The following is a 57,671-nucleotide window of genomic DNA, read 5'->3' on the forward strand; positions in this document are numbered from 1 at the left end:
GCTCTGTTTTTCCATTGCGCAGCGAAATTCGTTGCCTTGCTCTCTGATTTCGGCGCGAAGCTCGTTGCCTTGCTCCTTGAATTCAGCGCGAAGCTCGTTTCCCTGATTAGCCATGGCTAGGGCAAGGGCGCCTATCTGCTCACCTTGAGCTTTGACCGAGTCGCAGAGGTCTTTGATCGAGCCTCGCAGCTCTCGACCCAAATCGACGGTTTTTTGAATCAGTTGTTTCTCTGTGCGTATCAGAGCGGATTTCGATGCCAGGTTTTGCACTCCGACCTCCCAAGCCTCTACGTGGCCCTGTTTTTTTCGGTGGTACGCCGATGGCTGAAAACGCGTCAGACACCACCGTTGATCGACTGATGATGTCTCTTTCTCAATGGGCTGAGATAGCCAGTCTCTTCCGGGCTAAATGTAGGAAATAACGTCGCTTGCTGCGCGTAGATACACGTGGGTGGTCCATAGCCGAGGAGTGAAGTTTCAGGTGTGGCTCGCTCAGCCAGCCATGACTGGATCCGCCTCGTTCTGCGCATAACGCGTCGGCGACAGTCCGACATGGCGGGTGAAGGCGACGCTGAACGCGCTCGCGGAGCTATACCCAACGCGCTGTGCAATTTCCGCCAGGCCGCCTTCCTTGCGGCGCAGCAGATTCTTGGCCAAGGCCATGCGCCAAGTCAGCAAATAGGCCATCGGTGCTGTGCCCAGCGCGCGATTGAATCGCTCGAAGAAGGCCGAACGGGAGAGGGCGGCCTCTTTCGCCAATTGCGCAACCGTCCACGATCGGGTCGGGCTTTCGTGCATGCGTCTGATCGCCACGGCGAGGCGCTCATCGGCAAGCCCACGCAGTAGGCCCGGCGAGGTGGCGGGCCCCAGCGTGGATCGGAGGGCTTCGATCAGCAGCACCTCCAACAGGTGGGCCAGGATCACCTCCCGCGCCGGTCGCTGCGCGCGCGCCTCTTCGCCCACCAGTTGAACAAGGGTGGCGAGTCTTCTCTCGCCACGAACATGGACGAACTGCGGAAGGAGCGATACCAGCAAGGCAGCGTCCGGCGAGCCGAAGACACAGTGGCCCACCAGTAACAGCACTTCATGGGCACCGCCTTGCACACCCAGCCGAAACTCGCCGTGGAGCAGCGCGACGGGTGCTGTCTCAACCTCCTCGGGCGGCGGTTCAATACTCGACATCGCAAAGCCGGGCGAGGAGGGAATCAAGACGAAGTCACCTTCCTGGAGGTCGATCGGCTCGCGCCCCTCAACCGTGAGGCGGGACGAACCTTCGAGGAGCACGCAGTAGAAAGGCTGCCCGGCTTCCGATCGGCGAACACGCCAGCGACCCGCACCGCTGACGACTTTCGAGAACGGCGCGCACGGCTGGAGCAGGCTGACGACTTCCGCCAAGGGATCAATCATGGGCAGGACTCTTGCGAATGGAATATGGACTTTCGAGTGTAGCAAGTCCGGTAACGGGGCCGTATCGTTTCTGTACCAGCCATTACCTGCAGGAAGTCATTGATGAAAACCGTTCTGATAACAGGGTGCTCGTCCGGTTTCGGCCTTGAAACCGCCCGATACTTTCTCGAGCGCGATTGGAAGGTCATCGCCACCATGCGCACGCCTCGCGAGGATGTATTGCCGCGTTCCGAGCATCTGCGTGTACTGGCGCTCGACGTGACCGACCCCCATAGCATCCGTCAGGCAATCGAGGCCGCAGGCCCCATCGATGTGCTGGTCAATAATGCCGGGATTGGCATGTTGGGGGCCCTTGAAGGCACGCCGATGGAGACCGCACGGAGTGTTTTCGAGACCAACACCCTTGGCACGATAGCGATGACCCAGGCGGTGCTGCCTCAGTTCCGGCAGCGCAAGGCCGGCACGGTGGTGAACGTCACGTCGAGCGTGACCTTGAAGTCCCTCGCGCTGCTTTCCGTGTACACCGCGAGCAAGGCGGCGATCAATGCGTTCACCGAGTCGCTGGCCCTGGAGCTTCAGCCGTTCAATATCCGTGTGAGTCTGGTACTCCCGGGCCGGGCGCCTGAAACGCGCTTCGGTGAAAACGCACAGGCGCGAATACTCATCCCCGAGGCCTATGCCGATCTGGCGCAGAGCGTCTTCGCACAATGGGCCCAGTCGTCTGAGGTCACTTTGTCGCGTGATGTGGCCGAAGCCGTCTGGCGTGCAGCCACCGACCCGGCAGCGCCGCTTCGCATGGTTGCCGGAGCGGACGCTTTGGCGTTGGTCGAATGAGCCAGGACTCCTAGGAGGACTGCTGATTTGCGAGCACGCGCAGGCGCGTGCTCTTTCCCAGAAGATCATGGCCGCTGACCACTCCAATGCCGATCAGGACCAGTATCGAGCCGATAACGAATGATGCCTCCAACGTTTCGCCCAGTAACCAGACGCCGAACGCCACACCAAACAAAGGGGTGAGGAGTGAGAGCACGCCGAGGCGCGACCCGAGATAGCGGCCCAGCAGCCAAAACCAAGCCATAAGGCTCAAGAACGAAAAGATGACGGTTTGGAAGGCCAGGCTTGCAAGTGCAGTCATCGACACGTGCATATGGTTTTGCCCCGTCGCCCAAGCCATCAGGCCCAAGATCACAAAAGCTACGACCAGTTGGTAGAAAAGCGTCAATGGCGCGGGTGCATTCGTGAGTCGCGAGCAGCGTATGGTCAGCGTGGTCGCCCCCCAGGCGATCGCCGCCAACAAACCCAGCGCATCGCCAAAACGTTGGGCGCTCGCCGACGCACCTGTTGCCCCGGGTCCATAAAAAGCCAGCGTGATGCCGGCAAACGCGATCAGAATACCCACCCATTGCACAAGGGCGAGTCGCTCACTGGCGAATCGAAAGTGCAGGCCGATGGCTGCAAAAATCGGAGCGGTGTAGAGGAAGATCACCATATGAGCGGCGGACGTGTAGCCCAGCCCTTCAGAGACAGCGATGTACTCGATTGCAAAAAGCACCCCGACGATTGTTCCGCCTCGCCAGGTGTCGATGCTGCACTGCACCCGATATCGACGCAGCAACAAGAGCAGGCCCACCATGACCGCGGCGATACCGGAGCGCAGGGCAATTTGAAACAGCGGCACCACATCCTGCGCCGCGACCTTGATCGCTACCTGCTGAAGGCCCCAAATGGCACAGATCACGATCATCATCACCACGGCTTGATGATCAATAGGCTGACGATTATCCATCGCATGCTACCCCGAACGAATGTATGGGGGCAGTCTGCGGTCGGCGGAACTGTCGGATATAGCGTCAAAACGACAAGCGATAGCGCATAATAGTCATTCGATTTCAACCACGCGGCCACCTCCATGAACAAGCCTGCCGTGCACCTGATCATCGCGCCGTTCACGAGTGAGATCCCGGCGCCCATCTATTTTCGAACCGCCCAGATACCAGCCTCCGCCACCTATCCAACGCACCGACATCCCTGGGGCGAGTTTGTGTATTCATTCAGTGGTGTCATGGAGATCAAGCTGTCGGACAAGCATTTTATTGCGCCTCCGCACTACGGCGTATGGCTGCCACCCAACGCCGAACACTGGGCTCTCAATCGCCAGGAAGCCTGTCATTGTTCGCTCTATATCGCTGAACCCCTGTGCGAACAGTTGCCTGAGAGTGCCTGTGCGCTGACGATTACGCCCTTGATACGCGCGCTGCTGGATGAGCTGCGGGCATCTCCCCCAGCGCTGGCTCAAACGGAAGAGGACAGTCGTCTGCTGTACGTCTTGTTGGACCGGCTGAACAAAACGTCTCGAGAGGGCAGCTACCTACCTGGCTCCAATGACCCCATTCTGTCTCCCATCCTTGAGCGCCTGGAGCAGAACCCCGCCGACGACCGCTCTCTGGGGGATTGGGCCCGGCTGGTCAACGCGACAGAGCGCACGCTGCTGCGGCGCTGTCAGCGTGATCTGGGAATGTCGCTGGCGCAGTGGAAACAACGCTTGAAAGTGATGCGCTCACTCGAACTGCTGCGCCATGGCGCTACCGTCGAAGCGATAGCCTTCGATCTCGGCTACAACAGTTCCTCTTCGTTTATAAGCATGTTTCGCAAGTTGACGGGGGAAACGCCCCATGAGTATCGCCGGGAAAAGCTGAATTGAGTGGGTCTGGCCAATGTTTAAAATGATATCGTTTGAGCAGGGCACCAGGCCGAAACCCGTCACGGAAGATTGACCATATGATGCAGGATGTCGAGAACATAACCCGACAGTCAAATAACTCGGTGAGCTGTCCGGCTTCGGTGTTGGGCATGGCGAAAGAGACGTCGAGATCTCTGCTCACGCTGATCTTTTTTTGGGGCGCAATATCTGTATCAACCGCCTCCCAGGCGCAAACAGCGCTTCAAGGTGTTTGGCAAGGTCAGTTGGGTAGTAGCGCCATCACCGCCTGTTTCAACCCCCAAGCTAATGGTGATGGCGGTAGTTATTACTACAACCGCCATCGGGTTCCGATCCCGCTGTCCGCTACCTCAGTGCCTGGCGCATGGAATGAGCACACCGAAGATGGCCAGTCGACGGGCACCTGGAACATTGATACGTCAAGTGACGCCGCAATTAAGGGCACCTGGCATTCTCCGAAGGACGCTACAGCACTGCCTATTGTGCTTCAGCGGGTAGAGCCTTCAGAAGCCAGCAAGGACTGTGGTAGTGACGCGTATGTCAATTCGCTGGAAGCGACCAATGGCATGACTACCATTGAGAAAGGTTCAACGAATGGACATGCCTATACCGTCGCTACCAAGGCTGGTCAGAAGACTCTCAGCGTGGTGGGAAATAACGACTCGGCGACTCGCAAGATAAACAAGGCAATCGCCAAAATTGCCTATGACCCTAAGGGTGTTGAAACCTTCAACCGCGAACGACGTGAGTCGTTGACTGATTTTGCTAAGCCTTTCACCAGCGAGATATCGGTAAAACCGACGTATTGGACTACTCACTGGGTGACAGTACAGTTTTATCATTGGGAAAAGGGCTATGGTCGAAGTGGAATCAGTTGGACCTACCATACCTGGAATCTGGATACCGGTGATGAGGTAGACCCCTGGAGCTGGATCGGTTCCCAGGAAAAATTGAATGCATGGTTAAAGGCGCACACGGAGCTTGGTCCTGAATGTGCCGATAGCGAGCATGGTCCGCTTGAGCTGACATTTGATGCCAAGGGAATCAATCTGGCGGAAGCCGCTACAGGTCGTGACTGTGATCTGGATTACTCGTTGTCCTGGCTGGACGTGAAGCCGATGTTGTCGGCAAAAGGTAAGGCCGCGTACGACAGTCTTCAGGATAAATAGTATGTCTGACTGATGATTGTCGGTTGGCCCTCATCAGTCAGCACTTGCGGAGCACAACCGGTGTCGTTAAACGGTTGCCCATTTATGCGACAGCCTGCATGGCTTCCTGAACACGGGCGTTGAGGCTGATGGTGGTGGGAGAGGGCTTCATCATGCGAGTTGTGTCTCGATAGGAACGCTTCTGGAAGTGATCTCATCGCCGGTATGTAGCGTCGTGAGGGTTTCAATCAACACGATGCCACACTCGTCGTCAGCCACCGGGTTATGCCTGACCCCCTTGGGTATGACATAAAATTCGCCGGCCTTGAGGATCACCTCTCGGTGCTCCAACTGAATCTTCAAGGTGCCATAGACCACCATGAACATTTCATCTTCGTCGGCATGGGCATGCCAGAGCAGTTCACCTTTGAGCTTGGCCACCTTGATGTACTGATCGTTGACGCGGCCGATGACTTGCGGCGACCAGTGTTGGGTCACGTTGTCCAGGGCGGCTTCGATGTTGATGGGGCTGTTGGCGATGATCATTGTTCGGGCTCCGTCAGTGTGGGCAGGGCAAAGTACATTGGCCAGTCGACGGGGGATATCGAATGTCTATAATGCGGGCATTAGGGTTCGTAATGGTTCGGCAATGCCCAGAATTCGCACTATTGATCTCACTCTCCTGCGGACATTTGTCGGCGTGGCGGAAGCGGGCAGCATCAGCGCGGCTGCCCGGCGTTTGCATATCACTCAAGGCGGCATAAGCCAGCAGATCAAACGCCTGGAAGCTTTTTTCGATTGCGTGCTGGTGGAGCGTGATGTCCGTGGCAGTCGCTTGACTGAGCGGGGCGCGGGATTACTGCCCCATGCTCGGCGTCTGCTCGGTCTCAACGATCAGTTGTGTGAGGAAATGCTCGGCGCGACGACTCCGAAAAAAGTGCGGCTGGGCGTGCCTTATGACATGGCCGGGGCGCATTTCGCGCCGGTTCTCAAGACCTACGCGCAACGCTATCCAGAGGTAGAAGTGAGTCTTGTCACGGGCTCGTCGGTGGACCTGATGCAGGATTACGCTAAGGGCCTTGTTGATCTGACGATCAACCAATGCCCGGCCCGTGACGCCGTGGGTGAGTATCTGGCTGTGGAGGCCTTGGTCTGGGTGGGCGGTTCAGGCGAACTGTTTCGCCAGCGACCCTTGCCTCTCTGTTTTGTCACGCCGACCTGCACATTCCGCAGCACGGCATTTTCATTGTTGAGCGAGGCGGGTATCAGTTGGAGGGTCGTTTTCGAAAACGCCTCGGCGGAGGCGACGCTTTCAACCGTGCGCAGCGAGCTGGCCCTGACGCCGTGGTTGCGCTCGCTGGTGCCTGATGATTTGCATGAGCTTGGAAGCGAATCCGGGTTGCCCCTGTTGCCGGACTTTGCAATCCAACTGAGGGTGGCCGAAGGCGCGGATCCAGCCGTTGTGGATATGGCCGAGGTGATTCGTGAACATTACCTCAGGCTCAACAGGAACGGCCTGCCTCACTGAAAGAGCTGCTGGGTTAAGGGGATTTTGTAGGAGCGAGCTTGCTCGCGATGGACCTGAGAGCACCGCATTCGCCCAGCAAACGCTGCGTTAACGTTCATCGCGAGCAAGCTCGCTCCTACAATGGCCCGTTTCGCTTAGCTGACTGGCATTAGGCCGTCGGCTAACTTTGACATTATGTGTTACAGCTTTGTTCTACTTCAGCCCCATATCCTGTGATATTAAATGGCCGCATTCATCTCATGGAAGAGCGCCAGAATGCACGCAAGGATTGCCATCGGAGCATTGCTGATCACCTTACTGGCGGGGTGCTCCTCTGCACCACCACTGAATTTCTCAGTCCAGGACGTTTCCCCCTCGACCCACAAGCTTGATGCGGACCTTCGCGCGGTTTCCGTCTCCTATGCGGCCCCGAACGAGCAGACCGGAGAGGTTCCCTCGAATGGGGAAGCCATTCCCGAGCTTTGGGAGAGAGCGGTCGTCGAGGCCATCAACAAAAGCTCAATGTTCGACGACGAGTCGACAAAGAAAGTGAATCTCTTCGTCAAAATCCAGGAACTGGATCCCCCGATGGGTGGGGCGACCATGGTCACTGATACTTCTGCAAAATATCTGCTGGTGAATCGGAAAACGGGTGAAACCTTGCTCGAAGAAACGATTACCAATAAGGGCGTTGTTTCTCCGGGATATGCATTTTCAGGCGCTGTCCGTGCTAAAGAGTCCATTAATCGTGCCGTGCAAAACAATATTCAAGAATTTTTGAAAAGACTAGATGCTCGGAGGTAGCCTGGCATGAAGAGGCAGGTGATGAGGTGCGGTTTGTGATGGCCGAAGATGTTCAGTTAACACTCGCCAAAAGGTGGGCGCTCATTGACAGTCTGGAACGGTCCAATGCTGCTGTTGTTAACAGGCTGCAATCGGCCAGAAGTAGCTCCTCGCTCGCTTTTCCGCTCCCCCAGACTATCCCAGTTCAAATCAGGATTAACATAACGTTCACAAGCTTTTCTATCGCAGTGGCTGATGCGCGCTGCGGAGCAGGAATAAAGAGCCGGCTCATCGGCACTGCGGTTGGCGAAGCCATAGAGATTGCGTTTAGAGGTTCACAATGGATCAGCAGATTGCGCTGCGAATGATCGCGGAAAAGGCGTACGACGTCGGGTACTCCGCCAAACTTCATTTCTCCACCTATGACATCGTAGAGAAAGCACCTGGGTGGATCGGCATGATCTCACTCATTATCGGTGTCCTTTCTCTTTACATCGACGTTTTGGCCGCCAAGCACGTCTCGGCACTTATCACGGTGGTCGGGATTTGCAGCTTGTACATCACGTATTACTCAGAAACGAAGGGACAATATTTTCAAGCGGGTACCACGCTGACTGAGCTATTCGATCGGTTGAAGCTGCTGCATGCTCAATGCGAGTCTGCTACTGGGTTTACTCCTGCGCATCAGCATGAGCTAGATCTCATTACCGATACGTTCAGAAAAAAGTGTCTGACCAAGCACATCCTGTTTTCTGGATGGCTCGCGCACAAAAAATTTTTTTGGGATCAGCAGGTTGGCTGGATCGATGAGTACAGGAAATTCTCTCTACTGAGGGACAAGATCCCTTTCTCGTTCTACGCAGTGATCGCCGCAATCTCGATAGCCATAATCGCGACGCTGTGTCTCAGTTCATGCCACGAATTTGTCGTAGCACTGCAAAGGATTTGCACCCATGAGTAAAGAGCTTTTCGAACAGTTCCGAAAGAACCTGGCGGTCAAGAATGCGGATGAGATTTCCAAGAGTTACCGCCAGATCACAGAAAAGCTCAACGGCAAATATTACGACAGTGAATCTACCACCCAGCACTGCCGTCAAGTAGGCTCGTACGGGCGCCACACGGCTGTGCATGGTGTGAGCGACCTAGACATGGCTTTTGTACTGCCTTGGGCAGTATATGACCGGTTTCAGAAGTACGAGAACAACAAGCAATCGTCGCTACTTGGTGAGATTCGCTTGGCACTCAAGGAGCGCTTTCCTAACCATACTGTGCGAGCTCAGCAGCAGGTGGTGTCGATCGATTTCTCGGGGTATGTCGTCGAGGTCTTGCCCGTATTCGAACACGTTGACGGAAGCTACACCTACCCGGATGCCAACGACGGAGGCAACTGGAAGCCCTGCAATCCGGTCGCAGAAATCGATGAGATCAATCGGTTGAATCAGGACAAGAACCACAACCTCAAGCGGCTTTGCAAAATGGTACGTGCGTGGAAAAATGACCACGGCGTGCCCATGAAAGGGATGCTCATTGACACCCTGTGTTACCAGTTTCTCAAAAGCACAACGGACTACAACGAGGAGTCGTATTCCGCATATGGAGATATGTCCCGAGATTTCTTTGCGTATCTGGTGGACATTGATGAGGATAAAGAGCAATGGAGAGCGCCGGGTAGCGGTTCGATCGTAGGCAAATCTGGTCGATTCCACCCTAAAGCCAAAAAAGCTCTGCGGCGATTGCAAGAGGCCCTGGACGATTCCGACGTTGCCCATGAAAGGTGGAGCACTGTTTTCGGTGAGCATTTCCCTGAGTACGTCGAGCAAGAGAAACAACAAGCGATCACCGAGGGTCGGGTCAAGAACACTGAGCAGTTCATCGGCCAAAAATTTAGCCTCGACATCCAATACAACCTGCGCATCGAATGTAGTATCAAGGATGAGGGCGACCGGCTTCGCAATCTCATGTCTAGGGTGATGACCTACAGAGTTCCGAAGGAGCGCGAGCTGACCTTTTGGGTAGCTGAAACGGATGTTCCTGCTCCGTACAAGATCTACTGGAAGGTGAAAAACGTAGGCCCTGAAGCGATCACACGGGATATGATCAGGGGAGATATAAAGATGGACACTGGGCCGCATCAGATCATCGAGCGATCAAGCTTTCAGGGCGATCATTATGTGGAATGTTTCGCGGTTAAAGAAAACGTCTGCGTCGCCCGCGGTCGAATCGTTGTCCCGATTTGAGTTTCAAGGAAAGACTCAACGTTCGGCGTCGCGCCGTGGCTTAAAGATATAAGCGCAAAATGTAGACTGGAGATCAAGACGCTGGAATGTTGGTTATTGGCAGACTTTGTTGAAAGGGTTGGTCCTTCCAAACAGCTTGCATACTGACCGTTGAAAACGCTTTTTTTGCGCGAGGCTATGCGAAATATGAGCTTGGAATCCTCAGCTTAAAGTAAAAAATTCAATCTCAATCGCGTATTTTTGACGTAGAAGCCATGACCGATTTTTTCAACAGAATCGGCCGATGCAGCTATTGGTATGAAATTAATGGCTCCTAGGGAACGTTCTGAGCGGGAAACAAAGCGTTCATTACTCGCAGAGTTAGCACTGAATTTCAACGTTTCCGAACAACCGAAGATCCGAATCGCAATCAACAAAACGGGAAGCCAGGCTTCCCGTTTATCCTCAGAACACTGTCAGCCGCTGACGCCGACTGTCTGCCCATCCAACACCGAGTCCATTCTCAGTTGTGCCAGCTCTATCAGATGCACCACACCCATCGCCACCTTACGGTTCGAACCGGTTTGGTTGTCGGCGTGCTCATAGGCTGTGGCCGCAGCGGATTGCAGAATCGAGTAGACGTTGACCAAGACGTCCTCCTGATTCCTAGGGTCAGGCAGATGACCATGCAGCACAGTGTTTTGGATGGGTTTCGAGCCAGCCTCCGGGCCAAGGTTGTAGTGAGACAACGCTCGGTCGACGATACGAGGATCGATGGTTTCTACGTTGGGTGTTGCAGGTGGATTGGGGGTTACTTTGAACATTGATGCGCTCCTGGGTAGTGGAGCCATCACTCATCGCTACCAAACGATTGGGTGGTGGCTGTACGCAGGTTGGTAGACCGGGACTCCAGGAACCCAGCGCGCTCGAGAGCGCCCTACGCACAGCCGCCATAACACATACAGGGCGGGCATGAAAAAAGCGCTCGCGTGTATGGAGATGAGCGCTCTATGCGCCTGGAAGTCAGTCGGGCTACCAAACCCGATCACTGATGAGCAGTGACAGATCCAAGCCTAGCCGCCAGATCAGGCGCAAACAAGCGGTCAGGATTTTCTAGGAAATTTCAGTCAAGGGAAAGAGAGATCTCTTTCAATTTCGCTGGGGCCTTCGCTAAAGCCACGTATTCACCACCCGCCGATTACGCGACCCTCGCCCCCTCCGCGCAGCGCTGTGGCTCGCTCATTGCTCATCGTTGCGCCTGATACCGAACTGATACTTAACTGATACCACCGTGGCCTGTCGCCATGAGCGCTGCCGCCCCATATTGGCTCCACCCGATAAGGCCAAGACCCAATTGCATCACGTCATTATCGATTAACCCAGTATCGGGCAGGAGCACACCATGAAGGACGAAATGGCTACAACAAGCGTCAGCCAATCCGCGGATTACAATAAGCTCAATGGCGACCTCGGCCATGGTCGAAACCGCCTCAGCGCAGCCCGGGCCCCGGATGAACGCGTATTTGACCCTGCATCCTCCACGGGCATCACGCGAAACAGGGAGACACGACGCGAAGATTACTCATCATTCTTCAGATCGATTCTGGATTATCGCCACACAACAAAGGCCGAATTCAATCTGTCTGGCAGCTATGGTGAATTCTCTGCGGAATTTCACCTCAACTTTGAAAAGAAATATACCTCCCATCAAGACAACACGGCCGCTGTACGGATTCGGCGCGTCGTCTTCGGCAGTGCGAAGCTCGATGGGGTCGAGGCCGCAGTGCTCTCGTCCAAATTCAACGCAGAAGTTGCCAGCTTGCCTACGGAGTTCAAACACGGAGAAGCGCATAAATTCTATCGGTTCTTCGACATGTTCGGGACCGATGTGGTGACCTCGATCACTCTGGGCGGCAATCTGTACTTCCAGGCGCTGGTGCAGAAGTCCAAAGTGACGGACCTCGAAAAAATCAAGATCGAACTGGAAGCCGAGTACGGCCTCTTCTTCAAGGCTGACGGTTCGCTCGAGGATACGGTCGAGCGCAAGGAGTACAGGGAGAGCCGCGACGCCTCGGTCACCACTGAGGGTGGCGACAACGACATCTTCTCCAGTGCTATCTTCACGGAGCCGAAGAAGTATGACGTCAAGACGAACAATTGGGTCGCTTCCGTCGAGGAAAAGCCGGTCGTCGTGGGGCGCGAATTCAAGCCGGTCTACGCCTTTATTGCCGACAGCAAGCGGCGCATCGCGGCGCAGACAGCCTTGGATCACTACATGGGCCGCTATCTGAGCGTCCATTCGACCTGGCACTACAGCAGCCTCACCGTCGGCAACACGATACGGCGAGAGCTGGCTGCCAGTGCCGTCGGCAGGCCGGGTATCAAGGTGCGCGTGATTGACCGCAAAACGTTGGAGGGACGGGAAGAGCATTTCGCGGCCCCCGCTATCGGTAGCGCCGTGTCTGACATCAACCAGTTCTGGAATGCGTTCAAGTCCGGTGTCGAGTCCATGGGACTTGAGCACGCCATCGTACTGCTGGCGACGGAATTCTGGCCGCGGGAAAGTCGCTACAGTCCGCCGGATCACATCATCGCTTTCCTGAAGAATAAATGCGGCGGCTCGGAGGCGACACTGCATCGCTGGCGCGATGATTCCCTTCGCTGCGTGCCGTGCCCCTATGCCGGCGTCAGTTATGGGCTGATCGGCTACGGCAACGGCACCTCCCAGGACAAGGGGGGCGATGTCTACGTGATCGGCTTCGGTGATCCGGAGCGGACGCCGCGGCCGGAGCTTGAGATTTTTGCCGACCTCTATACCACTGAAGACGGTACGGCGAAGTTCGTTTGCAATGACATCTTCAAGGGGCAAGCCATCCCCTTGCTGAAGTTCCGCAGCGAGCATTGGAATACATGGCAGATCGCCGTCGATCCCCATGTGCCGGAGCGCATCATACTGGAAGACGATAGTGCGGGCGATGCTGCCAAGGCGCTGTGGTATGCGCAGCCGGCGGGGCCAAAATACGGCATGCACCCCTTCTATTTGATCAACGCCCAGACCTGCGGTGTTCTGCAATGGGACAGCGGCGGCGCGGCTCGGGAAACGGAAGCTGTGCTGCGGCCCTTCGCCCCGAATCTCGACATCAACCTCTGGGACCTGCGCTACCCGTATATTTTGTGCCTGTCTTACCAACCGAATTGGGACCTGCGTGCCTTTGAAAATCGGCGCGTAAAAGTGGCGTCGTACCATGGCCGGGACACAGAACTGCGCTGGTCGCCAACTAACGTCAGTCGTGTGCTCTGAACCCTATTTGAAAAGGAGTATTAAAATGCCTAAGGGATACCAGTCGTTTCTGCAGAAATCGACCCGCATTACCTACTGCAGCAAAGAGAAATATGCCAATCACGACCTCTCTGCGGTATGGGTCGCCGATGCATTGAAGCACTTTAAAATCGAGGCCTCGGACACCAAGGACTACAAATACCCTCTCGACAGCCAACCTGCTCGAGCGACGATCTGGCCGGGCTGACTGCAAGCGTTCCAGGCATCATGAGGGACAGGGCCGGCCAGCCACTTCGTCGACGGACGGGGATGTAAGGAACCGGCTCTTGGTGGCTAATGCCAGTCAGCTTAACTGACTGGTATTGGCCGCTAAAGCCACGTATTCACTACTCGCCGATCCAGCTCCTCCCAATCCGCCATACCCAGCACTCGCGTGGTGTTCAACCCGCGCAAATAGCCACGCAACTGATTGGCGGTGGCTTGGACAAACTCCGGGTCGGTCGCGTTTTCGTCCAGCAGCACGGTTTCGTACTGGATCAGGTAGTCGGCCACCCGCTCACGGAAATCGGGCAAAACGGCGTCGCGGATCAGGTCAAACGTTCTCAAGGCGATCTCCTCATCAATTTTTTTCTCGTTGTGATTGGGCGTGTATCTGCCTGCACGGTGAGCAACTATTGCTAGACGTAATACTCACCATCAAGAAATGCAAGTTCTACTTTGTGGGCAATAGCCGGAGAATCGCCCCCATCGAACACCCCCGCTTATTTTCAGGAAGAGATTGATGCGCCCTTTATTTGTGACGGCCATGGCGTTTGGCTCTTTGTTGCTCGCCGGCTGCGCTTCCGCGCCGAACGACCCGACCCTGACCTTGCAGACCAGCAAGACCCCAGCCGAATACGCCGAATGCGTCATTCCGAAACTGCAGCGTAGCGAGTTGAACCCGACCGTCTCGCAAACCCAGCGCAGCTACCGGATCGTGGTGACGAGCAAAATCTCGGCGGACAACGTGCTGGAAGCCCACAAGGCTGGAACCGGCGGCAAGATATTCGTCTACGAGCGGCACTTGCTGGCCTCCAACTTGCTGCCTTCGAGTTTTGAACGCGCCGCACAGGATTGCATCTGAGCGTCCCCGGCTCGTAAACACGTTTCATCGCGCTCCTTTGGTTGGCCGCAACCTACTCATTTCTCGCCCCGCACCGCATTCGGTTGCGGGGCTTTTTTTGTTTGCGAATAAACAACCGCTTGCCTAGGATTCAGTGGCCAATGCTTTTGTCTGGCGCCGGGCTGTTCTGCAACGCGCATGGGTACTAAAGGGAATTGAAGACGCCATGATTGACCGCGAGCAACTCCATCGAGAGGGTTATGTGCTGCTCCGTCGAGCGATCCCGACTGAATGGTTGGATGACCTTCGCGCCGTGTTCGATGCGGGTGTGAAACCGTCGGACCAATGGCCTGTGCCCCGTGGCATGGACTGTCGCCATTCGCTGCTGGACCTTGATTCCAGGATTCAGGCCGTGTGTCGTCTGCCGCAGGTGCTGGCGGTGGCGGGGGCGTTGATTGGGGAACGCTTCTTCCTCTCGCAGGTGGAGGGGCGCGAGCCCGTTGCCGGTGGCGGTCATCAGCTGCTGCACCGCGACTTGTCGGCCCAACGCCCCGGCGACATGGTGGGGGCGCTGGCTTATTTCGACGATTATGGCCCCGAGAATGGCGCGACACGTATCGTCCCCGCCAGCCATCGCCCTGAGCCGGGAGAGCCGCCATTCGATTTCAGTGACGAGTCCCGATCTGTGCAGCTTTCAGGCTCCGCGGGTGACATCCTGGTCTTTGATGTCGATCTCGTGCACGCGGGCAGTCGGAACTTGATCGGTGCACGCCGCCGCTCCATCCTGATGAGCTATTTCTCGGAACCGCTCTATGCGTCCCATCTGGAAACAGTGGGCCTGCGAAATATCCGGATGGACACGACCGATCGGTTCGATCCCCCGGACTTCGCCTTGGCGGCTGGATAGCCTGACGTGTCGGCGCTACAAAAACGCGTCACACCACGAAACGGTTCACCAACTGATTGAGATTGACCGCCAGTTTGGACATTTCATTGCAGGCGCTGGCTGTTTGGTTCGCGCCGGCAGAGCTCTGTGCTGCAAGCTCGCGGATACTGATGAGGTTGCGGTCGACCTCACGCGCAACGTGCGCCTGCTCTTCAGAGGCGGTCGCGATCAAGAGGTTACGTTCGTTGATCTGAGTCATAGCGCTGGCAATTTGATCCAGCGAGCTACTGGCTTCTTGAGCCACGTCGAGGGATTCGGTCGCCAACTCTCTGCTGGTATTCATGGCTTCTACGGCGTGCTCGGATTCGCTCTGAATAGCGACAATCATCTGTTCAATCTCTTGGGTCGATTGCTGGGTGCGGTGGGCCAACGCCCTTACCTCGTCAGCCACCACCGCAAAACCACGCCCCTGTTCACCGGCCCGTGCGGCTTCAATCGCGGCGTTCAACGCCAGAAGGTTGGTCTGTTGGGCGATCGCTTGAATCACTTCGACGACTTTATTGATGCTCTGGGCCCGGTTGGACAAGCCTTGAATCTGGTCACTCGTGTTTTCAACATTACCGCTCAGCTTTTGAATGGATTTCAATGTCTGGGCCACGCGCTCCAGGCCAACCTCGGTAAAGCCTTGGGTACGCCTTGACTCCTCGGACGCAGACTCCGCGTTTCGAGCGACCTCATCAACCGCCGCGCTCATCTCGGTGACGGCCGTAGCGGCTTGATTGACTTCATCGTTCTGCGCAACAAGGCCTCGACTGGATTCCTCCGTGACCGCCGTCATCTCCTCGGCAGCGGAGGCCAGTTGGGTGGAGGAGTCGGAGATCTGCAAAATGGTGTTGCGAAGGTTTTTCTGCATCTGTGCGAGGGCTTTCAACAGCCGCCCGGCTTCATCGGTCCCGCTCACCCGGACTTCTTTTGAGAGGTCGCTACTGGCGATGCGTTCAGCGACGGACAGGGCATCGCTGATAGGGGAGGTGATGCTCTTGGTCAGAATGATTGCCAGCCCGACAGTCAGCGTCACGACACCGGCAATAAGGCCGACCACGAGCCAAAGCCCGCTGGAGTAGAGGTCGGTTGCATTTCGACCCGCCAGTGCCGCGCCTTGATTGTTGATCTCGGTCAGGTCTTTGATCTGCCCCTCCATCAGGGAGGTGATAGGTCGGATGCTTGTCACATTCAGACTGGCTATCGAGGGCAAGTCTGCACGCTTCATGATCGGTTCGAGAATATCCAGCTGTTTGGAATAGGCATCGGCGGAAGCCTTGACCTTCAGATACAGCGCACGCTCCTGATCGCTGGCAACGAGAGGCTCATAGTTCGCCACGGCATTCATGAAGTCCTTCCGGAAGCCCGGGAAGGTTTCAACGGTTTTTTGAATGGCTTCGGGGTCAGCAATGGCGCGCTGGACTTCGAGTCTTAGCCGCATCACCCCGGCGTTCATCAACGCCGTTTGTCGGACGCTGGGCATCCAATTGGTTTCGACATCCTTTTCCGACTCTCGCAGCTTGCCCATCTGCACCACCGCGACTGCGCCGAGGACAAAAACCAATGTGATGATTAACGCGAAAAACAGCGCCGCACGTGGGGCTACATTGAGATTTCTAAGGCGCATATCGGCTTCCTGATTTCCGTGGGAATAGTTGACTTGTCCTTGAGGCTAGCGACTTAAAGTTGTGAGCTTTAAGCACATTGAGTCTAGCGGGTGGTCAGAAAATCGGAGAAAGCGCGATGTATGGTCGTTCGCCCACGGGGTGTGGGCGATCAAGGTGATGGAGTGAGGACGCCCCAGGCCTCAGCAGGCGCACGAAACGCTATGAGCAAGGGCGTTTGCCGGAGAATCGGTACCCACCAAGGACAGCCCTTCGTCGAGCCAGCCGGTGACGCCTCCGATCATTTCTTTTACCCCGTAGCCCAGACCGGCCAGGCGTATCGCGGCCCGGTGAACCCCGTTGCAATGAGGGCCGGCGCAATAGACCACGAACAAGGTGTCGAGGGGAAAGTCGGCCATGCGCTCGGCGGTGATGTCACGGCTGGGAATATTGCTTGCGCCAGGCACATGCCCTGCAAGGTAAGCCTCATGGCTTCTGACATCCACGAGGACATAGTCAATTTCACCCCGTTCCTGGCTGTAGTGGACGTCCGAACAGTCGGTCTCGAATGCCAGGCGTCGGCTGAAGTGGAGCAGGGCGGCAGAGGGCGTTGCGGCAGGTGTTTCGCTGATAAGGCTGGTCATGATGATCACTCGGTGATGGAGAGTGGCCCCATTGTAGGAATCCGCCGGATACCGCTACAGTGGCGCACCAGACATCGACCGGTAATTTTCCGCCAATGTATCAAGACCCAGGATTAGTGGCTGTGCTGGCTTACGACGGCTTGTGTACCTTCGAATTTGGCATTGCTGTGGAAATTTTCGGGTTGCCGCGCCCGGAGTTTGATTTTCCGTGGTACAGCCACCGTATCGTTGCTGTCGATGAGGGGCCGATGCGTGCACTCGGCGGCATGCAGGTTGTAGCGGATGCGGGCCTTGAACTGCTGGCTGCGGCTCGAACCATCATCGTACCGGGCTGGCGTAATCGCGAGGAGCGGCCACCGCAGGCGCTTCTGGACGCATTGCGTGCGGCTCATGATCGCGGGGCGCGATTGCTGTCGATCTGCTCTGGCGTATTCGTGCTGGCCGCCACGGGTCTGCTGGACGGCAAGCGCGCCACGACGCACTGGCGATACACCAGCGAACTATCAGCTCGCTTTCCCGACATTGAAGTCGACCCCGACGTCCTTTACGTGGACAGCGGCCAGCTCATTACCTCTGCCGGCAGCGCCGCCGGTATTGATGCGTGCCTGCATCTGGTCAGCCGGGACTTTGGCACGCAGGTGGCCAATGCCGTCGCCCGGCGGCTGGTCATGGCGCCGCAGCGCTCGGGAGGGCAGGCACAGTTTATCCCCGCCCCTGTCGCGCAAGCACCGCGCGACGCCCTGGCGCCCGTCATGGAATGGGCGCTGAAACACGCGGGTGAACCTTTGTCGGTCAAACAACTGGCGGCCAAGGCGCTGATGAGTGAACGAACCTTTCTACGGCGTTTCAGCGATGCAACCGGCATGACGCCTAAGGCCTGGTTGCAGCAGGCACGCATGACCTTGGCGCGTGAGCTATTGGAAAGCAGCCTGCTGAGCAACGAGCAGGTTTCAGAGCGGTGTGGCTTCGCCTCTGTTGAAAGCTTTCGTGTGGCATTTCGCAAGGCAACGGGGGTGGCACCGAGTTTTTATCGTGAACGCTTTGGCGATCGGGGCGGGGCGAGGGCGTGATGATCAGGCTCAAGCCAGTAGTTCGGTGATCCATCGCGCCTGCTGGGCGACGTCCTGGATCTTTTCCTCGGGCACTGCCTGGCGCGCATGGGCGAAGCTGGTCAGGGTCTTCTGCTTCTGGCGCAGCATGCGTTGCCACTTGTCCAGGAACGCCGGGCTGCGTGCCTGCATCTGCAGTGGGCCGAAGTACAGTTCCTCGGCGGTGTAGGTCACCGGCTCGGCGCGCTCGGCGACGATGATTTCGTAGTAGAAGCGGTTTTCCCGCAGCAATTCTTCGCAAAGGATGCAGTAGCCATTTTCCATCAGCCATTGGCGCAGGGGTTGTTCGCCGCCATTGGGCTGCAGGATCAGGCGCTCCTGGCCGCTCAGGTGCGTCTTGCCGCTGTCGAGGATGTCGCGGATCGTCTCGCCGCCCATGCCGCAGATACTGATTGCCGTGATCCCGTCTTCCGGCTCGATCGCCGCCAGGCCATTGGCCAGGCGCACGGTGATCCGCTGGTCCAGGCCGTTCTCGCGCACGGTGCGTTCGGCCGAGTGGAAGGGCGTCAATGCGACCTCGCCGGCCACCGCCGTCGCGATGGCGCCACGACGCATCAGGGCCACCGGCAGGTAGCCGTGGTCCGAGCCGATATCGGCCAGGTGCGCGCCGGCCGGCACATGCGCGGCCACGCGCTCCAGGCGCATGGACAATGTCTGCTCGTTCAACTGCCGCCCCTTTTCACCACGAACGTCCGGCACCTTGGGCCGAATCGGGGCGCGACTCTATCGGGCAACGCTGCGCATTTCAATATTCAAGCTGATATCATTCAGGCCTTTGCAAGGTTGAGTAGAAAAATGAATCGTCGTAAAAAAATAAACCAGTTACTGAAAGCCAACGCCAAAAAGGCGAGTGCCAAATTAGCACCGGTAAAAAAAGACAAATACATTAGTAAAGCGGATCGATTGAAACTGGCTGCTGAAGCCAGTCAGGACTCAGGCATTCCCTCTGATAACTGATCTCTATATCGCGCCTTGATTTCTCTCAGGCAGTAGCCAATGAAATTTCTAGATCGAGTCGCTGACCCTCATGAAGAGGTTGAGTTTTACCTTCAGGGCCGGGGCCTTGTGCTTAGCGTCGTTCTATTTCTCGTGCCGCTTTATTTTGTTTTTTATCCGAGCCATTGGATTCTGTTTTTTCACTGGTCATGGTCGTCGGCATTCTGCGCTGTTGTGGTGCTATCTATTATTTTACACAATGTCAAATGGTCGCCTATTTATGCAGGTCCCGTCCTTGTGCTCGACGCCGAAGGCGTGTCCGGCCGTGGAGGGTTCGTTGATCCAAGCTGGACAATTTCCTGGGACCAAATAGAAAAATTCGACTGTGGACGAAACGGACTCATTCTTTACAAGAAACATATGAAGGTTTGGGAAGTCCCCCTTCACCAGGGCGGCGTTGGCGGGCGACAGCTGGTGCGGGCTTTAACTAAACGGCTTGATGCCTATGCTTTAAGTAAGAGTCTCCCCCAAGAGGACGCGTCAAAGGGTTGATCGTCAGTATTCACCCATTCAGCGCGTCTTCGAGTTGCTTCATTGCGGCGCCTCGACAATGGCAGACGTGAATTGCCAACGCTGGAATTCAACCTCGAACTCTTCCAGTTGCAGCAACCCCATGCACGGAAATGCGCCCGTCAGATGAAGCTCGTTCTTCGCCAACTTGCAGGCGAGCAACACCGTTGCCATGCACGGAATTTCCGGCCCGTGTCCACCCGGGGCGGTTAACTGCCAACTCAAACAACCCGGTTTGTCCCCCTCAAGCAGCCCGCGCACTTGAACCATCATGGCGCCCCTGTCGCTGCCGAACCGATCAAGCACCGTCGTGGACACGGCCTCCAATTGAGCCGCCCAGCGATCGATCGGCAACGGCAGCCCCAGCCGACGCAGGGCGGCTGCCAGCCAGAGGCCGATATGCTCGATCCGCAGTTCCAGCGCTGCATGGAATTCGACATCCCTGACACCCGGGTATCGGGCAGGAAACAGGGCGAGGTCCGGAACATCGCACGCCGCGCCCCAACGTGGACCCAGGCCTGTGAATCTGAAGTTGCGGATGTCCTGCCAACCGTATTGTTTGCGCCAGGCGCCGCCATTCCAGCGGGCAAATGCCAGCCCGGCATAACCAAAAACCGCCTTGATGGTGGCGATGCCACGCGGGGCCTGTTGGCCTGGCGCTATGACGGTGCTGATGCTATCCACACGGGTAAATGACCTGACCAGGTGATCGACCACGGCGGACGATAATCCGGGCACGCTGCTGGCGCCCGAGATGGCCAGCACCCCGGCTGCTTTTGCCTGGGCGTCCAGATTGGCGGCGAAGTTCTCGACAAAGTCTCGACCGTCCGCGAGGTCCAGGTAGTGTGCTCCGATAGCGCAAGCCGCTTTTGCGACGGCGTAGTCCTGGCCCTGAAAGGGACCCGCACAGTGGATGAGCAAACCCGGCGAAGCCTCGGCGAGGCGAGCTTCAAAATCAGCGGCAGTGATATCCAGGGACAAGGTGGCGACGGTCTGTCCGTTGCCAAATGTATGGAAGCCCCCGCCGGTACTGCGGCTGGCGGCGATCACCGTCAAACCTGGCTCCTGCGCGAGGCGTTGGCATATCCGCGCTCCGAAATTGCCTAAACCACCTATTACGATGACGCGCATGACTATCCTTGGCATAAGCTCTCAGCTGCTAGGGTATAAGGCTGACCTGCACAGTTCAATGGAGGCGATGTCCGCCGCCAAACCTCAATACTGATTGCTGAGCGTCGAACGCAATCCAGAACAATAACGATACCGAGGAACGCAAGATGTCCGAACTCAAACTTCACCCGCAAGCCGCTGCCTCACTGCAACACTGGCATGAGATGGTCGCGCGCGGCGACCTGGCCGCGTTGCCCGAACTGTTGGCGGCGGATGTGGTGTTCCACTCGCCCATGGCCCATCACCCATACCCTGGGGCGATGGTGGTCGCGACCATCCTCGGTACGGTCATCAAGGTCTTCGAGAACTTTGTCTATCATCGTGAACTGGTCACGGCTGATGGTTGCAGTGTGGTGCTGGAGTTCAGCGCCGAGGTGGCGGGGCGCCAACTCAAGGGCATCGACATGATCCGTTTCGATGGGGCAGGCAAGATTGTCGAGTTCGAAGTCATGGTCCGCCCCATGAGCGGGTTGCAGGCATTGGGTGAGGAAATGGGGCGACGCCTGGCACCCTACCTGGCGGCCGCGAAGGCCCAGGGCTGAAGCTCGCTTGAGGGGAGCGCGCCGGTGCTCCCCAACACCTGGGCGGGCGCAGAGGCGGATCGGCACGTTTTCTCTTATCCCGAATCAGCGCAATGGCGCAGATCACGCTTATAATGACGCCGTTGAAATACCAGTTAGACGACTGGTCTAATTTTGGATATCCTGCACGCCATGAAAGCCCGCTACGATGACACTCGCCAACACTTGCTCGATACCGGCCACCGGATGATGGCGGTCAAAGGCTTCACCGGTGTTGGCCTCAACGAAATCCTGCAGACGGCGGGTGTGCCCAAGGGCTCGTTCTATCACTACTTCAAGTCCAAGGAGCAGTATGGCCAGTCGCTGCTGGAAGACTACTTCCGCGGCTACCTGGTGGACATGGAGCAACGCTTTACCGCGCCGGGCAACGCCCGCGAACGCCTTATGGGCTATTGGCAGAAGTGGCTGGACAGCTATTGCGAGCCCAGCAATGAACACAAATGCCTGGTCGTGAAGTTGAGCGCCGAAGTGGCGGACCTCTCCGAACCGATGCGCATCACCCTGCGTGATGGCTCCGATCGGATCATCGAGCGCCTCACTGACTGCATCGAACAGGGGCAGCGTGACGCTTCACTGCCGTCGGGCAATGCCCATCTCACGGCGACGGCGCTCTATCAGTTGTGGCTGGGCGCCAGCCTGCTGAGCAAGCTGCATCGCAATGGCCGTTCAATGGAAAATGCCATGGTCACGACCAAGACTCTGCTGGGCGTCTGATGTTCGCTGGCACGTGATACCCGCCTGTAGGGGCGGGTATTTTTTGGCTTGATGATAGTTGACTGGTCTAATTTCAATAATCAGAGTGATTTTTCCGAAGCACTCATTGAGCAAAGGAGTCTGAAGATGTCTCAATCCAAGCAGGTCAATCGCAGCGTTGTCCTGGCGGCGCGGCCCCATGGTGCGCCGTCCCTGGCGAACTTTCGCCTCGAGCAAGGCCCGGTGCCGCAGCCAGGGGAGGGGCAGGTGCTGCTCCGTACCGTCTTCCTCTCGCTCGATCCCTATATGCGCGGTCGTATGAGCGACAAGCCGTCTTACGCGCCACCCGTCGAAGTGGGTGGGGTCATGGTGGGCGGTACCGTGAGCCGTGTGGTTGCCTCCAGGCATTCCGGCTACAAGGTGGGTGACTGGGTGCTCTCGGGCAACGGCTGGCAGGACTATGCGCTTTCTGATGGTTCGGGTCTGACTTCCCTGGGCGAATCGCCGGAACATCCTTCCTACGCCCTGGGCGTGTTCGGCATGCCGGGTTTTACCGCCTACATGGGCCTGCTTGATATCGGCCAGCCCAAGGCGGGCGAAACCCTGGTGGTGGCCGCTGCCACCGGCCCGGTGGGCGCGACTGTAGGACAGATCGGCAAGATCAAGGGTTGCCATGTGGTGGGTGTCGCGGGCGGGGAAACCAAGTGTCGGCATGCCGTGGAAGTCCTCGGTTTTGATTCCTGCGTCGACCACCAGGCCCCGGACTTCGCCGAGCAACTGGCCAAGGCTTGCCCCAATGGCATCGATATCTACTACGAGAACGTCGGTGGCAAGGTCTTCGATGCAGTCTTTCCGTTGCTCAACACCAAGGCCCGTATTCCCGTCTGCGGGATCATTGCGCACTACAACGACACTGACTTGCCGGCCGGCCCCGATCGCCTGCCGGCATTGATGGGCACGATCCTGCGCAAGCGCATCAAGGTGCAAGGGTTCATCATCTTCGACGACTACGCTCACCGCTTCGACGAATTCCAGCGTGACATCTCGAGTTGGTTCGCCGACGGTCGTATCCATTACCGCGAAGAACAGGTTGATGGGCTGGAGAATGCCTCGGAGGCATTTATCGGCCTGCTGCAGGGCCGCAACTTCGGCAAGCTGGTGATCCGTGTGGGGGCGGATGACTGATCCGACCCCCTCGGGATAGAGGCCTCCTCAGGCCAGCAGTTTGAGCAACGCTTGGGCTGTGGCTTCGGAGGAACCCGGGTTTTGGCCGGTGATCAACAGCCCGTCGACTTCGACGTGGGACTGCCAATCGGCCCCCTTGGTATAACGCCCGCCATTGGCCTTGAGCATGTCTTCGACGAGGAAGGGCACGACCTGGCTCAGGCCCACGGCATCTTCTTCGCTGTTGCTGAAGCCGGTGACCACCTTGCCGGCCACCAACGGATGGCCGTCGCTACCCTTGACGTGACGCAGTACTCCCGGTGCATGGCAGACGGTGCTGACCGGTTTGCCCGCCCGGATGGCGGCTTCGATCAGGGCGATGGAGGTGCGGTCTTCGGCCAGATCCCACAGCGGGCCATGGCCACCGGGATAGAACACGGCGTCGAAGTCTGCAATGGAGACGTCACTCAGCTTACGGGTCGTGGCCAGTGCTTGCACGGCGACCGAATCGGCCTCGAAGCGATGGGTGGCTTCGGTCTGGAAGTCGGGCTCGTTGCTCTTTGGATCAAGCGGCGGCTGGCCGCCTTTGGGCGAAGCCAGGGTCAGTTCGACGCCGGCGTCGAGGAAGGTGTAGTAGGGGGCGGCCAGCTCTTCGAGCCAGAAGCCGGTCTTCTTGCCGGTGTTACCCAGCGTGTCATGGGAGGTCAGGACAATGAGAATCTTCATGGTATCTACCTGTCGATTGAGGGTGGTGAGGCTGTAGTCGAATTGGAGTATGCCGTTATTTTTACTAATAGACCAGTCGTCTATTTTTTAAATCGAGAAATAGGCTCCACTTTATCCAGGGGTGTGAAGCCTGAACGGTGGGTCGGGGTGGTCGACAGTGCACAGGTTGATGCGCAATCGCCACTGGCCCGACCCGAGCGTTCAGCCGTCAGTCGTCAGTGTGGGCATACACCTTGTGTCCGCCTTTCCAGGTTTCGCAGACCTTGATGTCACGGATGCTGGTCGCCGGGACTTTTTCATCGAGGGGGTTCTGCTCGAGAATGACGAAGTCGGCAAAGCAGCCGTCTTGCAATGAGCCGGCCCACTGATCGGCATGGCATTGCCAGGCCGCGTCATAGGTAATGGCTTTCAGCGCTTGCTGCCGTGTCAGGCATTGGCCTTCATTGAGCACCGGTTGCTGACGTGCATCGTTTATGAACTGGCCGTCCTTGCCGCGTATGCCTTCCATCTTGCGGGTGATGGCCTGCTCCATCGAGCGCAACGGGCCCAGCGGCGTGACCGAGCAATCGCTGTGCAACGAGATGCGCATGCCTCTGTTCAAGGCGTCCTTGCACAGGTCGAGCATGTCGCTGGCCTTGTCCTCGAAAATGGCTTTTTCGAAGACATAACCCCAGTAGCCCACGTGGCCGATCAGAAAGCTGGGGGAAATGCCCAGCTGTTGCATTTGATCGAGGGTTTCTGTTGCCAGCAAGGAGCAGTGTTCAATGCGATGCCGTTTCTCCAGGCCGCTCTGCTTTCCCAGTGCATTGGCGTAGGCATCGAGCGTGAACTGGATGGCCCGGTCACCGTTGGCGTGAATCATCAGCGGCCAGCCCTTGGACACCGCCTCTTCCAGTGTTTCCTTGTACGCGGAAGGGAGCTTGTCCGGGTTCTGCTTGCCAGCATCACAGAAGTTGAAGTTGCCCAGTGGCGGCGTGGCTTCACAGCAGTAGGGTTCTGCTTGATAACCTGTCAGCCCCTGATTCGAACCATCCGAGACCAATTTGACTCCGCCCTGATAAAAGTGCCTGGCGGCCTCCTTGGTCACCGGATGGTACGGCGCGATATTGTTGAAATCCTTGCCGTCGCACAACTGCGCATAGCCGATCCGCTGGTTGCTGTGGTGCGTCAGGCCATAGGCCTCCAGGATCAATTTTGACTTCGAATCGACCATCGCGTCGTACAACAGCGTGACGCCACGTTGGGAGGCCTGATCGAAGTAACGCTTCATGTAGGTGAATATATTGACCAGGTCCAAGGCTTGCGCGAGCGGAATCGACCGTATGGCGGTCATGACGCCAGCCTCTTCCTGCAGGTTGCCACGGGTCTTGTCCATGAACGCCTGGAAGGTCGGATACTGGGCTCGTAATGCCTGGCTGGATTTATTGTCGTTGTTGTACACGGCCACGCATGCAGCGGTATTCAGGTAGACGGTGTGCATGGACGCACTCATCATCAGCAACGGGTTTTTGCTGACGATACTGTCCAGATTGCCGATGTTGTCGTCATGCGGGTTGAAGTTGGTGTCGCAATAAAAGGTTGTCAGTTGGTTTTGCTTGTTGCTGTTCAGCGTGAATGGCATCAGCGCCGGGTCGACCATGTGCCCCAGGATCCACGTCGACGCCTTGTCGGGCAGGTGTTTGTCGATGGTTTGTTTCAGATAGTTCCAGTCATAGCTGGGACGTAACCGTTGCGTCTGCTCATCGATGGGCCCCAGATCCAGCCAGCCCTGCATGACACAGGATTGCACGATGTGAATATGTGGCTCGACCAAGCCCGGCAACAGGGTTTTGCCATTCAAATGCCGGGTCTTGTAGGCAATGCCTTTGGCCTGCATCTGGGCCTGGACATGGGCGAGGCTGCCTGAAGCGACCACATCGCCGCCATGGATGCCCAGGGCTTCGACCTGTTCGTCCATGTTGCCGTTCTTGAGGGGGTAGATGATACCGCCGGTGAAGACCAGCGATTCGCTGCCGGGCTCTGGTAATCGGCTCGTGACCTGGCCCGTGAGGGCTTTCAGGTCGACGCTGTGTTTGAGTGCATTCCAGACTGGGTTTTCGCAACCGCAATGGGTGCAGTTATGACCATTTCCATTTGATCCCATGATGCCTTCCTCTGTTTTCGGTGGTGTGAGGACGAACGCACTCAACGTGCGAAGGGCAAGCGTAGCAGGCACGTTGAGAGTCGTTTTGGCAGAACCTTTTTTGCACCCGATCAGGCCAGCCGGTCGGCCAGTGCCAAGGCCTGTTCAGTGGTTTTCTGACGAGAGTCCCGATCGACGTCGGCGCCGAGGATGGTTTTCTCCACATACAGCGAGTGCACGTCGGTCACACCGATAAAGCCCAGCCAGGCCTCCATGTAAGGTTTCTGGAAGTCCATCGGTTGGGTGGCCGGTTCGGAAAAGTCCATTCCGCGTGCATACACGTTCACGGCCCGTTTGTTGTGCAACAGCCCCCGCAGGCCGTGTTCCGGGCTGAATTCAAACAGCACGTCTTTCTGCGATATCACGTCGATAAAGTGCTTGAGCTTGTAGGGCACGGCGAAATTCCACAGCGGAACGGAGAACACCAGTACGTCTGCCTGGTGCAGGTGCGCGGCAAGGCTTTTCAGGCTCGTCCAGGCGGCGTCCTGTTCCTCGGTCAATGGGCTACCGCTGAGGCCTGCGTATTTGGCGTCCATCACCGGCCCGTCAAATTCCGGCAGGTCCAGACTCCACAGGTCCAGGGTGATGACCTCGGTATCCGGGGCGTTCTGCTGATAGCGGGCAATGAACTGGCGGGCAATTTCCAGGGAGGCGGAGCGCTGTTTGCGCGGGGAACATTCAACATGCAGAAGGACAGTCATGGTGGGCCTCGGGGGAATGGGAGATAAGACCCGGGCATTGCAACATAGCGCTGCTTGAAATATAAATCGTGTTTTATGGCCTGATTAATCACGTATCTGCATATGTTCGATGCCTTGTTGCTCAAGACCTTTGTCGCGGTGGTGGATGAAGGCGGCTTTAGCCGCGCCGCAGCCCGCCTGCACCTGACCCAGTCGGCCGTCAGTGGTCATTTGCGGCGTCTGGAAGAGCAGGTGGGCAAACCGCTGCTGACCCGCACCACCCGCTCACAACAACTGACGGCCGATGGCGAACGGTTGATGGCCTATGCCCGGGGCATTCTGGCGCTCAATCGGGATGCCTGGGCCGAGTTGACCCGTTCGGCGTTTCAGGGGAATTTGCGCATCGGTGTGTCGGAAGAATTCGCCGATGCCCGGCTGTTGCGTGATTTGCAGGCCTTCGCCGCCGACTATCCGGGCATGCAGATCAACGTGCAGGTCAGTATTCCCGGTTCGTTGCTGAGCCTGATGAAGCAGGGCGAACTGGATGTGGTGGTCGGTTCGTTGTGTGAGTCCAGCGAGCCCGGTCTGGCCTTATGGCAGGAACCTCTGGTCTGGGCCTGGTCCGCCCAGCCGCTTGGCACCTTGCCGACACCTTTGCCCCTGGCCCTGTTCCCGGAACCCTGTCCTTATCGGGAGGCCGCGTTGACGCGCCTGGCCCAGGCCGGAATCCCCCAGCGCACGGCCATGCTCTGCACCAGCTATGCCGGGTTGCAGGCCGCGGCCCTGGCCGGTTTTGCCATCGCGCCGATGACCCGCAGCCAGGTTTCCCAAGGCTTGGCGGTCCTCGGCGCCGAGCATGGCTTGCCGCCGTTGCCCGATGCCGAGTTCCGTTTATTCAGCGCGCCGCAGGCCGACCCGCTGATGGTCGAGGCGATCACCCGGATGATCGTCCGCTACGGTGCCGGCCGTCGTCACTGAGTGATGGGATCAGCGCAACCAGTTGGTCCGCGCCAATTCGATCACTTCATCGCCCCGTCCGCTCATCACCGCCTTGAGCATATACAGGCTGAAGCCCTTGGCCTGTTCCAGCTTGATGCTGGGCGGCATGACCAGTTCCTGGGTGGCGGTCACCACGTCCACCAACACCGGGCCGTCATGGGCCAAGGCGCGGCGCAAGGCCGGTTCCAGGTCTTCGGATTGCTCGACGCGAATGCCGAGGATGCCCATGGCGTTGGACATGGCGGCGAAATCCGGGTTCTTCAACTCGGTGCCGGTGTCCAGGTAGCCGGAGGCTTTCATCTCCATGGCGACGAACCCCAGGGAGGCGTTGTCGTAGACGATGACTTTCACCGGCAGTTTCAACTGCGCCAGGGAAATGAAGTCGCCCATCAGCATGCTGAAACCACCATCGCCGGACAGGGAAATCACCTGTCGACCGGGAAACGCCGCTTGTGCACCGATGGCCTGGGGCATGGCGTTGGCCATCGAGCCGTGGTTGAACGAGCCGATCAGCCGGCGCTTGCCATTCATCTTCAGGTAGCGCGCGGCCCAGACGGTGGGCGAACCCACGTCGGCGGTGAAGATTGCATCGTCGTCGGCCAATTCACTGAGCAGGCGGGTGACGTATTGCGGGTGGATCGGCCGGCCCGCCTTTGACGGTTGTGCCAGGTCGTCGAGGCCCTGGCGCGCTTTCTGGTAATGCTTGAGGGAGGTTTCGAGGAAGCTGCGGTCGGTCTTGCGGGTCAGGCGCGGCAGCAGGCCGCGGATGGTTTCGCTGACGTCGGCGGCGATCCCCAGGTCCAGCGTGGCGCGCCGGCCCAGCGCTTGCGGATTACGGTCGACCTGGATGATCTTCGCGTCGGTGGGGTAGAACTGTCGATAGGGGAAGTCGGTGCCGAGCATGATCAGCGTGTCGCAGTTGAGCATCGCGTGGTAACCGGAACTGAAGCCGATCAGGCCGGTCATGCCGACATCGAAGGGGTTGTCCCACTCCACATGCTCCTTGCCCCGCAGGGCGTGGACCACCGGTGCGCCGAGGGCATCGGCCAGGGCTAGCACATCGTCGTGGGCGCCGGCACAGCCGCTGCCGCAGAGCAGTGTTACCGATTGGCTCTGTTCAAGGATCTCGCCGAGGCGTTGCAGGTCGTGTTCGGCCGGCAAGGTCCGTGGCGCCAGAAGCGCCGGCCACGGCTTGAAGCTGTCTTCCACTTCCAGCAGCGACACATCCCCCGGAATCACCACCACCGCCACGCCACGGTTGAGGATCGCCGAGCGCATGGCCCGGTGCAGCACCTGGGGCATCTGCGCGGGGTTGGTCACCAGCTCGATAAAGTGGCTGCACTCCTTGAACAGCTCCTGGGGATGGGTTTCCTGAAAGTAATTCAGGCCAATCTCGGAGGAGGGGATCTGTGCGGCGATGGCCAGGACCGGCACATGGTTGCGATGGCAGTCGAACAGGCCATTGATCAAGTGCAGGTTGCCCGGCCCGCAACTGCCGGCACACACCGTCAGCTCGCCGGTGGCAGCGGCTTCGGCGCCGGCAGCGAAGGCCGCCACTTCTTCGTGGCGCACATGCATCCACTCGATGCCGTCCATGGTGCGCAGGGCATCGGTCAGGCCGTTCAGGCTGTCGCCGGTCAGGCCCCAGATGCGCTTGATGCCCGCCTGTTCAAGGGTGGTCGCCAATTGCTGGGCCAGGGTGATTTTCGCCATGAAGAACTCCAGTCGTCAGTGAGTGTAAAAACTGCTGATGAGTAGAGGACCGTGCCATGGCGGGGAATGCTCCCCGCTGAATGTGAAGAATTGCTCATGGGCAGGGGAGGCGTCAGCCCTCTGCAAGGATTCAGGGCTGACGCTTTCGCGGGCAGCGCTTTTACCAGTCGACAGCGTAGCTGACGCTCAAGGTCCGGCCTTCAGCATTCGGGTAGGGCGCGCGGGCGTTGGCCTGGGCGAACATGTTCTGGTAGTTGCGGTTGGCCAGGTTGTAGAGCCCGCCTTCCAGGCGACCCACCGGCAATGCCACCGAGCCCAGCAGGTCGTACAGCGTGTAGCCCTTGATATCGCGACCGTTGTTGTCCTTGAACGCCGCGTCGTAGTCCGACAGGCGCATGGCTTGCAGACGCAGGTTGTAGTCGCCACGGTCATAAACCACGAAGGCCGTGGTCTTGGCCGGGGAAATGCGCGTGGCCGGCAAGTCGATCCATTTGCCGTTCTGGTCGGTCTCACCCTTGGCGTAAGCGTAAGTGCCGCCCATCGACCATTGATCCGTGAGGTTGTAGCTCAGGCTGGTTTCCACGCCGCGCACGCGTTCCTTCTGGTTGATCAGGCGCAGTACGCGGTCGTTGGCATCATAGAACTGAGTGACGTCCGAGGTGTTTTCGTAGGCGGTGACGCTGGCCTGCCACTTGTCCCAGTTGCCACGCCAGCCCAGCTCATAGCTGTTGACCTTGAGGGCCTGGGCGTTGAGTTGATGGATGTCGTAGGTGCTGCTGACGTCACGCAGGAAACGCTGGATATCCGGCAGGGAAAAGCCCTGGCTGAAGTTGACGAACAGGTCCTGGTTTTCGTTCAGGTGATACACCGCCCCGAGGTTGTAGAGCGTGTCGTTGTATTTCAGGGTGCCGCCGGGCAGCGTTGCGCGATTGCCGGTCTGGACGATTTCGCCATAGGCGATGCTGTCGGCAATCTCGCTGTCGATCCATTCGCGACGCACGCCGCCACGCAAGGTCCAGTCGCCGATGTCGTAGGACAGCTGAGCGAAAATGGCTTTGGTGGCAGTCGCGACGTCCGGCCCCATTTCGAAGGTGGTGCCGGTCTTGGTGTAGGTCAGTCCATTGACCCGGTACTGATCGCCGCGTTGGCGCGAGGTTTCGTGATCGTAGTCGGCGCCCCAGACCAGCGAGCCGGTGGCCGGGCCGATGTCCGGCAGCTTGCTTTCGATAGCCGCCCGCAGGCCGTAGACATCCTGCACGCTGTTGTTGTTGGAGACCCCGGCCAGGCCCCGTGACAGGTCCGGGAAAAACAGCGCATCGGCACGTCGCCAGTAGCTTTCGACCTGCAGACCCTGGCCGTAGAAATCCTTGTCGGTGTAGTTGAGGTTGACGGCCTGGTTATGGGTGTACGGCTGGTCATCCAGCTTCAGGCCTTTTACCGCGACCGCATTGCTGGTGATGAGCGGGTCCTTGGTGTAGTCGGTGTCCTGTTGGTCCTTGTAGTCCTGCAGCGACAGGCTGATCTTCTTGTCGGCATCCAGCTCGTAACCGAAGCGACCTTGCAGGTCGTAGGTGTCGGTGTCCATGTTGCTGCCCTGGGACGTGTCCTGGGGAATGCGCTTGCCGTTGCCGTCGAACTGGTCGTTACGTTGCACGGTGTTGGCCGACAGGTACCAGTCCAGCGCGTCCTTGCGCCCGGTTGCGCTCTGGAACGCCTCGTAGGAGAAACCCTTGTTATTGAGGTTGTTGCCGGTGGTCATGCCGATCTTGCTGCTGAACGCCAGCTCCTCACCCTTGTTGCGTTTGGTGATGATGTTGATGATGCCGCCCGACGCGCCCGCGCCGTAGACGCTGCTGGCACCGGATACCACTTCGATGCGCTCGATGCTTTCCGGGGCGATGCTGTTGAGTTGGCGGAAATTGTCCCGCGTCGCGTTCTGGGACACTCCGTCGATCAGGATCAGCGTGTTGCGCCCGCGCAGGGTCTGGCCAAAGTTGCTCATGCCGCCGGTGGACGGGGAAATACCCGGCACCAGTTGGCCGAGGACATCCGCGACCCGGCGTCCGGCACCGGTCTGCTGGCGGATCTGCTCTTCGTTGATCACCTGCACGGAGCCTGGAATCGAGGCAATGCTGGTTTCGCTGCGGGTGGCGGACACCACCATTTCCTGCAGTTGCAGGGCGCCGGGTGCCGCCTGGGCGGGCTCGGTCTGATCGGCCCAGGCCGGTGTGCTCAGCGAGCCAATAAAGGGCAGCAGGATGGACAGTTGTGTTTTTTTCATGGTGCTTACTTGGTTTAATTCCGAGAAATGTGGGTCGATAAAACGCTGGTTTCCGGTGTTCGTGAAAAGGATCGGATGGCGCGGATACCCAGGGCGGCAAAGGCGTAGGTGAGTGCGACCAGCCAGAAGCTCTGCGCCAACCCGACGATCCCCATGCCGATGCCACCTATCAACGCCCCGCACAGGGCGCCGGCTTTGGCGGCGCTGTTGCCCAGGCCCAGGGCAAAGCCCTGTTGGCTGGGCGCAACGGTGTTGGCGATCAAGGTGTAGGCGACGGGCAGCAGTGCGCCTTGCCACACGCCCCAGAGCAGTCGGCTGGCAAGGAAGCCCATCCATTCGCTGGCCACGGCGGTAAAGGCCAGGGTCAAGGCGCAGGACCAGGCGACCCATTCGATGACGCGCAAGGTGTGGGCGGGCTGATGGCGGTCGAACAGTCGCCCCCACAGCGGCGCGGACACGGCGAGGGTGGCGGCGCTGGCGGCATAGCTGGCGCCGATCAGCCAGCCCGGTGCGTGCAGGACGTCCGCCACGTACAAGGCATAGAACGGCTGCGGCATCATCTTGGCGGCCTGGATCAGGACGATGACCCCGAGCATTCCCCCCAGCCAACCTTTGGGCAGCGCCGCGTGAGCAGGTTTTTGCTTGGACGGCACGCGTTGCGTGTCGCTGGGTAAAAACAGGCTGATCAGCGCGCACAACAGGCAAATCGCCGTGGCGCTGTAGCACAGCAAGGCGAACCCCGAGACATCCATCAGCCAGCCGCCGAGTACCGGCCCGGCCAGTGAGCCGACCGCCGTGGCCGATTGCAGGCGGGCGAGAATCTGCCCGCGCCCGCCGTCGCCGCAGCAGGCCAGCGCATAGGCCTGGGCGGCGGCGATAAACCCGGCCAGGGCACCTTGCGCCACCCGGATGCCCACCAGCAGCCAGGGATCGAAGGTGATCGCGGCCAGCGCCTGACACACCGCCAACGCCAGCAGCGCGCGAATGATCATCGGCTTGTGCCCGGTGCGGTCGCCCAGTCGCCCCCACAGCGGCGTCAGGATCATCGCCGCCATCATCGGCCCGGCGTACACCAGCGCAGACAGCAAGCCGGTGTACTGGGCATTGGCGACGCCGAGCAGTTTCTGGATCTGCAAGGGCCAGAAGGGCCCGCTCATTTCCATGGCGCCCATGGAGATGAGCTGGATCCCGACCAGCAAGCGCAGCGCCGTGTCGTTAGCCGCCATCGGCGTTGACGCTGAGCGGATTGCGCAGACGCCCGACGATATCGGCGTGACTGTCGAGCAGGCGCATCCGCATGAACGACTTGGCGGGCCAGTCCTGTTCCAGCAGTGCCCGGCGCTCGGTTTCCCAGCGCTGCGGTTCGACCTGATCGCGCAGGTCGTCGAAGCACTGGCTGACCTGCGTTGCCAGCTCACTCCACAACTGGGCCTGGGGGATGTCGAAGTGGCGGGCGCTGAGCAACACCAGTTCGCCCAGATGACACATGAAGACCGTGTGCAGCAGCTTGTCGCGCACGAAGCCGGCGTCGTCATACAGGGTCATCTTCGGATCATGCAGTTCGATGTCCAGACCCTGTGCATGCAAGGTGGTGCGATCGATGCGGATATCCCCGAAGTCACGCAGCAACAGGCGGCTCAATTGTCCGTCGGCGGCCATGATCATGAAGCTGTTTTGCTGGTGGGCCTCGAAGGCCACGCCGTAGCGCAGGTACATGCCCAGCAGGCCGGGCACCACAATCGAAACGTAGTCGTGGAAGAACGAGCCCATGGCGTCGCGGTCATCCGTGCCCTTGGCCAGGTGCACCCACTGCCTCAACAGCGGCTGACCGTGCTGGTCGATTGCAAACAGACTGCCGACCGGAATGGCCATTTCACCGGGCTGCAACTGGCTCAGGGGGTTGTCCCGATACAGCGCGGCGAGATGGCGCGAGCGTTCGTCGTCTACCGGTTGCGGCTTGTAATGCACACCGATGCGTTCGGGAACGATGCCGAGAATGTTCCGAATCGCGGGTTCGCGCGCCAGGATGGTTTGCATCAGGTGGCTGATGCGTGGGCCCATGCGCGCCGAGCGTGGCGAAACGGTGCGCTGCACGCTGGTCAGGCGCAGTGAAACCGGCAGCTTGACCATCGGTGCGTCACGTCGGCCCTCGGGCAGTACGGTGCGGAACGACATGGTCGGATGGGCGGTGAACGCGACAATGTCGGTCAGCACCAGCAAGCGGTCGCCGATTTCGTTGGCGAAGGTCTGCGGCAGTTCCTGGCGTGCCTGCCATGGGTGGGCCGGCAGTGGCAGGTAGTCGCCGGCTTCAAGACCCTGGCGCGTCAATTCAGCGGTCAACTGCAGTGCGGCCTGGGGGAAGTGGGCCTGCCACCACTGCCAGTAATCCACGGTGCCGGCCAGTGATTCGACATGGGCGAACTGGCGGTGCAATGCACAGAGGATCACCGGGAAACGGGCTTCGAATTCCGGCGAGAAATCGATGACCTGATCCGTGCTCAAACCCAGTTTGGTCTTGTAGTTGGGGTGCCATGGGTGACCCAGCGTGCCCCACTGTTCCAGCAGGGAGGTGGGGTTGGCAACGTTGGGCTCGTCCTTGAGCCAGATCAGCAGATTGTCGTCATGGACCGGGTCCATGGCCCCATGCAACTGGAGTGTCCAGCGCTCGTGGAAGGCCAGGCATAACGTGTCGTTGGCGAAACTGTCGTCGAGCTCTTCGTTGAGGCGGCGCAGCACCTCGGCGTCAGCCGATGATTCGAGGCCGTTGTTGAGCAGGGTCAGCAGTTCCGAGGGAAACTGGATCTTGTGCGGCGGATGATCATCGCCGTAAGCCGTGAGGTCGCCCCGCAGGTCCCAACTGCTCATGCGCCCAGGAAGCAAATGGTCGAAGCACAGGCGGGTTCGGTCGCGAAGTGTCAGCCAGCAGCGAGGGGACTCGTCGTATTCGAGAGCGCCGGCATCCAGCAGGCCTTCACGGAACAGCGCCTGGATCAAACGCTGGAAACTGCGCTCGGCGGCGGGCGCCAGGGTGTTGACCAGTGCGTCAAGGGTGATGTGGTTGGCCTGGAAGAGCGGGGTGCCAAGTGCGTCGCTCCAACGACTCAACAGGGCTTGCGGTTTCTTGCTGTATTCATTCGTCAAGTCTGACTCCTTGTGCACGACCTTGAGTGAAAAGCACGCGGAGAGTAACGAGTAAAAATACCCGAAACAAATGATAATCATTGTTATTTGTGTCTTGTGATTTACATTCCCTCCCGAAAATCAGCTCATGTTTATTGACAGGAAAACCGCTCTATTCCGCTTGTTTCAAGCGGTGGTTGGGCTTTTATGGGGCGGTGCTGGATCCACTCATGCGGAAGATGTGTCAGTATTTCCTACATGAAAACAGGACTGTTCTTACGACGGATTTTGTGTGGGCCGGTCGCTTTCCAGAAGGCCTGGAGGAGGCCTGGAAATCGCTGAGAGTGTGGCCGCGAACACCCTCCGACGGTGCTGTCGGAGGGTCTGTTTCATTGAAAATCCCGAGCGGTCACGCTTACCCATATTGATCCTGACGCGGCCCGGCCTTGCTCGCCGGCGTGCCAGGAATATCCGCTGGCGCCGCAGGCACGTGCTTTGCCCGACTGGGCACAAACGCCATCCAGCGGGTCAAACCATGCCGGCCGCTGACCCCCAGTTTGGTGGTAGCGCGCTTGAGGTAGGTTTCCACCGAGCTGTTCTTGACGTTCAGCCGCTGGGCCATTTCCGACACCGTGATGCCCGTCAGCAGGCCCAGGCAAACCTCTTGCTCGCGCGCCGAAAGGTTGATGGCGTCCTGCGCCAACCTCGCGCTGAAGGCTTGATGCAAGGCGTCGTGCTCGGAACCTGCCTGCGCCGCGCCGGTCCAGCGTGTTCCGGGCGGCGCGAGCAACTGCGCACGGTGCACCACCAGCGGCAGTAACGTATCGGACAGGCTTTTGAGCATCGACAGTTCGGTCACGGAGAACGCCTGCAAACTCGCCATGCGATGGAAGCAGATGACCCAGCGCAGATCGCCGCTGCCCGAGACCAGATTGCACTGATGGGCGCTGTGCTCTGGGTGTTGCCGGTTCGCTGGCGTCTTGAGCTGGATCAGCAGGGGCGCCTCCATCTCCAGGACGCTTTGCAGCAGCGGGTGGGGAAGTGTGTTCGGCGCGCAAATGTCGTGCACTTGGCCGGCGCTGCCCAGGCATTTGCTCGGGCCGATACTGCCCCGATCTGCATCGAGGGTCCATTCGCTGAGGTCGAGCCCGTGAATCGGTACCAGGCTGTTGACGAACGCCAGCATATGCTCGGCAAAGGCGTCCTCCGCGGCGCTGGAAACCAGTTCACCCAAGCGCAGATAGAGGTACGGATCATGACCGTGTCCGAGGTCGTGGGTCAGCTTCATGCTGTTATCTTCCTTGATGATGATCTTTCAAAGGGTGTCCCCATGTTGGGGGTCGCTCTTGTCAGCTAATGATATCCGACATTCAATCTTAGGGAATTATCCTACGTCTGTACTGGGAAATAGGGACGCTAATTGTGCTGGCGTTGGCCCGGTGTGAACGCCGGCAAAGCCCTATGGCCATTGGCCTTCACGCCCTCCGAAGCCTTCTGCGCAAGGGCTGGCGGGGCAGGGTGGGAGGTCGTTGTCGGGGTTTCAAGGGACAGACAAGGTCGGCAGGCTGCTGCTTAATATGCGGTCCAACAGCCTACAAGAAGGATCTTGTGCCATGACTGCTGCTGCCGCTTTTCCCCTGACTGCCGCCCAACGTGACATCTGGCTGGACCAGATCAGCCGAGGCGACTCGCCGCTCTACAACATAGGCGGCTACGCGGAACTCGCCGGGCCTGTGACCCCGGCACTACTGCAGCGTGCCCTGGAACAGTTGGTGGACGCCCATGATGGGTTGCGCACGGTGCTGCTGCCGGGGGCCGGGGCGGACGGTTTGCCGCTCCAGACCTTCGCGGCAACCCTGCCCGTGCCTTTGCCGGTGCACGATCTGCGGGAGCAGCCCGACCCGGCCCACGCCGCCCTGATATTGATTCGTGAACAGTTGCAACGCCCCTATGCCCTGGAGGGTGGTCCGCTGACGCGCTTTATGCTCATCCGCCTTGCCCCGGAGCGTTACTGGTTGTCGGTTCAGGCCCATCATCTGATCCTCGATGGCTGGGGCTTCGGGCAGATGCTCAAGGCGCTGGGTGAGCATTACACGGCATTGGTCGAAGGTGATGCTGTCGAGATCCAGGCTTCGTCCTATACCGAATTCATTGCAGACGACGCGCGTTACCAGGCCTCAGCCCGCTATACCCGGGACCGGACCTACTGGCTGGACAAGTATCGCCATCTGCCGGAGCCCTTGTTGGCGCCGCGTTATCACAACCGCCGGGTGACCGACCCAGCGCCTTCCCACACCTGGGTGCAAGCCTTTCCGGCGGCCCTGCATACGCGCATGCAGCAGTTCGCCGAAGGTTGTGGCGGCTCGGCCTTTCATGTGCTGCTGGCGGCCTTGCACGTCTACTTCACCCGCACCGCACAGCGCGACGACTGGGTGGTCGGCCTGCCGCTGCTCAATCGTAGCGGTGCGCGTTTCAAGGCGACCCTGGGCCATTTCGCCCAGATCAGCGCGGTGCGTATGGCTTTCGCCGAAGGGCTGAGTTTCGAGGCGCTGGTCGCCGAGGTACGCGACACCCTCAAGCGCGATTTCCGCCATCAACGCTTCCCCTTGAACGAGCTGAATCGCAGCCTGGAGCTGTCCCGCGAGGAACGTGCGCAGTTGTTCGAAGTGTCGGTGTCCTATGAGCAGGATGACCATGACTACCGCTACGGCGAGGCCCAGGCCCATACGGTGAAGGTCTCCAACGGCTACGAGGCCACACCCCTGGCCGTGCATTTGCGCAGCAACCGCTACAACGACAAGGCCTGGTTGCATCTGGTCCATCATCGCGCCTGGTTCGATACGGCCGAGGTCGAGGCCCTTGCCGGGCGAGTGCTGCAGATACTCGAGCAAGGTCTGGAGAGCCCAGGTCTGCGGGTCAAGGACTTCGACGTGCTCACGTCGGCCGAACGTCAGCAGATGAAGCGTTGGAATGCCACCGATGCGGCCTTTGCCGGTGTGCAGACGGTCCATCCGCGCATCGAGGCTCAAGCCCGAACCCGTCCGGATGCCGTGGCGGCGCTCCACCAGGGGCGCAGCCTGACTTATGGGGAACTCAACCGGCGGGCCAATGGCCTGGCGCAGCGCCTGATTGAGCTGGGCGTGCGCCCCGAAGACCGCGTTGCGATCGTTGCCCGTCGCGGCCTGGAAACCCTGGTGGGTCTGTTGGCGGTACTCAAGGCCGGGGCGGCCTATGTGCCGATCGATCCGGCGCACCCGCGTGAACGCCTGGTTTATCTGTTGGACGACAGCGCACCGACGGTGGTACTGACCCAGGCCGCCCTGGTCGATCGTCTGCCGCCTGTGGCGGTGCCGTTGATTGAACTGGATCGCCTCGACTGGGGCCACACGTCTCACGGCAATCCCCGGGTCGCGGGCCTGGGCAGCCACCACCTCGCCTATGTGATCTACACCTCGGGTTCCACCGGGCAGCCCAAGGGCGTCATGGTCGAACACCGCATGCTCAGCAACCTGGTGGACTGGCACTGTGAGGCCTTCGCACTCGGCGAGGGTGATCACGCGTCGAGCCTTGCCGGATTCGGTTTCGATGCCATGGCCTGGGAGGTCTGGCCGACCTTGTGCGCTGGCGCGACCCTGCACCTGGCGCCGGTCCAGGGCGGCGGCGAAGACATCGACGGGTTGCTGCGCTGGTGGCGTGCGCAACCGCTGGACGTCAGCTTCCTGCCCACCCCCGTGGCCGAATACGCCTTCAGCCAGGTCGAGGAGCATCCGACCCTGCGCACCTTGCTGATCGGCGGCGATCGCCTGCGCCAGTTCGCTCACAACCGTCGTTATGCCGTGGTGAACAATTACGGCCCCACCGAAAGCACCGTGGTCGCCACCTCGGGAGTGGTGTTGGCCGATGGGCTTTTGCATATCGGCGGGCCGATCGCCAACACCCAGGTCCATGTCCTCGACGGGCAGTTGCAGCCCGTGCCGGTGGGGGTGATCGGCGAACTCTACATCGGCGGTGCGGGTGTCGCCCGTGGTTACCTGAACCGGCCGGAGCTGACCGAGGAACGCTTCCTTGCCGACCCTTTCAGTCGCGAGCCGCAGGCACGGATGTATCGCAGCGGCGACCTGGTGCGCTGGAATGTCGACGGCACCCTGGACTATCTGGGACGTAATGACGACCAGGTGAAAATCCGTGGCGTGCGCATCGAACTGGGTGAGATCGAGGCGGTTCTCGCCAGCCAGCCCGAGGTGAAAGACGCGGTGGTGCTGGTGCGCGATGAATACCTGCTGGCCTGGTTCACCGAAACCTCTGCCGTTGACCCCGATGCACTGCGCCAGGCCCTGCGAGCCCGCTTGCCGGGTTACATGGTACCGCGCGCTTTCACGCGGCTGGCGGCATTGCCGCTGACCGGCCACGGCAAGCTTGACCGCCGGGCCCTGCCGGACCCTGATCCCGCCGCGCTGGTCGGGCACGCCTATGCGGCGCCGGAAGGTGAGGTGGAGGTCGCCATGGCCGCCATCTGGGCGCAAGTGCTGGGCGTGGAGCGGGTCGGGCGGCATGACAACTTCTTCGAGTTGGGCGGCCATTCGTTGTTGGCGGTGAACCTGGTGGCGCGTCTGCGCGAGGCCGGGCTGAAGGCTGATGTCCATGTGCTGCTCGGCCAACCGACCTTGGCCGCCCTGGCGGCGTGCGAGGACAACGGCCAGGAGGTGGCGGTGCCGGCCAATCGGCTACCAGCCGGTTGCACACGGATCACGCCGGACATGTTGGGCCTGGCCGAACTCGATCAGACGGCCATTGACCGGATTGTCGCCAGCGTGCCCGGTGGCGCCGCCAACGTGCAGGAAATCTACCCGCTGGCACCGCTGCAGGAAGGGATTCTTTACCACCACTTGAGTGCCGGACAGGGCGATCCGTACCTGCTGCAATGGCGCCTGGCGTTCGACAGCCTGGAGCGCCTGCACTCCTGGGCCGGTGCCTTGCAGCAGGTGATCGATCGCCACGACATCCTGCGTACCAGCGTGGTCTGGGAGGGACTGGAAAAAACCCAGCAGGTGGTCTGGCGCCAGGCCGAACTGGCGGTGCAGGCCATCAGCCTGGACGCTGGCGATGCGCACGTCAGTGTCGTTGATCGTCTGCGCCAGCGCTTCGACGCCCGTCAGTATCGTCTCGACCTGTCCCAGGCGCCGCTGATGCGCCTGGTATATGCCCACGACCCGATCAATCGTCAGGTGATCGCCTTCCTGTTGTTCCATCACCTGGTGCTGGACAACACCGCGATGGAGGTGGTCAGCCGTGAGATGCAGGCCTTGCTGGTCGATCCGCGGGCGAACCTGGGCGCGCCGGTGCCTTACCGCAATTATGTGGCCCAGGTGCTGCTGGGGAGCGACGGGGCAAACCATGAAGCGTTCTTCAGCGAAATGCTCGGCGATGTCGACGAACCGACCTTGCCCCTCGGCGTGCAGGAGGTGCGGGGCGATGGCCGCGATATTGAAGAGGCCCGTTGCGTGCTCGATAGCGACCTTGCCCAGCGTTTGCGTGAGCAGACACGCCAACTGGGCGTCAGCGCCGCCAGCTTGATGCACCTGGCGTGGGCGCGGTTACTGGGGGTACTCGCCAACCGCCGCGACGTAGTGTTCGGCACCGTGCTGTTGGGGCGTATGCAAAGCGGTGAGGGCGCTGACCGGGCGCTCGGTGTGTTTATCAATACCTTGCCGTTGCGGGTCAATACCGCCACCAGCGTGCGCGAGGCGTTGAAGAAGGTGCACACGGGCCTGTCGGCCTTGCTCGCCCATGAACATGCCTCGCTGGCGTTGGCTCAGCGTTGCAGTGGCGTGGCGGCGGCCTCGCCGCTGTTCAGCGCGTTGCTCAACTACCGCCACAGCGCCAGCGTCAAGCCGCGTGATGGTCAGGGTTTGTGGCGGGGCGTGCGTATTCTCGGGGGCGAGGTGCGCAGCAACTACCCGCTGACCCTGAGCGTCGATGATATGGGTGAAGACTTCGATCTGCATGTGCTGGCGTTGGCGGGGATCGGTGCCGAACGTGTTGTCGGTTGGATGCACAACAGCGTCGCGCAGGTGGTACAGGCCCTGGAACGGGCGTCGCCGGTGGCGCTTGAGACGGTCTCGATTCTGGGGGCCGGGGAGCGCCGGCAGGTGCTGGTGGATTTCAATGCCAGTGCGCAAATCTTTCCCCGGGGGCAGACGGTACATGGGCTGGTCGAGGCCCAAGCCGTGCGCACACCAGAGGCGCCGGCCGTGGTCCAGGGCGATCAGGTCCTGACCTACGCGCAACTCAACCAGCACGCCAACCGCCTGGCCCATCACCTGATCGGCCTCGGCGTGCAACCGGACGAGCGGGTCGCCTTGTGCCTGCCTCGGGGGACGGCGCGCCTGGTCGGGCTGCTGGCGGTACTCAAGGCCGGTGCGGCCTATGTGCCGGTGGATCCGAGTTATCCGGCCGAGCGCATCGCCTATCTGCTGCAAGACAGCGCTCCACGGTGGGTGCTGGTCGAGGGCTCGACCCGCGATCGGGTCGGTGACCTCCCGCAGGTGGACCTGGAACAAAACACCTGGCAGCACGAGCCGCAGAGCAATCCGCAGGTCCCCGGCCTGCACGACGGCAATCTGGCCTACGTCATCTACACCTCCGGTTCCACTGGTCAGCCGAAGGGCGTGATGGTCGAGCACGGCACGCTGGGTAATCTGGTGCACTGGCATGCCCAGGCCTTTGACCTGCGGGCCGGCAGTCGCACCTCCAGCATCGCCGGCTTCGGTTTCGACGCGATGGCCTGGGAGGTCTGGCCGGCGCTCTGTGTCGGCGCCGTGCTGCACCTGCCGCCTGCCAGCGTGGGCAACGAGCACGTGGATGAACTGCTCGACTGGTGGCTGCGGCAGCCGCTGCAGGTCAGCTTCCTGCCGACCCCGGTGGCCGAGCAGGCCTTCAGGCGGCCGCACCCGCACTCGACCCTGCGCACCCTGCTGATTGGCGGCGACCGCCTGCGCCAGTTCGAGCGCGACCCGGGCTTTGCCGTGATCAATAACTATGGCCCCACCGAGACCACGGTGGTTGCCACCTCGGGGCCGGTGCGAGCGAATGGGGCGCTGCATATCGGCACGCCAATCGCCAATACCCGCACCTATGTGCTGGATGAGCAGCGCCAGCCGGTGCCGGTGGGAGTGGTCGGCGAGTTGTATATCGGTGGCGCGGGTGTCGCCCGTGGCTACCTGAACCAGCCGCAATTGACCGCGGAACGCTTTGTCAGCGACCCCTTCAGCAATCAACCGCAGGCACGGATGTATCGCAGCGGCGACCTGGTGCGCTGGAACACTGACGGCACCCTGGACTACCTGGGGCGCAACGACGATCAGGTGAAAATTCGTGGCATGCGTATCGAGTTGGGCGAGATCGAAGCGGTCCTCGCCAGCCAGCCCGGCGTGAAGGACGCGGTGGTGCTGGTGCGCGGCGAACGTCTGCTGGCCTGGTTTACCGAAACCGTTGCGGTGGACCTCGACACGCTGCGCCAGACCCTGCGGGCCTGTCTGCCGGGCTACATGGTGCCGCTGGCCTTCACGCCGCTGGCGAGCTTGCCGTTGACCAGTCACGGCAAACTCGACCGCCGGGCCTTGCCGGAGCCGGATCCCGCCGCGCTGGCCGGGAATGCCTACGAGGCGCCGCAAGGCGAGGTGGAAGTGCTCATGGCCGAGCTTTGGGCCCAGGTGCTGGGGCTGGAGCGGGTGGGGCGACACGATAATTTCTTCGAACTGGGCGGCCATTCGTTGCTGGCCGTGAGCCTGGCCGAACGCCTGCGCAACGCCGGACTGAATGTGGATGTCCGGGTGCTCTTGGGCCAGTCGACCGTGGCCGCCCTGGCGGCGTCCGTCGGCAATGGCCGCGAGGTCGTGGTGCCGCCCAACCGGGTGCCGCCCGGTTGCACTTGGATTACCCCGGAATTGTTGAGCCTGTCGGCGCTCGACCAGGCGGCCATCGACCGAGTGGTTGCCACGGTGCCCGGCGGTGCCGCCAATGTGCAGGAAATCTACCCACTGGCGCCGTTGCAGGAAGGCATTCTCTATCACCATCTGACGGCCGAGCAGGGTGATCCGTATCTGCTGCAATTGCGCGTGAACTTCGACAGCCTGGAGCGTTTGCAGACGGTGGCCGAGGCCTTGCGCAAGGTGATCGCGCGCCACGACAGTCTGCGCACCGCCGTACTCTGGGAGGGGCTGGAGAGCCCGCAACAGGTGGTCTGGCGCGAGGCCGAACTGCTCGTCAAGGAAGTGCCCCTTGGGCAAATCGATGATGAAGCGTATTCGGCCCATATGGACCTCAGTCGCGCACCGTTGATCCGCCTGGTCTACAGCCGTGAGCCTGGCAGCGTGCGCCTGAACGCCGCGTTGCAGTTCCACCATATCGTCGTGGATGCCACGGCCCTGGAGGTCATGCGCGAGGAGATGCTCGCTCACCTGCGCGGCGAGCCCGGTCCCACCCAGCTCGCCGTGCCTTACCGCAATTATGTGGCCCAGGCGCGCCTGGGGGTCAGCGAGGCGGAGCACGAAGCGTTCTTCCGCGAGCAACTGGGCGATATCGACGAACCGACCCTGCCGTTTGGTCTGCGGGATGTGCAGGGTGATGGCCGCGCTATCGAAGAAGCTCAGCAGACACTGCCGGACGACCTGACGCGGCGCCTGTCCAGCCAGGCGCGGCAACTGGGTGTCAGCGTCGCCAGCTTGTTCCATCTGGCCTGGGCGCGGGTGTTGTCCGCCGCCACGGGCAACGACCGCGTGGTGTTCGGCACGGTACTGCTGGGACGCTTGCAAGGCGGTGCCGGTGCTGATCGTGGCATGGGCATGTTCATCAACACCTTGCCGTTGCGGGTCGACCTGGGCGACACCGGTGTGCGTGAAGCGGCCCGGGCCACCCATGGGCGCCTTGCGGCCTTGCTCGGCCACGAACACGCGTCCCTGGCCCTGGCCCAGCGCTGGAGCGGCGTGGCGGCACCCTTGCCGCTGTTCAGCGCCATGCTCAACTACCGCCATAGCGCCGGGCAGGCCAGGCAGGATGCGCAGCGTGAAGCCTGGCGCGGCCTGGAAATCCTCGCCAGTGAAAAGCACACCAACTATCCGTTGAGCCTCAACGTCGACGACTTTGGCGAGCGTTTCCGTCTGACCGTCATGGCCCCGCCTGAGGTCGGTGCCCAGCGTGTCTGCGGTTATGTGCGGCAGGTGTTGATGGGGATGGTCGAGGCTCTTGAAATGCATCCCGATTTGCCGTTGCGGCAACTGCCGGTACTGGGCGCCGAGGAGCGTCAGCGAGTGCTGGTCGGGTTCAACGCCACGGCGGTCGATCACGATCTGGAACACACCCTCCACGGCCTTTTCGAGGCCCAGGTCGCAGGGACGCCGCTGGCTGTGGCACTGCGGGCCAAGGGTGTGCAATTGAGCTACCAGCAGCTCAACGAACAAGCCAACTGCCTGGCCCATCACCTGATCGGCCTGGGGGTTCAGCCCGGCGACCGGGTGGCGATCTGCGTCGAGCGTGGCGTGTCCATGGTGGTCGGGTTGTTGGCCATCCTCAAGGCCGGCGGTGCCTATGTGCCGTTGGACCCGGGCTATCCGCCCGAGCGCATCCACTACATGCTCGAGGACAGCGCGCCGGTGGTGGTGCTGATGCAGGCCGCTACCCGTGAGCTGCTGGGCGAGGAGCGTGCGCTACAGGTCAATCTTGACAGCGCTGCCTGGAGCCAGCAGTCCATCGACAATCCGCGGATTGTCGGCCTGACCCCGCGTCACCTGGCGTATGTGATCTACACCTCCGGTTCCACCGGTACGCCCAAGGGCGTCATGGTCGAGCACCGTGGGGTGCTGAACCTGGTGCACTGGACTTCGCAGTTATGCCCGCCCACCCGGGGCGGTGCGCTGCTGCACAAGACCCCGATCAGTTTTGATGCCTCGGTCTGGGAACTGTTCTGGCCGCTGTGCGCGGGCTTGCCACTGGTGTTGAGCCGTCCGGATGGGCAACTCGACCCGGATTACCTGGTGCGGCTGATTCGCGAGCAGCAGATCAGCGTGGTGCAGTTCGTGCCGGCCTTGCTCCATGAGTTCCTCAACCTGGAAGAAAGCGCCGCCTGTGACAGCCTGAGCGATATCGTCTGCGGTGGTGGCGAGTTGACCGTGGCCTTGGCCGAGCAGGTGCGCAAGCGTCTACCCGGGGTGCGTCTGCACAATGTCTATGGACCGACCGAGACCACGGTGGACTGCAGCGTCTGGACCCTGGAGCCCCATGCGCCGGTGCCGGATAAGGTCCTGCCCATCGGCCTGCCCATCAGCAACACCCGCCTGTATGTGCTGGATGTCTACGATGAGCCGGTGCCACAGGGCGTGGTCGGCCAACTGCACATCGGTGGTGTCGGGGTGACCCGCGGTTATCTGAACCTGCCTGAGCTTCAGGCCGAACGTTTTATCGACAGCCCCTTTGTCGAGGGCGATCGCCTGTATCGCAGCGGTGACCTGGTGCGCCAGCGTGGCGACGGCAACCTGGAATTCCTGGGGCGTAATGACGATCAGGTGAAGCTCCATGGCTTGCGCATCGAACCGGGCGAGATCGAGACGTGCCTGACCCGCCAGCCGGGTATTGGCCAGGCCGTGGTGCTGGTCCGCGACGATCAACCCGGCGGCCAGCGGCTGGTGGCCTACTACACGGGCACGTTGCTGCCGGTCGAGACCTTGCGTGATGTGCTGCGAGCGCAACTGCCGGACTACATGGTCCCGGCCTTGTATGTGCACCTCGAGGCCTTGCCCCTGGGTCCCAATGGCAAGCTGGACCGCAAGGCCTTGCCGGTACCGGGCGCCGATGCCGTGCTGGCGCGGCCTTACGCCGCACCGCAAGGCGAGATGGAAAACCTCCTGGCGCGACTCTGGGCCGAGATGCTCGGCCTCGAGCGAGTGGGGCGGCACGACAATTTTTTCGAACTGGGTGGCCATTCACTGCTAGCGGTCAGTCTTACCGCGCGACTGCGCCAGGAGGGCCTGGAGGCCAATGTCCGGGCGCTGTTCGAACAACCGACGCTGGCGGGTTATGCGGCGATCACAGAGAGCATGGAGATTATCCTGTGAGCATCAATGAACTCTTGGCGACACTGAAGGCCAACGATATCCACCTGGCGGTCAAGGACGGACAGCTGGTGGTACAGGGCAACCGCCTGGCACTGAGTGCCAATGGCCTGGTGGACAAGCTGCGCGAGCACAAGCCGGCGTTGATCGCGCTGATCGAGCAGGACCCGTCCCTCACCCGCAAACGCGGTGCCCCGGAAATGCCGGCCAATGGTATTGCGCCCGGCTGCACGCGAATCACCCCCGATATGCTCACCCTGGTCACCCTCGACCAGGAGGTGATCGATCAACTGGTCGAGGCCGTGCCGGGTGGCGTGGCCAATGTTCAGGACATCTACCCGCTGGCACCTTTGCAGCAAGGCATCCTCTATCACCATGTGAGTGCCACCCAGGGCGATCCCTATGTGATGCACGTGGACTTCGCCTTTGCCGACCGCGAACGTCTGCTGGCCTTTGCCGAGGCGCTGCGCCAGGTGATTGCGCGGCACGACATCCTGCGCACTTCGGTGCACTGGCAGGGGCTGGAAACGCCGGTGCAGATTGTCTGGCGCCAGGCCGAACTCAAGGTCGATACCTTGTCGGGCGAGGCGGTGACCCATCTCGACCTGGGTCAGGCGCCATTGATCCGTCTGGCCTGTCGCGAATATGCCCAGGACCGTGGCGTACAAGCGACGCTGCTGTTCCACCACATTGCCATGGACCACAGTGCCCTTGAAGTGGTGCGTCACGAAATCCAGGCCTGCCTGCTCGGCCAGGCCGACCAATTGGGCGTGCCGGTGCCATTTCGCAACTATGTGGCCCAGGCGCTGCTGGGGGTGAGTGAGCACGAGCACGAAGGGTTTTTCCGCGAGATGCTCGGTGACCTCGACCAGCCGACCCTGGCCTACGACCTGCAGGACCTCAGTGGTGATGGCGCCGATATCGGTGAGCACAGCCTGGGCTTGGACCTTGTGCTGTGCCAGCGTCTGCGGGCCCAGGCACGCAGCCTCGGGGTGAGTGTCGCCAGTCTGTTCCACTTGGGTTGGGCGCGGGTACTTTCGGGTCTGACCGGGCAGCAACGGGTGGTGTTCGGCACCGTGCTGATGGGCCGTATGCTGGGCGCCGAGGCCACCGAACGGGCCCTGGGTATCTTCATCAACACCTTGCCGCTGCGCCTGGACCTGGGCGACCGGCCGGTGCACGTCGCCGTCATGGCGACCCACCAGCGCCTGACCGCGCTGATGCGCCACGAGCATGCGCCGCTGGCCCTGGCCCAGCGTTGCAGCGGCGTGGCCGCGCCGACACCGCTGTTCAACGCCTTGCTCAATTATCGTCACAGCGCCCCGGCCCAGGCCGGCGGCGAGACCTGGCAGGGCATTGAAGTGCTGCAGGCGCAGGAACGCAGCAATTACCCCCTGGTGCTGAGTGTCGATGATCTGGGCGAGGCCTTCAGTCTCACCGCGCAGACGACACAACACATCGATGCGCGACGCATCTGCGCCTACCTGGCATGTGCCATGGAAGGTTTGCTGGACGCCCTGGAGCGAGCGCCGCAGACCCCGGTCGAGCAGTTGGGCGTTCTGCCTGGCGCCGAACGAAGCGAATTGCTGCTGGGCTTCAATGCCCGGCACTCGGATTATGAGACTCATCTGACGCTCCCCCAACGCATCGAACAGCAAGCGCTCGAGCGGCCCGATGCGGTGGCGGCGCAAGTGGATGAAGTGCGTCTGAGCTATGGCGAGCTGAACCGTCGCGCCAATTCGCTGGCCCACCACTTGATCGGTCTCGGTGTGCGTCCGGACGATCGGGTGGCGATCCTGGCCCAGCGCGGTCTGGAGACCCTGGTTGGCTTGCTGGCGATTCTCAAGTCCGGTGCCGGTTACGTGCCGGTCGACCCGGCGCACCCGGACGAGCGGGTCGGCTACCTGCTGGGCGACAGTGCGCCCGTGGCGGTGCTGACCCAGCACGAATTGCTGGGACGACTGCCCGAGCTGGCCGTGCCGGTGATTACCCTCGACCGCCCAAGCTGGCCTGAACAGGCGGACAACCCGCAAGTGCCCGGGCTGACATCTGAACACCTGGCTTACGTCATCTACACCTCAGGCTCCACTGGGCAACCCAAGGGCGTGATGGTCGAGCATCGCACGCTCAATAATTTGCTGGACTGGCACTGCGACGCCTTCGATTTGCACGCCGGCAGCCACACCGCCAGCGTCGCCGGTTTTGGTTTTGATGCGATGGCCTGGGAGGTCTGGCCGGCCCTGTGTGCTGGAGCCGTGTTGCATCTGCCACCGGCTGAGGTCGGTAACGAACAGATCGATGCCTTGCTCGACTGGTGGTTGGCTCAACCGCTGGACGTGGCGTTTCTGCCGACGCCCGTGGCCGAGTACGCTTTCAGTCGCGACCTGCGTCACCCGACCCTGCGTACGCTGCTGATCGGCGGTGACCGCCTGCGCCAGTTCCTTCGCGATCCGGGTTTTTCCGTGATCAATAACTACGGACCGACCGAGGCCACGGTGGTTGCCACCTCGGGCCGGTTGTTGCCGGGCGGCGGTCTGGATATTGGTAAACCGATCGCCAATACCCAGGTTTACCTCCTGGATGAGCAGCAGCAACTGGTGCCGTTGGGTGTTGCGGGCGAACTGTACGTGGCCGGCGCCGGCGTGGCCCGGGGTTATCTGAATCGTCCGGAGTTGACGGCCGAGCGTTTCCTGGGTGATCCGTTCAGTGTCGATCCACGGGCGCGGATGTACCGCACCGGCGACCTGGCGCGCTGGAACGCCGATGGCAGCCTGGACTATCTGGGCCGCAACGACGACCAGGTGAAAATCCGTGGTGTACGTATCGAGCTGGGCGAGATCGAAAGTCAGCTGAGCCAGCTGTCGAGCATCGAGGAAGCGCTGGTGCTGGCCCGCGAAGACGAGCCGGGCCAACCCCGGCTGGTGGGTTATTTCACCGAGCACGCCGATGTCGCGCCGCTGACGCTGAATGAATTGCGCAGCGCGTTGCTGGCGCGGCTGCCGGGTTACATGGTGCCCAGCGCCCTGGTCCGGCTCGACGCCTGGCCGCTGACCGCCAACGGCAAGGTCGACCGTCGCGCCTTGCCCTTACCTGAGCGCGAAGCACTGAACACGGCTGAGTACCAGGCTCCGCAAGGTGAGTTGGAAGTCGCCCTGGCCGCCATCTGGAGTGAGCTGTTGCCGGTCGAACAGGTCGGTCGCCACGACCGCTTCTTTGAGTTGGGCGGCCACTCCTTGCTGGCGATGCGTCTGGTTTCCCAGGTGCGCCAGCGCCTGGGTGTCGAACTGAGCCTGGCGCAGATTTTTGCTCAGCCAGAGCTATCGGCGTTGGCCCAGGTCCTGGCCGAGGCCGTTGGCAGCAGCCAGCCGCCGATTGTGCCGGTGTCCCGCGAGCAGGCCCTGCCGTTGTCGTTTGCCCAGCAGCGCTTGTGGTTCCTTGCGCAACTGGACGCCGGTAGCTCGGCTTATCACATTCCAGCCGGGCTGCGTCTGCGTGGCAGCCTGGACCGTATTGCCCTTAAACGCGCGCTGGATCGCATCGTTGCCCGTCACGAGTCGCTGCGGACCACCTTTGTCCAATTGCAGGACCAGGACGCTGAGCAACGTATTGCCCTGGCCGATATCGGTTTCAACCTGCAATTGCAGGTGCTGGACGGGCAGGCGGAGGCAGAAGAAGCACTGTTGCTCATCGCCGCTGAAGAGTCCCGCGAGCGCTTCGATCTGCTGAATGGACCGCTGGTGCGCGGGCGTCTGATACGTATGGCCGATGATGACCATGTGCTGCTGGTGACCCTGCACCACATCATCGCCGACGGCTGGTCCGCAGGGGTCCTGACCCGGGAGCTGGGCATGCTCTATGAGGCTTTCCGCCTGGGCACCGAGGACCCATTGCCGGCCTTGCCGGTGCAGTACGCCGACTATGCGGTTTGGCAGCGCGGCTGGCTGAGCGGGGATGTCCTGCAACAGCAGGGAGACTATTGGCAAAAAGCCCTGGCCGGTGCGCCGGTATTGTTGACGTTGCCCAGCGACCGGCCGCGTCCGACGCAGCAGGACTACAGCGGACACAGGCTCGGCCTGGCCCTCGACGCCGAGCTGACCCGTGATCTCAAGGCTCTGAGCCAGCGCCAGGGCACCACCTTGTTCATGACGGTCATGGCCGCCTGGGCTGCGGTGCTGAGTCGTTTGTCCGGCCAGGACGACGTGGTGATCGGTACGCCGACGGCCAATCGCTTGCGCGCTGAAGTCGAGGGGCTGATCGGCTGCTTCGTCAACACCCTGGCGGTGCGTGTCGATCTCTCGGCGCCGTTGAGCGTCGAGGGCTTGCTGCAACAGGTCAAGCGCCAGACCCTGGCGGCCCAGGCCAATCAGGACTTGCCGTTCGAGCAGGTGGTCGAGGTGCTTCGTCCTCAGCGTAGCCTGTCCCACAGCCCGATCTTCCAGGCGATGCTGTCGTGGCAGAACAACGAGAACGTCGATCTGGCGCTTGGTGATATGACCTTGCAAGGACTGGAAGTGGCCAGCCGCGGGGCCAAATTCGATGTGCTGCTGGACATGGCCGAAGTGGGCGATGGCCTGTTCGGCAGCCTGGAATACGCCACGGCATTGTTCGACGAAAGCACTATGCAGCGTTGCCTGGGCTACTTGGAAGCGATGTTGCGCGGGATGGCGGCCGATGAGCGGGCGCTGGTTGCAGAGATTCCGTTGCTGGACGAGGAACAGCGTCAGCATTTGTTGGAAGGTTTCAATGCTACCGCCGTCGACTATCCGCAGGACCTGACCCTGCATGGCCTGTTCGAGGCGCGGGTTGCCACTGATGGTGACAAGGTAGCGGTGGTGGATGAGAAGGGCAGCCTGACTTATGACGCGCTCAACCGTCAGGCCAACCGTATTGCCCATCGTCTGATCGGCCTGGGCATCGGCCCGGATGATCGGGTGGCGATCTGTGTCGACCGCAGCCTGGAAATGGTTGCGGGCTTGATGGGGATTCTCAAGGCCGGCGCTGCTTATGTGCCGCTGGACCCGGATTATCCGATTGATCGTCTGACTTACATGCTGGAGAACTGTGCGCCGGCAGTGGTCCTGACCCAGGAAGCCTTGCGTGCGGTGCTGCCAGTCAGCGCTGTGCCGGTGTTGTTACTTGATCCTGAGCATGCGGAGCGGGAAGGTTTCCTCGCGCAGCCGGACAACAATCCGCTGCGGGCTGAGGTGCGTCCAGAGCATCTGGCTTATGTGATTTACACCTCCGGTTCCACCGGTCAGCCGAAAGGCGTGATGAACGAACACCGTGGCGTGGTCAACCGTCTGCTGTGGATGCAGGACGAATACGGTCTGGATGCTTCGGACAGCGTACTGCAGAAAACCCCGTTCAGCTTTGACGTATCGGTCTGGGAATTCTTCTGGCCACTGTTCAACGGTGCGCGGCTGGTGATGGCGCGGCCGGGTGGTCATCGTGATCCGGGTTACCTGCGCGAAGTGATTCGCGAGCAGAACATCACCACCTTGCACTTCGTACCCTCGATGCTGGATCTGTTCCTGGCCCATGGCGAGGCCGGAGACAGTGGCCTGCTGCGGGTGATGTGCAGCGGTGAAGCGTTGCCGGGGCATCTGGTACGGCGCTTCAAGCAGCAATTGCCGGAGGTTGGCCTGTTCAACCTGTATGGTCCAACCGAAGCTGCGGTGGATGTGACGGCCTGGGATTGCGCCGGGCCGTTGGACGAAACGCCGGACAACACGCCGATTGGTAAACCAGTGGCGAACACGCGGATTTATCTGCTGGACGCCAACTTTCAGCCAGCACCACTGGGCGTGGCCGGTGAGCTGTATATCGGTGGTGTGCAGGTGGCCCGTGGTTACCTGAACCGTCCAGAATTGAGCGCCGAGCGTTTCCTCGATGATCCTTTCAATGTCGGTCGTATGTACCGCACCGGCGACCTCGGTCGTTACCTGCCGGATGGCACGGTCGAATACCTGGGCCGCAACGACGACCAAGTGAAGATCCGTGGTTTCCGGATCGAACTGGGAGAAATCGAAGCACGTCTGGCCGCTTATCCAGGCGTCAAGGAAAGCGTGGTTCTGGCACGGGAAGACAACCCGGGCGAAAAACGCCTGGTGGCTTATGTCACGGCGCAGCAACCTGAAATGGTGTTGGAAATCGAAAGCCTGCGCGGCCATCTGCAAGGCGTATTGCCGGAGTACATGGTTCCAGCCGCCTATGTGCAACTCGATGCACTGCCGCTGACGCCGAACGGCAAGCTGAACCGCAAAGCGCTGCCGGCCCCGGATGGTGCTGCACTGATCAGCCGCGAATACGAGGCTCCACAAGGGGAAGCCGAAACCGCACTGGCGCAACTCTGGGCGGAGTTGCTCAAGGTCGAGCGCGTCGGGCGACACGATAACTTCTTCGAGCAGGGCGGGCATTCACTGCTCGCCGTCACGCTGCTCGCCCGCATGCGTCAATTGGGCATGAGTGCCGACATTCGTGTGTTGTTCGCCCAGCCGACTCTGGCGGCACTGGCCAGCACTGTTGGCGGCAGCCGTGAGGTACCGGTGCCGGCCAACCTGATCCCGCCAGCTTGTGAACACATCACTGCGGATCTGTTGCCACTGGTGGTGCTGGACCAGGCAGATATCGACCGGATTGTGGCAACGGTCCCCGGTGGCGCTGCCAATGTGCAGGATATCTATCCGCTGGGGCCATTGCAGGCCGGCATTCTTTACCATCACCTGACGGCGGTCGACAGCGACCCTTACGTGCAGCAGACACGTTTTGCCTTTGCCGATCGCAACCGTCTGGACGCCTTCTGCCGTGCCTTGCAGCGCGTGATCGAACGCAACGATATCCTGCGCAGTTCGTTGTTCTGGCAAGGGTTGCCAGCGCCGGTGCAGGTGGTCTGGCGCCAGGCCCGTCTGCAGGTCGATGAGATCGCGCTGCACGACCTGGCCCATGCCGCTCCCATGGACCTGACCCGGGCGCCGTTGCTGCACCTGGTGTACGCCGATGATCCGGGTCAGCAACGGATCATCGCCGTGCTGCGCTTCCACCACGTGGTCATGGATCATGTCGCCCTTGATGTCCTGAGCCATGAGTTGCAGGCCATGCTGCTCGGCGAGGAAGAGCAACTGGCGGCCCCCGTGCCGTACCGCAACTATGTCGCCCAAGTGCTGCATGGGCCTGGCGATGAGGCCCACGAAGCGTTCTTCCGCGCGCAACTGGGGGATATCGACGAGCCGACCTTGCCCTACGGCCTGCTGCTGGCGACCGAAGAGGAGGCGCCGCGCGAGGCCCGACTGTCCTTGGACCCGGCCTTGAGCCGCCAGGTGCGCGATCAGGCCCGGCAGTTGGGCGTCAGTGCCGCGAGCCTGATGCACCTGGCCTGGGCGCAAGTGCTGGGGCAGTTGTCCGGGCGTGACAGCGTGGTGTTCGGCACCGTATTGCTCGGACGTCTGCAGGGCGGCGAGGGCGTGGAGCGGGCCTTGGGTGTGTTCATCAACACCTTGCCGCTGCGCATTGATCTGGGCTTTCAGTCGGCGCGTGATGCCATGCTGGACACCCACCGTCGGCTCAACGGTTTGCTCGTCCATGAACATGCGCAACTGGCCCTGGCCCAACGTTGCAGTGCCTTGCCGGCGGGTACGCCGTTGTTCAGCACACTCTTCAACTATCGCCATGGCACGCCGGCCTCGGCCCAGGATGAGGCCGCGCGTTCGGCCTGGAACGGCATCGACCTGTTGCATGCCGAAGAGCGCAGCAACTACCCGCTGGCCCTGAGTGTCGATGATCTGGGCGACGGCTTCAGCCTGACCGCCCAGGCGGCGTCGGGCATTGATCCACAGCGAATCTGCGATTACCTGCACCAGGCCGTCGCCGCCTTGGTTCAGGCCTTGCAGCTGCACCCCGAACAGGGGCTGGAGCAACTGTCCGTGGTGCCGCCGGATGAGCGCCGACGTCTGCTGGTCGACTTCAACGACACCCGCTATGACTATCCTCGCGAGCAGCCGGTGCACCGCCTGTTCGAACAGCGCGCGGCCCTTCATCCCCAGGCGTTGGCCGCCGTACACGGCCAGCACTCGTTGACCTACGGCGAGTTGAACGAGCGCGCCAACCGTCTGGCCCACTACCTGATTGCACAAGGGATCAGGCCGGATGATGCGGTGGCGATCCTGTTGCCGCGATCCCTGGATTTGCTGATCGGCCAACTGGCCATCGGCAAATGCGCGGCGACCTATGTGCCGCTGGACGTCCATGCACCGGCTGAACGCCTGGGCTACATGCTCCAGGACTGCCAGGCGGTCTGTGTGCTGGCCCATGGAGGGATGTCGATCGGCGCTGCCATTCGGCGCATCGACCTGGACCGTGTGCCCCTCGACGACCAGTCGACGCAGGACCCGGGCTTGGCGCAAAGCGCCGACAGCGTCGCCTATGTCATGTACACCTCCGGCTCAACGGGGGCGCCCAAAGGTGTCCGCGTGGCCCATCGCGGGATTGCCCGACTGGTGCTGAACAACGGCTTTGCGGACTTCAACGAAGGCGACCGCATGGCCTTCGTCTCCAACCCCGCGTTCGACGCCAGCACCCTGGAAACCTGGGGCGCGTTGCTCAATGGCGGGCAGGTGCGGGTGATCGATCACTTGACCCTGGTCGATCCGGCTCGCCTGGGTGCGGCGTTGCGTGAGGAGGAGGTCAGCGTTCTGTTCCTCACCACGGCCTTGTTCAACCAGTATGTGCAACTGATCCCCGAGGCCCTGCAGGACCTGCGCCTGCTGTTCTCCGGTGGCGAGCGCGCGGACCCGGCGGCCTTCCGGCGGTTGCTGGACCCGGCGCGAGGCTTGCGTCTGATACACGTCTATGGCCCCACCGAGACCACCACCTTTGCCACCGCCAGCGAAGTGCGTGGGGTAGCCCCAGGCGCGGAGACGATCCCGATAGGTCGTCCCATCGGCAATACCTGCGTCTATGTTCTGGATACCCATCAGCGCCTGGCGCCTGTGGGGGTGGTCGGGGAGCTGTATATCGGTGGCGACGGGGTGGCCAAGGGTTACCTCAACCGGCCTGAACTGACGGCCGAGAAGTTTCTCCTCGACCCCTTCAGCGAGCAGCCGGGGGCCGCGATGTACCGCACCGGCGACCTCGGTCGCTGGCTGGAGGATGGACAGCTCGAATGCCTGGGACGTAACGACGACCAGGTGAAAATCCGCGGTTTCCGTATCGAGTTGGGCGAGATTGTCAGTCGCCTGCACGAACTGCCGGGGATTGCCGACGCGTTGGTCATGGCCCGCGAGGATGAGCCGGGCGGGGTACGCCTGGTTGCCTATTTCACCTGTCATCCAGACGCCGAGGCGCTGGCCCCCGCCGAGATGCGTACACGTTTGCAGGCCCATCTGCCGGAGTACATGGTGCCGGCGGCGTACGTCGAATTGGCGGCGTTGCCCCTGACGGCCAACGGCAAGGTCGACCGCCGGGCGCTGCCGAAGCCTGCGCGCTCGGCCTTGTTCGGCCTCAGCTACGAAGCGCCGGAAGGTGAGCTGGAAATCGCCTTGGCGCGGATCTGGGGCGAGGTGTTGCAGGTGGAGCGGGTCGGCCGCCACGATCACTTCTTTGCACTGGGTGGGCATTCGCTGCTGGCCATGCGCATGGTGTCCCAGGTCCGGCAGCAGCTGGGCGTGGAATTGCCGCTGGGCGAATTGTTCGCCCTGGGCGAGTTGGCGGCGGTGGCTGCCGTCCTGGCTGCCGCCGGGCGCTGCGAACTGCCGCCGATCCAGCCGGTCCCGCGGGATCAGTCGTTGCAACTGTCGTTCGCTCAGCAGCGGCTGTGGTTTCTGGCGCAAATGGAGGGCGGCAATCAGGCCTACAACATTCCCCTGGCCTTGAGCCTGCGCGGTCGCCTGGATGTCGGCGCGCTGGGGCGGGCGTTGGCACGCATTGTCGAGCGCCATGAGACGCTGCGCAGCGCTTTTGTCCCGCGTGAGGAAGGCGCGCAGGTGGTGATCAGGCCGGTGTCCGCCGAAACCCTGTTGCAGCGCGAAGACCTTCGCCGGCAGCCCGACGCCTTGGCATTGCGCCTGCGGGAGGAGGCGAGCATGGCATTCGATCTGGTCCACGGCCCGCTGATCCGAGCCTGCCTGCTGCAACTGGATGAGGATCAGCATGTCCTGGCGCTGACCGTCCACCATATCGTCGCCGACGGTTGGTCGATGGGGGTGCTGGTTCGTGAGCTGATGGCGCTGTACCCGGCCTTGCGCCAGGGCCTGGCCGATCCACTGCCGGCATTGGCGATCCAGTATGGCGATTACGCCGCGTGGCAACGGCGTTGGCTGGAGGGGGAGCGCCTGCAACGCCAGGTCGCGTACTGGCGTGAGACCCTGGCCGATGCGCCGACGCTGCTGATGTTACCCGGCGACCGGCCGCGACCGGCCCAACAGGACTTCGCCGGCGCCAGTCTGGCGATCCGCCTGGGCGCGCCGCTGAGTACGGGCTTGCGAGCCTTGGCGCAGCGCCGCGGGGTGACTTTGTATATGGTCCTGATGGGGGCCTGGGCGGCGCTGCTGGCGCGGTTGTCAGGCCAGGCGCAAGTGGTTATCGGCAGCCCCGTGGCGGGGCGTGGCCGCGTTGAGCTGGAGGGGCTGGTCGGGCTGTTCGTCAACACCCTGGCGGTGCGTATCGACACGGCCGGCCCACTGACCGGTGAAGCCTTGCTGGAACGGGTCAAGGTCCGTGTGCTGGAAGCCCAGGATCATCAGGACCTGCCCTTCGAGCAGGTGGTGGAGATCGTCCGGCCGACGCGCAGCCTGGCCCATGCGCCGTTGTTCCAGACCACCCTGAACTGGTTGGCCGGTGAAACGACGCTGCCGCCCCTGGACGGGCTGGTCATGGCGCCGGTGGAGCAGACCAGCCAGGTGTCCAAGTTCGACCTGTCGCTCAACCTTGGCGAGCAGGGCGAGGCGTTGGTGGGTTCGTTGGAGTACGCCACGGCGCTGTTTGACGAGACGACCGTGCGTCGTTACGTCGGTTATTTCGAGCAATTACTGTTGGCCCTGGTAGCCGACGATCAGGTCGTGCTCGACCAGCTACCGCTGGTGGGGGACGCAGAACGTCGATATCTGCTTGAGGACCTCAATGCTACGGCCCTGGACGTTCCGGCGGGGCAGAGCATCCATGGCTTGATCGAGGCGCAGGCCATGCGTGCGCCGCAGGCCCTGGCGGCTCGGGTGGGCGATGAGCATCTGAGCTATGAAGTATTGAATCGTCGCGCCAACGCCTTGGCCCATCACCTGATCGGCCTCGGCGTGCGCCCCGATGACCGCGTGG

The 57,671-nt window shown here is 60.9% G+C and carries 37 protein-coding genes and 2 pseudogenes (1 of these 39 cut by a window edge); 20 read left to right on the forward strand and 19 right to left on the reverse strand.

The features are described 5' to 3' along the window. Together HX866_RS06125 and HX866_RS06130 are read right to left on the reverse strand one after the other, a co-directional pair. A pseudogene (locus tag HX866_RS06125) lies at window positions 1–270 on the reverse strand (hypothetical protein); the annotation flags it as partial. A 222-nt stretch (window positions 271–492) separates the two neighbouring features. Beyond that, on the reverse strand, window positions 493–1,407 hold the full coding sequence (locus tag HX866_RS06130) for an AraC family transcriptional regulator (RefSeq protein WP_177138540.1): 915 nt from the start codon (window positions 1,405–1,407) through the stop codon (window positions 493–495). Window positions 1,408–1,509: 102 nt separating this feature from the next. On the opposite strand from HX866_RS06130, the gene HX866_RS06135 reads away from it, so the two are divergent. Further along, a complete protein-coding gene (locus HX866_RS06135; protein WP_177138542.1) occupies window positions 1,510–2,241 on the forward strand; it encodes an SDR family oxidoreductase in 732 nt (243 codons plus the stop codon). Between the two features lie 10 nt (window positions 2,242–2,251). Here the strand turns inward: HX866_RS06135 and HX866_RS06140 are convergent, their stop codons facing one another. Continuing rightward, window positions 2,252–3,193 carry a DMT family transporter gene (locus tag HX866_RS06140; protein ID WP_177138543.1) on the reverse strand — a complete coding sequence of 314 codons (942 nt, stop codon included), beginning with the start codon at window positions 3,191–3,193 and terminating at the stop codon, window positions 2,252–2,254. 123 nt (window positions 3,194–3,316) lie between these two features. Here HX866_RS06140 and HX866_RS06145 point away from each other — a divergent pair, with 123 nt between their 5' ends. Beyond that, a complete protein-coding gene (locus HX866_RS06145) occupies window positions 3,317–4,108 on the forward strand; it encodes an AraC family transcriptional regulator (protein ID WP_177125955.1) in 792 nt (263 codons plus the stop codon). Window positions 4,109–4,185: 77 nt separating this feature from the next. After that, on the forward strand, window positions 4,186–5,295 hold the full coding sequence (locus tag HX866_RS06150) for a hypothetical protein (protein WP_177125956.1): 1,110 nt from the start codon (window positions 4,186–4,188) through the stop codon (window positions 5,293–5,295). 150 nt (window positions 5,296–5,445) lie between these two features. Here HX866_RS06150 and HX866_RS06155 read toward each other — a convergent pair whose 3' ends face one another. Further along, the gene (locus HX866_RS06155) at window positions 5,446–5,820 is read right to left on the reverse strand and encodes a cupin domain-containing protein (protein WP_177138545.1); all 375 of its coding nucleotides are present in this window, start codon (window positions 5,818–5,820) and stop codon (window positions 5,446–5,448) included. Here HX866_RS06155 and HX866_RS06160 point away from each other — a divergent pair. The 4 genes from HX866_RS06160 (at window position 5,792) to HX866_RS06175 (ending at window position 9,801) form a co-directional block, all read left to right on the forward strand. After that, a complete protein-coding gene (locus HX866_RS06160) occupies window positions 5,792–6,802 on the forward strand; it encodes a LysR family transcriptional regulator (protein WP_256344829.1) in 1,011 nt (336 codons plus the stop codon). The genes HX866_RS06155 and HX866_RS06160 overlap by 29 nt on opposite strands. A 222-nt stretch (window positions 6,803–7,024) precedes the next feature. Next, window positions 7,025–7,585, forward strand: a complete 561-nt coding sequence (locus HX866_RS06165; RefSeq protein ID WP_256344830.1) for a UDP-N-acetylglucosamine acyltransferase — start codon at window positions 7,025–7,027, stop codon at window positions 7,583–7,585. Window positions 7,586–7,904: 319 nt separating this feature from the next. Beyond that, the gene (locus tag HX866_RS06170) at window positions 7,905–8,525 is read left to right on the forward strand and encodes an SLATT domain-containing protein (RefSeq protein WP_177091897.1); all 621 of its coding nucleotides are present in this window, start codon (window positions 7,905–7,907) and stop codon (window positions 8,523–8,525) included. After that, window positions 8,518–9,801: an SMODS domain-containing nucleotidyltransferase gene (locus tag HX866_RS06175; protein ID WP_177091898.1), complete on the forward strand. Its 1,284-nt coding sequence runs from the start codon at window positions 8,518–8,520 to the stop codon at window positions 9,799–9,801. The genes HX866_RS06170 and HX866_RS06175 overlap by 8 nt, the downstream gene beginning before the upstream one ends. A 455-nt stretch (window positions 9,802–10,256) precedes the next feature. On the opposite strand, the gene HX866_RS06180 is transcribed toward HX866_RS06175, so the two are convergent. Beyond that, window positions 10,257–10,604, reverse strand: coding sequence for a DUF6124 family protein (locus HX866_RS06180; protein ID WP_177091899.1), 348 nt, complete (start codon window positions 10,602–10,604; stop codon window positions 10,257–10,259). 578 nt (window positions 10,605–11,182) lie between these two features. Here HX866_RS06180 and HX866_RS06185 point away from each other — a divergent pair. Together HX866_RS06185 and HX866_RS06190 are read left to right on the forward strand one after the other, a co-directional pair. Then, a complete protein-coding gene (locus HX866_RS06185) occupies window positions 11,183–13,081 on the forward strand; it encodes an MAC/perforin domain-containing protein (RefSeq protein ID WP_177138546.1) in 1,899 nt (632 codons plus the stop codon). Between the two features lie 25 nt (window positions 13,082–13,106). After that, window positions 13,107–13,307, forward strand: coding sequence for a hypothetical protein (locus HX866_RS06190; protein WP_177125958.1), 201 nt, complete (start codon window positions 13,107–13,109; stop codon window positions 13,305–13,307). A 122-nt stretch (window positions 13,308–13,429) separates the two neighbouring features. On the opposite strand, the gene HX866_RS06195 is transcribed toward HX866_RS06190, so the two are convergent. Then, complete coding sequence (locus HX866_RS06195) at window positions 13,430–13,666, reverse strand: hypothetical protein (protein ID WP_177091902.1); 237 nt, start codon at window positions 13,664–13,666, stop codon at window positions 13,430–13,432. A 175-nt stretch (window positions 13,667–13,841) separates the two neighbouring features. Here HX866_RS06195 and HX866_RS06200 point away from each other — a divergent pair, with 175 nt between their 5' ends. Both HX866_RS06200 and HX866_RS06205 read left to right on the forward strand, forming a co-directional pair. After that, window positions 13,842–14,183, forward strand: coding sequence for a hypothetical protein (locus HX866_RS06200; protein ID WP_177102373.1), 342 nt, complete (start codon window positions 13,842–13,844; stop codon window positions 14,181–14,183). A 205-nt stretch (window positions 14,184–14,388) separates the two neighbouring features. Beyond that, complete coding sequence (locus HX866_RS06205; RefSeq protein WP_177125959.1) at window positions 14,389–15,069, forward strand: phytanoyl-CoA dioxygenase family protein; 681 nt, start codon at window positions 14,389–14,391, stop codon at window positions 15,067–15,069. Window positions 15,070–15,097: 28 nt separating this feature from the next. On the opposite strand, the gene HX866_RS34670 is transcribed toward HX866_RS06205, so the two are convergent. From HX866_RS34670 to HX866_RS06215, 3 genes and pseudogenes are all read right to left on the reverse strand, one after another. Continuing rightward, on the reverse strand, window positions 15,098–15,961 hold the full coding sequence (locus HX866_RS34670; RefSeq protein ID WP_371319237.1) for a methyl-accepting chemotaxis protein: 864 nt from the start codon (window positions 15,959–15,961) through the stop codon (window positions 15,098–15,100). Further along, window positions 15,956–16,717 (reverse strand): annotated as a pseudogene (locus tag HX866_RS34675) (MCP four helix bundle domain-containing protein); the annotation flags it as partial. The pseudogene HX866_RS34675 and the gene HX866_RS34670, both read right to left, overlap by 6 nt. Before the next feature lie 180 nt (window positions 16,718–16,897). After that, window positions 16,898–17,338 carry a rhodanese-like domain-containing protein gene (locus HX866_RS06215; protein ID WP_177138548.1) on the reverse strand — a complete coding sequence of 147 codons (441 nt, stop codon included), beginning with the start codon at window positions 17,336–17,338 and terminating at the stop codon, window positions 16,898–16,900. 95 nt (window positions 17,339–17,433) lie between these two features. Here HX866_RS06215 and ftrA point away from each other — a divergent pair, with 95 nt between their 5' ends. After that, entirely contained in the window at window positions 17,434–18,408 is a 975-nt protein-coding gene (gene ftrA, locus HX866_RS06220; RefSeq protein ID WP_177092132.1) for a transcriptional regulator FtrA, read from the forward strand. Window positions 18,409–18,417: 9 nt separating this feature from the next. Here ftrA and HX866_RS06225 read toward each other — a convergent pair whose 3' ends face one another. After that, a complete protein-coding gene (locus tag HX866_RS06225) occupies window positions 18,418–19,113 on the reverse strand; it encodes a tRNA (adenine(22)-N(1))-methyltransferase (RefSeq protein WP_256344831.1) in 696 nt (231 codons plus the stop codon). 129 nt (window positions 19,114–19,242) lie between these two features. On the opposite strand from HX866_RS06225, the gene HX866_RS06230 reads away from it, so the two are divergent. Then, entirely contained in the window at window positions 19,243–19,404 is a 162-nt protein-coding gene (locus HX866_RS06230) for a DUF2986 domain-containing protein (RefSeq protein ID WP_177091907.1), read from the forward strand. A gap of 39 nt (window positions 19,405–19,443) precedes the next feature. Further along, the gene (locus HX866_RS06235) at window positions 19,444–19,935 is read left to right on the forward strand and encodes a hypothetical protein (RefSeq protein ID WP_177091908.1); all 492 of its coding nucleotides are present in this window, start codon (window positions 19,444–19,446) and stop codon (window positions 19,933–19,935) included. 39 nt (window positions 19,936–19,974) lie between these two features. On the opposite strand, the gene HX866_RS06240 is transcribed toward HX866_RS06235, so the two are convergent. After that, entirely contained in the window at window positions 19,975–21,099 is a 1,125-nt protein-coding gene (locus HX866_RS06240; protein WP_371319221.1) for a saccharopine dehydrogenase family protein, read from the reverse strand. 131 nt (window positions 21,100–21,230) lie between these two features. On the opposite strand from HX866_RS06240, the gene HX866_RS06245 reads away from it, so the two are divergent. From HX866_RS06245 to HX866_RS06255, 3 genes are all read left to right on the forward strand, one after another. Continuing rightward, window positions 21,231–21,665 carry a nuclear transport factor 2 family protein gene (locus tag HX866_RS06245; RefSeq protein ID WP_177091910.1) on the forward strand — a complete coding sequence of 145 codons (435 nt, stop codon included), beginning with the start codon at window positions 21,231–21,233 and terminating at the stop codon, window positions 21,663–21,665. Window positions 21,666–21,836: 171 nt separating this feature from the next. Further along, window positions 21,837–22,418 carry a TetR/AcrR family transcriptional regulator gene (locus HX866_RS06250; RefSeq protein ID WP_177091911.1) on the forward strand — a complete coding sequence of 194 codons (582 nt, stop codon included), beginning with the start codon at window positions 21,837–21,839 and terminating at the stop codon, window positions 22,416–22,418. A gap of 126 nt (window positions 22,419–22,544) precedes the next feature. Further along, window positions 22,545–23,582 (forward strand): NADP-dependent oxidoreductase, encoded by a 1,038-nt coding sequence (locus tag HX866_RS06255; RefSeq protein ID WP_177138549.1) that lies wholly within the window; start codon window positions 22,545–22,547, stop codon window positions 23,580–23,582. Window positions 23,583–23,609: 27 nt separating this feature from the next. Here the strand turns inward: HX866_RS06255 and HX866_RS06260 are convergent, their stop codons facing one another. The 3 genes from HX866_RS06260 to HX866_RS06270 all read right to left on the reverse strand — a co-directional run bounded on the left by HX866_RS06260 (window position 23,610) and on the right by HX866_RS06270 (window position 27,170). Continuing rightward, on the reverse strand, window positions 23,610–24,287 hold the full coding sequence (locus tag HX866_RS06260) for a type 1 glutamine amidotransferase domain-containing protein (protein WP_177102355.1): 678 nt from the start codon (window positions 24,285–24,287) through the stop codon (window positions 23,610–23,612). A 208-nt stretch (window positions 24,288–24,495) separates the two neighbouring features. Beyond that, the gene (locus tag HX866_RS06265) at window positions 24,496–26,430 is read right to left on the reverse strand and encodes an amidohydrolase (RefSeq protein ID WP_177138550.1); all 1,935 of its coding nucleotides are present in this window, start codon (window positions 26,428–26,430) and stop codon (window positions 24,496–24,498) included. Window positions 26,431–26,540: 110 nt separating this feature from the next. After that, window positions 26,541–27,170, reverse strand: a complete 630-nt coding sequence (locus HX866_RS06270) for an FMN-dependent NADH-azoreductase (RefSeq protein WP_177138551.1) — start codon at window positions 27,168–27,170, stop codon at window positions 26,541–26,543. 102 nt (window positions 27,171–27,272) lie between these two features. Between HX866_RS06270 and HX866_RS06275 the strand changes: the two genes are divergently transcribed. Further along, the gene (locus HX866_RS06275; protein WP_177138553.1) at window positions 27,273–28,127 is read left to right on the forward strand and encodes a LysR family transcriptional regulator; all 855 of its coding nucleotides are present in this window, start codon (window positions 27,273–27,275) and stop codon (window positions 28,125–28,127) included. A gap of 9 nt (window positions 28,128–28,136) precedes the next feature. On the opposite strand, the gene poxB is transcribed toward HX866_RS06275, so the two are convergent. From poxB to HX866_RS06300, 5 genes are all read right to left on the reverse strand, one after another. After that, entirely contained in the window at window positions 28,137–29,861 is a 1,725-nt protein-coding gene (gene poxB / locus HX866_RS06280; RefSeq protein WP_177091916.1) for a ubiquinone-dependent pyruvate dehydrogenase, read from the reverse strand. A gap of 160 nt (window positions 29,862–30,021) precedes the next feature. Then, entirely contained in the window at window positions 30,022–32,142 is a 2,121-nt protein-coding gene (locus HX866_RS06285) for a TonB-dependent receptor (RefSeq protein WP_177138555.1), read from the reverse strand. A gap of 14 nt (window positions 32,143–32,156) precedes the next feature. After that, the gene (locus HX866_RS06290; RefSeq protein WP_177138557.1) at window positions 32,157–33,368 is read right to left on the reverse strand and encodes an MFS transporter; all 1,212 of its coding nucleotides are present in this window, start codon (window positions 33,366–33,368) and stop codon (window positions 32,157–32,159) included. Beyond that, a complete protein-coding gene (locus HX866_RS06295) occupies window positions 33,358–35,283 on the reverse strand; it encodes an IucA/IucC family protein (protein WP_256344833.1) in 1,926 nt (641 codons plus the stop codon). The genes HX866_RS06290 and HX866_RS06295 overlap by 11 nt, the downstream gene beginning before the upstream one ends. 394 nt (window positions 35,284–35,677) lie before the next feature. Continuing rightward, entirely contained in the window at window positions 35,678–36,550 is an 873-nt protein-coding gene (locus tag HX866_RS06300) for a helix-turn-helix transcriptional regulator (protein WP_177091920.1), read from the reverse strand. Between the two features lie 325 nt (window positions 36,551–36,875). Between HX866_RS06300 and HX866_RS06305 the strand changes: the two genes are divergently transcribed. Continuing rightward, on the forward strand, window positions 36,876–46,370 hold the full coding sequence (locus HX866_RS06305; protein WP_177138561.1) for a non-ribosomal peptide synthetase: 9,495 nt from the start codon (window positions 36,876–36,878) through the stop codon (window positions 46,368–46,370). After that, a protein-coding gene (locus HX866_RS06310) for an amino acid adenylation domain-containing protein (RefSeq protein ID WP_371319222.1) crosses the window boundary here: on the forward strand, window positions 46,367–57,671 show its 5' portion. Its footprint extends 6,473 nt past the window's final position; the window shows 11,305 of its 17,778 coding nt (coding positions 1–11,305); it begins with the start codon at window positions 46,367–46,369; its stop codon lies beyond the right edge, outside the window. Before HX866_RS06305 ends, HX866_RS06310 begins: the two co-directional genes overlap by 4 nt.

Origin of the sequence: Pseudomonas gingeri, assembly GCF_013386165.1 — a bacterium.
Lineage (GTDB): Bacteria > Pseudomonadota > Gammaproteobacteria > Pseudomonadales > Pseudomonadaceae > Aquipseudomonas > Aquipseudomonas gingeri_C.

Excerpts from the sequence above, each read along its gene's own strand:
- HX866_RS06250 (WP_177091911.1), top strand. The coding sequence starts at position 21,837 with ATGAAAGCCCGCTACGATGACACTCGCCAACACTTGCTCGATACCGGC.
- HX866_RS06190 (WP_177125958.1), top strand. The coding sequence starts at position 13,107 with ATGCCTAAGGGATACCAGTCGTTTCTGCAGAAATCGACCCGCATTACC.
- HX866_RS06260 (WP_177102355.1), bottom strand. The coding sequence starts at position 24,287 with ATGAAGATTCTCATTGTCCTGACCTCCCATGACACGCTGGGTAACACC.
- HX866_RS06215 (WP_177138548.1), bottom strand. The coding sequence starts at position 17,338 with ATGACCAGCCTTATCAGCGAAACACCTGCCGCAACGCCCTCTGCCGCC.
- HX866_RS06275 (WP_177138553.1), top strand. The coding sequence starts at position 27,273 with ATGTTCGATGCCTTGTTGCTCAAGACCTTTGTCGCGGTGGTGGATGAA.
- HX866_RS06200 (WP_177102373.1), top strand. The coding sequence starts at position 13,842 with ATGCGCCCTTTATTTGTGACGGCCATGGCGTTTGGCTCTTTGTTGCTC.
- HX866_RS06145 (WP_177125955.1), top strand. The coding sequence starts at position 3,317 with ATGAACAAGCCTGCCGTGCACCTGATCATCGCGCCGTTCACGAGTGAG.
- HX866_RS06300 (WP_177091920.1), bottom strand. The coding sequence starts at position 36,550 with ATGAAGCTGACCCACGACCTCGGACACGGTCATGATCCGTACCTCTAT.
- HX866_RS34670 (WP_371319237.1), bottom strand. The coding sequence starts at position 15,961 with ATGCAGAAAAACCTTCGCAACACCATTTTGCAGATCTCCGACTCCTCC.
- HX866_RS06175 (WP_177091898.1), top strand. The coding sequence starts at position 8,518 with ATGAGTAAAGAGCTTTTCGAACAGTTCCGAAAGAACCTGGCGGTCAAG.
- HX866_RS06170 (WP_177091897.1), top strand. The coding sequence starts at position 7,905 with ATGGATCAGCAGATTGCGCTGCGAATGATCGCGGAAAAGGCGTACGAC.
- HX866_RS06160 (WP_256344829.1), top strand. The coding sequence starts at position 5,792 with ATGTTGATGGGGCTGTTGGCGATGATCATTGTTCGGGCTCCGTCAGTG.
- poxB (WP_177091916.1), bottom strand. The coding sequence starts at position 29,861 with ATGGCGAAAATCACCCTGGCCCAGCAATTGGCGACCACCCTTGAACAG.
- HX866_RS06265 (WP_177138550.1), bottom strand. The coding sequence starts at position 26,430 with ATGGGATCAAATGGAAATGGTCATAACTGCACCCATTGCGGTTGCGAA.
- HX866_RS06185 (WP_177138546.1), top strand. The coding sequence starts at position 11,183 with ATGAAGGACGAAATGGCTACAACAAGCGTCAGCCAATCCGCGGATTAC.
- HX866_RS06255 (WP_177138549.1), top strand. The coding sequence starts at position 22,545 with ATGTCTCAATCCAAGCAGGTCAATCGCAGCGTTGTCCTGGCGGCGCGG.
- ftrA (WP_177092132.1), top strand. The coding sequence starts at position 17,434 with ATGTATCAAGACCCAGGATTAGTGGCTGTGCTGGCTTACGACGGCTTG.
- HX866_RS06130 (WP_177138540.1), bottom strand. The coding sequence starts at position 1,407 with ATGATTGATCCCTTGGCGGAAGTCGTCAGCCTGCTCCAGCCGTGCGCG.
- HX866_RS06150 (WP_177125956.1), top strand. The coding sequence starts at position 4,186 with ATGATGCAGGATGTCGAGAACATAACCCGACAGTCAAATAACTCGGTG.
- HX866_RS06270 (WP_177138551.1), bottom strand. The coding sequence starts at position 27,170 with ATGACTGTCCTTCTGCATGTTGAATGTTCCCCGCGCAAACAGCGCTCC.
- HX866_RS06305 (WP_177138561.1), top strand. The coding sequence starts at position 36,876 with ATGACTGCTGCTGCCGCTTTTCCCCTGACTGCCGCCCAACGTGACATC.
- HX866_RS06245 (WP_177091910.1), top strand. The coding sequence starts at position 21,231 with ATGTCCGAACTCAAACTTCACCCGCAAGCCGCTGCCTCACTGCAACAC.
- HX866_RS06235 (WP_177091908.1), top strand. The coding sequence starts at position 19,444 with ATGAAATTTCTAGATCGAGTCGCTGACCCTCATGAAGAGGTTGAGTTT.
- HX866_RS06205 (WP_177125959.1), top strand. The coding sequence starts at position 14,389 with ATGATTGACCGCGAGCAACTCCATCGAGAGGGTTATGTGCTGCTCCGT.
- HX866_RS06155 (WP_177138545.1), bottom strand. The coding sequence starts at position 5,820 with ATGATCATCGCCAACAGCCCCATCAACATCGAAGCCGCCCTGGACAAC.
- HX866_RS06140 (WP_177138543.1), bottom strand. The coding sequence starts at position 3,193 with ATGGATAATCGTCAGCCTATTGATCATCAAGCCGTGGTGATGATGATC.
- HX866_RS06180 (WP_177091899.1), bottom strand. The coding sequence starts at position 10,604 with ATGTTCAAAGTAACCCCCAATCCACCTGCAACACCCAACGTAGAAACC.
- HX866_RS06285 (WP_177138555.1), bottom strand. The coding sequence starts at position 32,142 with ATGAAAAAAACACAACTGTCCATCCTGCTGCCCTTTATTGGCTCGCTG.
- HX866_RS06230 (WP_177091907.1), top strand. The coding sequence starts at position 19,243 with ATGAATCGTCGTAAAAAAATAAACCAGTTACTGAAAGCCAACGCCAAA.
- HX866_RS06135 (WP_177138542.1), top strand. The coding sequence starts at position 1,510 with ATGAAAACCGTTCTGATAACAGGGTGCTCGTCCGGTTTCGGCCTTGAA.
- HX866_RS06165 (WP_256344830.1), top strand. The coding sequence starts at position 7,025 with ATGGCCGCATTCATCTCATGGAAGAGCGCCAGAATGCACGCAAGGATT.
- HX866_RS06290 (WP_177138557.1), bottom strand. The coding sequence starts at position 33,368 with ATGGCGGCTAACGACACGGCGCTGCGCTTGCTGGTCGGGATCCAGCTC.
- HX866_RS06240 (WP_371319221.1), bottom strand. The coding sequence starts at position 21,099 with ATGCCAAGGATAGTCATGCGCGTCATCGTAATAGGTGGTTTAGGCAAT.